Raw genomic sequence first — 57,671 nt, forward strand, 5'->3', positions numbered from 1 at the left:
ATGAATCCAAGCCAAATACTTGAAAATTTAAAAAAAGAATTAAACGAAAACGAATACGAAAACTATCTATCAAATTTAAAATTCAACGAAAAACAAAGCAAAGCAGATCTTTTGGTTTTTAACGCTCCAAATGAACTCATGGCTAAATTCATACAAACAAAATACGGCAAAAAAATCGCGCATTTTTATGAAGTGCAAAGCGGAAATAAAGCCATCATAAATATACAAGTACAAAGTGCTAAACAAAATAACAAAAGCACAAAAATCGACATAGCTCATATAAAAGCACAAAGCACGATTTTAAATCCTTCTTTTACTTTTGAAAGTTTTGTTGTAGGGGATTCTAACAAATACGCTTATGGAGCATGTAAAGCTATAACACATAAAGATAAGCTTGGAAAACTTTATAATCCTATCTTTGTTTATGGGCCTACAGGACTTGGAAAAACACATTTACTTCAAGCAGTTGGAAATGCAAGCTTAGAAATGGGAAAAAAAGTTATTTACGCTACCAGTGAAAATTTTATCAATGATTTTACTTCAAATTTAAAAAATGGCTCTTTAGATAAATTTCATGAAAAATATAGAAACTGCGATGTTTTGCTTATAGATGATGTGCAGTTTTTAGGAAAAACCGATAAAATTCAAGAAGAATTTTTCTTTATATTTAATGAAATCAAAAATAACGATGGACAAATCATCATGACTTCAGACAATCCACCCAACATGCTAAAAGGTATAACCGAACGCTTAAAAAGTCGTTTTGCACATGGGATCATAGCTGATATAACTCCACCTCAACTAGATACAAAAATAGCCATCATAAGAAAAAAATGTGAATTTAACGATATCAATCTTTCTAATGATATTATAAACTATATCGCCACTTCTTTAGGGGATAATATAAGAGAAATCGAAGGTATCATTATAAGTTTAAATGCCTATGCAACCATACTAGGACAAGAAATCACACTCGAACTTGCAAAAAGTGTGATGAAAGATCATATCAAAGAAAAGAAAGAAAATATCACTATAGATGACATTTTATCTTTGGTATGTAAGGAATTTAACATCAAACCAAGCGATGTGAAATCCAATAAAAAAACTCAAAATATAGTCACAGCAAGACGCATTGTGATTTACTTAGCTAGGACACTTACGGCTTTGACTATGCCACAACTTGCAAATTATTTTGAAATGAAAGATCACACGGCTATTTCACATAATGTTAAAAAAATCACAGAAATGATAGAAAATGATGGTTCTTTAAAAGCAAAAATCGAAGAACTTAAAAACAAAATTCTTGTTAAAAGTCAAAGTTAAGTGAAAGGATGTGAAAAATAAATTCTAGAGTGTGAAAAAAAGAAATTAAGCAAAGTATGATAAAATACAAATTTGATTATTTTGCTTTGAAAAATTTCACAATTTCAACAAGCTTATTATTACAACGAATTTAAAATTAAAATAAACCAAGGAGAAAAAATGAAGTTAAGTATCAATAAAAATACTTTAGAATCTGCAGTGATTTTATGTAATGCTTATGTAGAAAAAAAAGACTCAAGCACCATTACTTCTCATCTTTTTTTTCATGCTGATGAAGATAAACTTCTTATTAAAGCTAGTGATTATGAAATAGGTATCAACTATAAAATAAAAAAAATCCGCGTAGAATCAAGTGGTTTTGCTACTGCAAACGCAAAAAGTATTGCAGATGTTATTAAAAGCTTAAATAATGAAGAAGTTGTTTTAGAAACCATTGATAATTTTTTATTTATAAGACAAAAGAGTACAAAATACAAACTTCCTATGTTTAATCACGAAGATTTTCCAAATTTTCCAAATACAGAAGGAAAAAACCAATTTGACATTGATTCAAGTGATTTAAGCCGTTCTCTTAAAAAGATATTACCAAGTATTGATACAAACAACCCAAAATACTCCTTAAATGGTGCATTTTTAGATATAAAAACAGATAAAATTAACTTCGTAGGAACTGATACAAAACGACTTGCAATCTATACTTTAGAAAAAGCAAATAATCAAGAATTTAGTTTTAGTATCCCTAAAAAAGCTATTATGGAAATGCAAAAACTTTTCTATGAAAAAATAGAAATTTTTTATGATCAAAATATGCTTATTGCCAAAAATGAAAATTTTGAATTCTTTACAAAACTTATCAATGATAAATTTCCAGATTATGAAAAAGTTATACCAAAAACTTTCAAACAAGAACTCAGTTTTTCAACTGAAGATTTTATAGATAGTCTTAAAAAAATCAGCGTTGTAACTGAAAAAATGAAACTTCATTTTAACAAAGATAAAATCATCTTTGAAGGTATAAGTTTAGACAATATGGAAGCAAAAACAGAACTTGAAATTCAAACAGGAGTGAGTGAAGAATTTAATCTTACTATAAAAATCAAATATTTACTTGATTTCTTAACTTCTATAGAAGAAGAAAAATTCACTTTAAGTGTAAATGAACCTAATTCAGCATTTATAGTCAAATCCCAAGGACTATCAATGATTATCATGCCTATGATTTTGTAATAAAACAAGTAAAAGATAAAGGAAAAATATGCAAGAAAATTACGGTGCGAGTAATATTAAAGTCCTAAAAGGCCTAGAAGCTGTTAGAAAACGCCCAGGTATGTATATAGGAGATACAAACATAGGCGGACTTCATCATATGATTTATGAAGTTGTGGATAATTCTATCGATGAAGCTATGGCAGGACATTGTGATACTATAGATGTAGAAATCACTACTGAAGGAAGCTGTATAGTTAGTGATAATGGTCGTGGTATTCCTGTTGATATGCACCCAACTGAAAATATGCCAACTTTAACTGTTGTTTTAACTGTCCTACATGCAGGGGGAAAATTCGATAAAGATACTTATAAAGTTTCAGGCGGTTTGCACGGTGTTGGGGTTTCAGTTGTAAATGCACTCTCTAAAAAACTTGTAGCTACAGTTGAAAGAAATGGAGAAATTTATCGTCAAGAATTTTCAGAAGGTAAAGTTATCAGTGAATTTGGTGTGATAGGAAAAAGTAAAAAAACAGGAACAACTATAGAATTTTGGCCTGATGATCAAATTTTTGAAGTGACTGAATTTGATTATGAAATTTTGGCTAAAAGATTTCGTGAACTTGCATACTTAAATCCAAAAATCACTATAAATTTTAAAGATAACCGCGTAGGCAAACATGAAAGTTTTCACTTTGAAGGTGGAATTTCTCAGTTTGTTACAGACTTAAATAAAAAAGAAGCTTTAACTAAAGCAATTTTCTTTAGTGTAGATGAAGAAGATGTGAATGTTGAAGTAGCTTTGCTTTACAATGATACTTATAGTGAAAATTTACTCTCTTTTGTAAATAATATCAAAACCCCAGATGGTGGAACACACGAAGCTGGTTTTAGAATGGGTTTAACTCGTGTGATAAGTAATTATATAGAAGCAAATGCAAGTGCTAGAGAAAAGGATAATAAAATCACGGGTGATGATGTGCGTGAAGGTTTGATCGCTATTGTGAGTGTAAAGGTACCTGAACCACAATTTGAAGGACAAACCAAAGGAAAACTTGGTTCAACTTATGTGCGTCCTATAGTTTCAAAAGCAAGTTTTGAATATTTGACTAAATATTTTGAAGAAAATCCTATCGAAGCTAAAGCTATAATGAACAAAGCCTTAATGGCAGCTAGAGGAAGAGAAGCAGCAAAAAAAGCTAGAGAATTAACGCGTAAAAAAGAAAGTTTAAGCGTAGGAACTTTACCAGGGAAATTGGCTGATTGTCAAAGTAAAGATCCAAGTGAAAGTGAAATTTATCTTGTGGAAGGGGATTCTGCAGGAGGTTCTGCAAAACAAGGTAGAGAAAGATCTTTCCAAGCTATACTGCCTTTGCGTGGTAAAATTTTAAATGTTGAAAAAGCAAGACTGGATAAAATTTTAAAATCTGAGCAAATTCAAAATATGATTACCGCTTTTGGCTGTGGTATAGGTGAAGATTTTGATCTTTCAAAACTTAGATATCATAAAATCATCATCATGACAGATGCGGATGTTGATGGATCACATATACAAACCTTGCTTTTAACTTTCTTCTTCCGTTTTATGAATGAACTTGTAGCAAATGGACATATTTATCTAGCACAACCACCTTTATATCTTTATAAAAAAGCTAAAAAGCAAATTTATTTAAAGGATGAAAAAGCTTTGAGCGAATACCTGATAGAAACAGGAATAGAAGGTTTAAACTATGAAGGTATAGGAATGAATGATTTAAAAGATTATTTAAAAATCGTTGCAGCTTATCGTGCGATTTTAAAAGATCTTGAAAAACGTTTTAATGTGATTTCTGTGATACGCTATATGATAGAAAATTCAAATTTAGTTAAAGGAAATAATGAAGAATTATTTAGTGTAATCAAACAATTTTTAGAAACACAAGGACACAATATCTTAAATCATTATATCAACGAAAATGAAATTCGAGCTTTCGTTCAAACTCAAAATGGCTTAGAAGAACTTGTGATCAATGAAGAACTTTTCACTCATCCACTATATGAAGAAGCAAATTATATTTTTGATAAGATTAAAGATAGAGGCTTGGAATTTGATAAAGATATTTTAGAAGTTCTTGAAGATGTTGAAACCAATGCTAAAAAAGGTGCTACTATACAACGCTATAAAGGTTTAGGGGAAATGAATCCTGAGCAACTTTGGGAAACCACAATGGATCCAAGTGTAAGAAGACTTTTAAAAATCACTATTGAAGATGCACAAAGTGCAAATGATACCTTTAATCTCTTTATGGGTGATGAGGTTGAACCAAGACGCGATTATATCCAAGCACACGCTAAAGATGTAAAGCATTTGGATGTGTAAATTTATCATTGAAGAAATCATTTCTTCAATGAGTTTTGTTTTGTAAGAGTATAGCTAGAGGAATTCTTCTTCTTGTATCGTATTTTTCTCCATAATATTTTTCAAGATAATTTAAAATTTTTTCTTCATCTTCAGGTTCTATTTCCCAAAGTCCTTCACTATCTTGCATCCATCTTATAGCTGCTAACCAAGCTTTTCTACTTGCATGCATATTAGTAATGAGATTGGATCCATGACAAGCTAAACAATTTGCTTCCACTAAAGGTGAATCAGGATCGATAATCAATCCTGTATCAGGGTTAATTTCAAGATTTTGAGCCCAACTTGCACTTAAAAACAATACTAAGATCAATATAATTTTTTTCATACTTAAACTCCATAAACATTAACTCTATGGCATGCATTATTGATATATCCTCCTGGATTCCACTGTGCTAAAACCATAGGTTGACTGTTACCTTGACTATCGATAGCTCTTGCCCAAATTTCATAATATCCTTTTGTTGGTATTGATATTTGAGCACTCCATTTTTGCCATGCTAATCTATTTAATGGTTTTTCTACCTTTGCTTTAGTCCATGTTACGCCATAATCATTGCTTATATAAACTTCACTAACTTCAAGTTCTCCAGCCCAAGCTTTACCTCTAACTTCAAATTTTTTATTTGCTTTTATTTCAGAACCATTTTTGATATTAGTAATTACAGATCTTATAGGCATTGATTCTATGATTTTCATCTCGCCTTTATAGTTAAAATCTCCTGGTTTTACCGGATTTACAGGAACTTTATAAGAACCTTCCATTTTTTCACCATCATGAATTTTATTTCTTACTGAAATTTTATAAAGCCATTTACCGCTTGTACTTGCAGGGTAACCACCACAAACAAGTCTAAGTGGATAGCCATTGACTAAAGGAATATCTTTGCCTTCATAAGCCCAAGCTATTAGAGTTTCATCTTGTAAAGCTTTAGAAATAGGAACTCCTCTACTAATAGGTGAAGTTTCTTCACCATTTAATTTTGTATCTATGCCATAATATCCGATATAAACCGCATCATTTTTGATGCCACAATCTTTTAAAATATCTTTTAAACGCACTCCTGTCCATCTACCGCAAGCTACTGCACCATAACCCCATTGAGTTCCTTTTGTGCTAGGTATAACTTCGGATCTACCATTTCCACCGCATTCAACTGTTAAGGCATAAGTATAGGTTTTAAATTTCTTTTTTAAATCTTCTATGGTGTAAGATTTTTTATTGATAATGCTTTCTCCATCGATTTCTAAAGTCCAACCTTTGTGAAGTCTTTCTTTTATCGTTTCTAGGCTTGGTAGTAAGCCATTATTTCTAACAAAGAAATTTTCAGGTTTGGTAAAATCAGAATCAAGAGCATAAATTTCAGTTTCTGCTGTTAATGGTTTTTCGCCATGGTAGATAAGATCTTTTTTACCTTCTATTTTAAAATCAGGCAATTCTTTTGCCAAAGCCTTACTTCCTAAAAAATTCTCAAAAGAAAAATTTGACAATACACTGATGCCAAGCAAACCAAATCCTATATTTTTTAAGAAATTTCTGCGATCTTCTTTTTGATTGTTTTGTTTCATTGAAATATCCTTATATTTTTATGATTTTTTTATTTTATTATAAATTTTTAGGAATTTAATAATTGATTATATTAATCTTTTTGATTAAAAAAATTAATTATTTTTATAATTTTGCATATTAAAATAAAATCATTATATGTTCGAGTTTTATTACATTTTAACTAAGTTTTTTCTACAATTAAATTTTTAAAATTATTTAAGGAATAATTTTGACTTTACTTACTAATCCTATTATTATCAGTGTTGTTTTGATGACTTTACTTTGTTTGTTTCGTTTTAATGTACTTTTGAGTCTTTTGATCTCAGCTCTTGTTGCAGGTGTATTTTCTCATCTTGAACTCGTAGATACTATGAATATACTTATAAGCGGAATGAAAGAAAATTTAAAAACAGCTCTTAGCTATATACTTTTAGGGGCCATTGCCGCAGCGATTTCAAAGACAAATTTAACTGCATATTTGATTAAGATAGTAAGTCATTTTATATCTCATAAAAAATATTTATTGCTTTTGTCTATAGCTTTGATTTCTTGTTTTTCTCAAAATTTAATTCCTATTCATGTGGCTTTTATACCTTTGTTGATTCCACCTCTTTTAAGTCTTTTTAATAAACTTAAAATCGATCGTAGAGCGGTTGCTTGTGCTTTAACTTTTGGACTTACTACGCCTTATATGGTTTTGCCAGTAGGCTTTGGACTTACTTTTCAAGATCTTTTAAAAGATAATTTAAATGCAAATAATGTAAGTGTATCTTTAAATGATGTTACAAATACTATGTATTTCGCTGCTATTTGTATGATAGCAGGACTTTTTCTAGCGCTTTTTGTGTTTTATCGTAAGTCAAGAGAGTATCAAGAAGTAGAAATTGCTAAAGTGGATTTAGAAAATCTTGAAATGACGCGTAAAGAATGGGGTGTTTTAGCTGGGCTTGTTTTAACTTTAGTTTTGCAAATTTTGACTATGAATTTACCTTTATCAGGGCTTTTGGGTTTTGTTTTAATGGTTATTTTGGGTGGAGTTGAATTTTCAAAAGTCAATGAAGTTTTTGATGATGGGCTTAAAATGATGGGTTTTATAGCTTTTGTTATCCTTGTTGCTGCAGGATATGGAGAAGTTTTAAAAGAAAGTGGATCAGTAGTAGATCTTGTAAATTCAGTCGTTCCTTGGATGGAGCAAAGTAAATTTTTAGCAGTATTTTTCATGCTTTTAATAGGACTTATCATCACTATGGGTATAGGTACTTCTTTTGGAACTATACCTATCATAGCTACGCTTTTTTGTCCTATTTGTTTGGAACTTGGTTTTAGTACAGCACTTATTATATTTATCTTAGGAGTAGCAGGAGCTTTAGGAGATGCAGGAAGTCCAGCCAGTGAAACAACCATGGGAACTACTGTAGGATTAAATGCTGATAAACAACACGATCACATTAAAGATACTTGCATACCAACTTTTATTTTTTATAATGGTCCATTATTGATTTTGGGTAGTATTATCGCCATGTTTTTATAATTTTTGCAAATCTATAAAAATATTTTTTAATTTATTTATTTTTAAGATAAAAATTATATCGATTTTAAAAAAATGTATGCTATAATCCTTATAAAGCTAACAAAATTTAAATCAGTCTTATAAGGAGAGCAAAATGGATTTAGAAAATATCCTAGAAAATAATCAAAGCATAGGTTTATATCACCCAAAGAACGAACACGATGCCTGTGGTATCGCTGCAGTTGCTAATATACGCGGTATTGCTTCTTATAAGGTTATTTGTGATGCTTTAGAAATTTTGATGAATCTTGAACACCGAGGTGGTGCAGGAGCTGAAGAAAATTCAGGTGATGGGGCGGGGATTTTAATCCAAATTCCACATGATTTTTTTAAAACTCAAGAATTGGGTTTTGAACTTCCTAAAAAGGGTGATTATGGTGTAGCACAGATGTTTTTATCACCCAATACTGATGCAAAAGAAGAAGCAAAAGAAATATTTTTACAAGGTTTAAAGGATAAAAAACTTGAATTTTTAGGTTTTAGAGAAGTGCCTTTTAATCCTAGCGATATAGGTGCAAGTGCTTTAAAAGCTATGCCTTATTTTTTACAAGCCTTTGTGAAAAAACCAAGTAAAATAAGTGCAGGACTTGAGTTTGAAAGAGTGCTTTATAGTACGCGTCGACTTATAGAAAAAAGAGCTATTAATGTGCCAAAATTTTATTTTTCAAGTTTTTCTTCACGCACCATAGTTTATAAAGGAATGCTTCTTTCAACTCAATTGAGCGATTTTTATCTTGATTTTAAAGATGTCAATATGAAATCAGCCATCGCTTTGGTGCATTCTCGCTTTTCGACTAATACCTTCCCAAGTTGGGAAAGAGCCCATCCAAACCGTTATATGGTGCATAATGGAGAGATTAATACCATACGCGGAAATGTTGATAGCATAAGAGCTAGAGAAGGCTTGATGCAAAGTGAGTATTTTGAAAATTTAGATGAAATTTTTCCTATCATAGCTAAGCTTAGCAGTGATTCTGCAATGTTTGATAATACTTTAGAATTTTTAGCTCTAAATGGTCGTACTTTAGAAGAAGCTTTTATGATGATGGTGCCAGAACCTTGGCATAAAAATGAAAATATGGAAAGCAAAAAGCGTGCTTTTTATGAATATCATTCTTTATTGATGGAGCCTTGGGATGGACCTGCTGCTATAGTTTTTACTGATGGAGTGATTATGGGGGCGAGTTTGGATAGAAATGGTTTTCGTCCTTCAAGGTATTATCTTACAAAAGATGATATGCTCATACTTTCAAGTGAAACAGGGGCTTTAAAACTTGATGAAAAAAATATCAAAGCTAAAAAACGCTTAGAACCTGGAAAACTTTTACTCGTTGATACAGCAAGAGGTAGGGTTATAGCTGATAATGAAATCAAAGAGCATTATGCTAATGCTAAGCCTTATAAAAAATGGCTTAAAAATTTAGTTGAACTTGAAAAACAAAAAAGCGGAGTTTATAAACATCAGTTTTTAAAAGAAGATGAGGTTTTAAAACTTCAAAAAGCTTTTGGTTGGAGTTATGATGAGCTTAAAATGAGCGTGGCTGCTATGGCTCAAAATGGTAAAGAAGCTATAGCAGCTATGGGTGTAGATACTCCTTTGGCTATACTTTCTAAAACTTATCAACCTTTGTATAATTATTTTAAACAACTTTTTGCACAAGTAACTAATCCTCCTCTTGATGCCATAAGAGAAGAGATTGTTACTTCTACAAGGATTTATCTAGGAAGCGAAGGCAATTTATTAAAACCCGATGAAAACAATGCAAAACGCGTAAAAATAGCCTTGCCTGTGATAAGCAATGAAGAACTTTTTGAAGTTAAGGCTTTAAATAAATTTCAAGTTAAAGAATTTTCTATACTTTATGATTATTCTAAAAAAACTTTAGAAAAGGCTTTAGATGAACTTTGCGTTAAGATAGAAGATGAGGTTAAAAAAGGTGTTTCTATTATCATTTTAAGCGATAAAGGAGTGGATGAAAAAAACGCTTATATCCCTGCTTTGCTTGCTGTTTCTGGAGTGCATAATCATCTAGTAAGAAAAAATTTAAGAACACATACAAGTCTTATCATCGAAAGTGGTGAACCTAGAGAAATTCATCATTTTGCATGTCTTTTAGGTTATGGTGCGACTGTTATTAATCCTTATTTGGTTTATGAGAGTATACAAAAACTCATTGCCAATAAAGATTTAAATTTAAGTTATGAAAAGGCGGTAGAAAATTTCATCAAGGCAAGTTCAAGTGGTATAGTCAAAATTGCTTCTAAAATGGGGGTTTCTACCTTGCAAAGTTATAATGGCTCTGCACTTTTTGAATGTCTGGGCTTAAGCTCTAAGGTGATTGATAAATACTTCACTTCTACAACTTCACGCATTGAAGGTATGGATTTAGAAGATTTTGAAAAAGAACTCATTGCTTTACACAAACATGCTTTTAACGATACACATAAGGCTTTAGATTCTAAAGGAATTCATGGTTTTAGAAGTGCTAAAGAAGAACATTTAATCGATCCGCTTGTGATTTTTAATCTTCAGCAAGCCTGTCGCAACAAAGACTATAAAAGCTTTAAAAAATACTCGGCTTTAGTAGATGAAAAACAAGTTAATTTGCGTTCTTTGATGGAATTTGATTTTAGTGAAGCTATCAGTATAGATAAGGTTGAAAGTGTAGAAAGTATAGTTAAACGCTTTAGAACAGGGGCGATGAGTTATGGTTCTATTTCTAAAGAAGCACACGAGTGTTTAGCACAGGCTATGAATAAAATAGGTGCTAAATCAAATTCAGGTGAAGGTGGTGAGGATGAAGAACGCTATGAAATCAAAGAGGGTGTGGATAAAAACTCAGCCATTAAGCAAGTAGCAAGTGGGCGTTTTGGCGTGGATTTAAACTACTTAAGCCATGCAAAAGAAATTCAAATCAAAGTCGCTCAAGGCGCAAAACCAGGTGAAGGCGGACAATTAATGGGCTTTAAAGTCTATCCTTGGATAGCTAAGGCTAGACATTCTACTGCAGGTGTGACGCTTATTTCCCCACCTCCTCATCATGATATTTATTCTATTGAGGATTTGGCTCAACTCATTTATGATTTAAAACATGCGAACAAAGACGCTAAAATTTCAGTAAAACTTGTAAGCGAAAATGGCATAGGAACGGTTGCTGCAGGTGTGGCTAAGGCAGGCGCGAATTTAATCCTTGTTTCAGGTTATGATGGAGGTACGGGTGCAAGTCCTAGAACTTCTATACCGCATGCTGGAATTCCTTGGGAGTTAGGCTTAGCTGAAACGCATCAAACTTTGATCTTAAATAAGCTTAGAGATAGGGTAAGATTAGAAACTGATGGAAAGCTTATGAATGGGCGTGATTTAGCCATAGCAGCACTTTTAGGAGCTGAAGAATTTGGTTTTGCAACCGCGCCTTTGATTGTTTTAGGTTGTACAATGATGAGAGTTTGTCATCTAAATACCTGTCCTTTTGGTATAGCCACTCAAGATACAGAACTTAGAGATCGTTTCAAAGGCAAAGTAGATGATGTGATTAATTTCATGTATTTTATAGCTGAGGAGCTTAGAGAATACATGGCAAGGCTTGGTTTTGAACGCCTTGATGATATGATAGGTCGCGTGGATAAACTCCGCCAAAAAAGTGTGCAAGGTAAAGCAGGAAAGCTAAATTTAGATAAAATTTTAAAATCCTTGCCTACTTATAATAGAACCGCTGTGCATTTTAAAGATTATAAAGACAATAAACTTGAAAAAACGATTGATTATAGAATTTTACTACCACTTTGTAAAAATGCTGTGGAGAAAAAAGAGCCTATCAAACTTTCTTTAGAAGTAGGAAATCAAAGTCGTACTTTTGCAACTATGCTTTCAAGTGAAATTTTAAAAACTTATGGAAAAGATGCTTTAGATGAAGATAGTATCCATATCAAAGCTATAGGCAATGCAGGCAATAGCTTTGGAGCGTTTTTGTTAAAGGGTATTAAACTTGAGATTATAGGCGATAGCAATGATTATTTAGGCAAGGGTTTAAGTGGTGGTAAAATCATAGCAAAAATTTCAAATGAAGCCACTTTTTCACCTGAAGAAAATATCATCGCAGGAAATGCTTGTTTATACGGAGCTACAAAAGGTGAAGTGTATTTAGATGGTATAGCAGGGGAAAGATTTTGTGTAAGAAATTCAGGGGCTTTGGCTGTGGTTTTAGGAACAGGCGTGCATGGTTGTGAATATATGACAGGTGGACAAGTTGTAGTTCTTGGAGATGTGGGTGCGAATTTCGCTGCTGGTATGAGTGGGGGCGTTGTTTATATCTTTGGAAGACACAATGAAGCTCATGTAAATACCGAGCTTGTGGATATTAAAGATCTTAATGCTAAGGATGAAAAAGAATTAAAAGCTGTGATAGAAAAACATATCACTTATACAGATTCTAAAAAGGCTAAAGATATTTTAGAAAAATTCGATAAAAAAGACTTTTTTAAAGTCATGCCAAGAGATTATGAAAAGATGTTAAAAATGCTTGATCTTTGTAAAAATGAAAAAGATCCAAATTTAGCAGCATTTTTGAAAATCACACAAAAATAAGGAGTAAAAATGGGAAATGCAAGAGGTTTTTTAGACTTTAAAAGAATGGATTTTAAAAAAATTGCTCCTAAGGAAAGGGTTTTAAATTTCAAAGAATTTACTATACCTTTGGATAAAAAAGAACAAGAAATTCAAGGTGGACGATGTATGGATTGTGGGGTAGCTTTTTGTCATACGGGTGTGATGAGCGAAGGAAAAGATGTGGGCTGTCCTTTAAACAATCTCATTCCTGAATGGAACGATCTTGTTTATCGTTCTTTATGGAAAGAAGCTTATGAAAGACTTGATCTTACCAATCCTTTTCCTGAATTTACCGGTCGTGTTTGCCCTGCTCCTTGTGAGGATTCTTGTGTGTGTGCGATAAATGGTGTTAGTGTGAGCATAAAAAATAATGAATTATCCATTATAGAAAATGCTTTTAAGGAAAATTTAGTAAGAGTAAATAAACCTAAGCAATACAATGGCAAAAAAATCGCTGTCATAGGAAGTGGGCCTGCTGGGCTTGCTTGTGCCAATACTTTAAATTCACTAGGTTATAAAGTAAGTGTTTTTGAAAGAAGCGATAAAATAGGCGGACTTTTGATGTATGGCATCCCTGATATGAAGCTTGATAAAAGTATAGTTCAAAGACGGGTGGATTTGCTTAAAAAAAGTGGGATTGAATTTAAAGTGAATGAAAATATAGACAGCAAAGATAAGGTTTCAAAACTTCTAAAAGAATTTGATGCTTTGGTGCTTTGTACAGGAGCAAGTAAGCCTATAGATCTTGATATAGAAGGTAGAAAGCTAAAAGGGGTTGAATTTGCTCTTGATTTTTTAACGCAAAATACCAAAACTTTGTTAAAAACAGGCAAGGGTGCAGATATGGCCAAAGGTAAAAATGTCTTGGTTATAGGAAGCGGGGATACAAGTGTGGATTGTATCGCTGTAGCGACAAGACAAGGGGCTAAATCTATAGTGCGTTTTGAAAGAAGTCCAAAAAGACCTTTGCAAAGAAGCCAAAACAATCCTTGGCCTTTAAAAGCTGACATTTTTACTACTGATTATGGTTTAGAAGAAGCCATTGCTGTATATGGCAAAGATCCTAGGGAATATCAAAAAATGACAAAGAAATTTTTAGGAAAAACTCATGTAGAAGGTGTTGAAGCAAATGATTTAAAACGCGAGTTTAAAGAAGGCAAAGCTATAAATGTCGAAATTTCAAATTCTAAAAAAACTTATAAAGCGGATTTAGTGCTTTTAGCTATGGGTTTTAGCGGGTGCGAAGAAGCTATCTCTAAAAATTTTGGAGTGAAATTAGATGAGAAAAACAACATAAGCACAGAAAATTTCCAAACCACTCATAAAAAAATCTTTGCTTGTGGAGATGCTAGAAAAGGACAATCTTTAGTTGTTTGGGCTATAAAAGATGGTATAGAATGTGCTTTGAGTTTGCATCAAAATTTAGCAAAATAATCATAAAAGTTTAAAACTTTTTCGGTGGAGTTTGCAAATTCCAAATTTAGCTATAAATTCTTTATGAGCTTTTGTGCCATAGGCTTTGTTTTTTTCAAATTCATAACAAGGAAAGTCTTTAGCTAAGAAATTCATCACCCTATCTTTACTAACTTTTGCAAGTATGCTAGCTGCACTTACTTGCAAAATGCTAGTGTCGGCTTTGATTTGTGTTTTTATCCCGTTTATACCTAGGTTGGTGTTTCCATCATATAAGAAGTTATTTTCTGTTTTAAAATGCTTTTTTATAAGTTTTAAGCCTTTTTTTAAACAAGTGCTTAAGCCTAGTGCGTCGATTTGTTCCGAAGAAAAAGCAAGTATGAGATAGTTTGAATTTTTGATGATGATTTCATAAAGTTCTTCGCGTTTTTTTTCGCTTAGTTTTTTAGAATCACACAACCCATCAAGTTGTTTGTTCAGTTTGCAAGCTGCCATCATCATAGGACCTGCTAAAGCACCGCGTCCTGCTTCATCAATACCGATTAAATTTATATCAAATTCGTTTAAAAGTTCTTTTGTGTCAAATAAAGTTTTCAAATTTTTCTAAAAAGAAGGGCAAAAATGCCCTTTTATTCTACTGTGATATCATTTTTGATTTTTTCAAAAAGCTTATCACCTATGCCTTTAACTTTTTTAAGATCATCAATACTTGTAAAATTTGCTTCTTTACGGTATTCTAAAATCGCTTTAGCCTTAGCTTCGCCAATACCATTTAAACTTTTTAATTCTTTTAGCGTTGCAGTGTTGATATTTACAGCACCAAAGAGAAAAGCCGTTAAAGCAAAAAATAAAAATAGTAATTTTTTCATTTTCTTATCCTTTTATTAAAAAATAATTATAATATTATCTTAAAAAGGATAAGAATTTCTTAACTTAACCCAAAAATTCGCGTTTAAAATACTCTTTTGGTGCTTTACATAAAGGACAGGCTGCTGGAGCTTTTTTGCCACGATGTATATGTCCGCATACTTCACAAACCCATAATTCTTCTACTTCGCTATTAAAAAATTCTTCTTCTTCAAGCATTTTTTTAAGTGCTAGATATTCTCTTTCGTGTTCGATTTCTACTTTACCAATAGCTGTAAATAATCTTGCTATAGCCTTTTTACCTTCATCTTCAGCAATTTTTGCAAAATTTGGATACATAGTTGTGTGCTCATAGTTTTCACCTTCTGCAGCACTTACTAGGTTTTTTGTAGTTACTTCTAAAGGTTTTCCATCAACGATTTCATGATAAGCTTTAAATTCTGCTCTTGCATGCCATTTTTCATTTTCAGCTGCTTCTCTAAAATGTCTAGCAACCGCATGCCAACCTTCTTCTTCAGCTACATCAGCAAATAAATCGTATTTGTTTCTCGCCATAGATTCGCCCGCAAAAGCTTTCATCAAATTTACTGCAGTTAAATCTGTAGTGATACATTTCATTTCTTCACCACAACAACTAAGCTTACCTCCACCTACATTTTGAACTTCTACTTCATTACCACATTTTTGGCATTTATAGGTTTCATATTGTCTCATTTTGACTCCTTTTTTGATTATCAAAAAGTATTGTATTATAAAAAAATATTTTTGTCAATTAATAATTTTTATCATTTATGAAAATGTATATCAAAATAAATTTCACAAAAATTAAGCTTTGCTAAATATAATTTTAAAAAATTATTATCAGGAGTTACAATGAGAAGCGATGCGATAAAAAAAGGACATTTAAGAGCACCTAATCGTTCTTTACTTCGTGCTTGTGGTTTGAAAGATGAAGATTTTGACAAACCTTTTATAGGTGTAGCAAATAGCTATATAGATATAATCCCAGGGCATTATTTTTTAAATGATTATGCTAAAATCATTAAAGATGAGATACGCAAAAATGGTTGCGTACCTTTTGAGTTTAATACCATAGGCGTAGATGATGGTATAGCTATGGGACATGAAGGTATGCTTTATTCTTTACCAAGTCGTGAACTTATCGCAAATTCTATTGAAACGGTGATGAATGCTCATCAACTTGATGCTTTAATCTGTATTCCAAACTGCGATAAAATTACTCCTGGTATGTTAATGGGAGCTTTAAGGGTCAATGTTCCAACCATTTTTGTAAGTGGTGGGCCTATGGCTTCAGGAGTAACCAAAAAAGGAGAAAAGATCAGCCTTAGCTCTGTTTTTGAAGCTGTAGGGGCTTATGAATCCAAAAAAATTAGTGAAGAAGAATTTAAAGATATAGAATGTTCAGCCTGTCCAAGTGGTGGATCTTGTTCGGGAATGTTTACAGCAAATTCTATGAATACCTTATGCGAAGCTATGGGTATAGCACTAGAAGGCAATGGAACCATTTTAGCTTTAAGTAAAGAAAGAGAAGAGCTTTTAAGAAAAGCAGCGCGTCGTATTTGTGAAATCGCCCTAGATGAACGTTTTAAAATTCGTAATATCATCACTCAAAAAGCTGTGCGTAATGCTATGGTAGTAGATATGGCAATGGGTGGAAGTAGCAATACAGTTTTACACATGCTTGCCATTTCGCGTGAAGCAGGGGTAGCACTAGATATTAAAGATTTAAATTTCATCTCAAGCAAAGTTGCACACATAGCAAAAATAGCCCCATCGCTAAATAGTGTTTATATGGATGATATCCACAAAGCAGGCGGTGTGAGTGCAGTTATGGCTGAAATTTCAAGCAGACAAGGACATATTTTAGAACTTGATGCACTGACCATTACAGGAGAAAGTCTCAAAGAACGCTTAAAAAATGCCAAAATCAAAGATGAAAATATCATTCGTAAAGTAGATAATGCTTACTCAAAAGTAGGTGGGCTTGCCATTTTGTTTGGAAATTTAGCCAAGCAAGGTTGCGTTATAAAAACCGCAGGAATAATCGGAGAAAGAAAATTTAAAGGCAAAGCTGTTTGTTTTAACTCTCAAGATGAAGCTATAAAAGGCATTATTAAAGGCAAGGTGCAAAAAGGAAATGTTTGTGTAATACGCTATGAAGGTCCAAAAGGGGGTCCTGGTATGCAAGAAATGTTAAGTCCTACTTCACTTTTAATGGGTATGGGTTTAGGTGCTGATGTAGCTTTAATCACCGATGGTCGTTTTAGTGGGGCTACAAGGGGTTTAAGCGTCGGTCATATTTCCCCTGAAGCAGCTGAAGGTGGTCTTATAGGACTTTTAAAAGATGGAGATGAAATAGAAATTGATGTAGATGCTTATACTATCCATGCAAATGTAAGTGAAGAAGAAATTGCTAAACGTAAAAAAGAATTTGCATTGCCTCAAAAAGAGGTGTCTTCAAGATGGCTTAGAATGTATCAAAAACTTGTTAGCAATGCTAGTAAAGGTGCGGTTTTAGATATGGAATGAAAGGCTTCCTTTCATTCTTCTATTTCTTTGGTTATACGATTTCTTATATCTCTACGAACTATTTCCATGCCCCACAGCCAAACAATATGGCCAAAAATTTCAGACAGGTGTTCATCAAAAGGAATTTCAGAAAGTGGTGGAACTTCTGCAATTAAAGGCATTATAATAACATGGGCAAAAAGATAAACAAAAAATCCAAAAACTGCACCTTGCCACATAGTAATACGGTGCCATTTTTCCGCTATCATACAATAAGCCACTCCAAAAATAATAGAAAAACCGACATGTACTATAAAAATTGACAAAGGCATTTGCATACCTGAAAACATATAAGTCCAATCAGTAGGTAAGCCTAGTTGTTCTAGAAAAATTTTAGGTGGAGTAACACGTTCTAAAGCATCTGCTGGCCAAAAAACATTGGGATTTCTTGGAGGAAAAGGTACTTCCCAACCCCATTTAACAATAGCTCCGAAAATACCCGCTAATATACCTATAAAAAAGGCTAAAGTATAGCGCTTTTGAAAGTATTTTTTCATAATAACTCCTTTATGTTTTATACAAAATAAAATTTGAATTTATAATATTTTTATTTAAAACATATTGAAAATAGGAGTATAAAAATCTTATTTAAATTTTAAAATATTCTCTTAAACTTTCGCAAATTTCAAAAAAATTCACCCCATCTATGGTAGGATTTTCTTTAAAAAACTCATGCATTCCTAAAAAACCACTTTCAAGTTCTTTAGACTTTACACCATAACTTATACTAAGTCCTGCTTCTATATAAGCAGCAATTTTATCGCAGTATTTAAGCGCCTTACCATCTATAGCACCAAATTCATTTTCATTAAAAGAGCTTAAACTTCCGCTGCAAAGCTCGATTTTAGCATTTTTATAAGTGCGATTTTCAAACTCATTTTTTACAAAATTTGACTCACCGTTTCTACCTTCTCTAATGCCTAAAATATAAGAAAACTCAGCCCTTAAACCCTCAGGTACAAAGGGTAAAATTCTTTCATTAATAAGTTTCATTTCATAATCATTTATGATATCATGAAGTCCATCAATGCCGTATTTTACAGGGCTGATAATATCACGTGTTAAAGACTCTGGCAAATCATGAAACAAAGCACAATAAAAATTATTCTCAAGTCTTTTATCGCAAGCCTTGATTTTTAGTGAGTAAAAATATCCTAAAATCGCCACCACAAGCATATGTCCTAAAACCGCGGTTTCTGGTATGCGTGGAGTTTGAGCCCAACGTTTTTGAAAGCGAAGTCTTCCGCTAAGATCAATAATTTTGGCTATTTTTTGATTTAAAGCGATTTTTCTAGCTCCTATAAGCTCATAGTAATCTTCTAATTCTTCTTCAACTTTGTTTTTAATCTCATCAATATCATTTAAAAAAGCTGAGGTTTGATAAACTATGTTAAATTCCCATCTTGTAGCAAAATATGAAGCTGCTTTTAAGATAAGTCTTTCTTTAGCATAAGCATTACCATTTAAATACGCTTCAAAACGCTTTAGAAATTCCCCATCTTCTATATCTTCTATCATAGGTTCGATTTTGCTTAAAACCCAAGCATTAACTTCAGCTTTTTTTTGACGCACGATTTCATGATACACATCAGGGCGTATATCAGTTACCACAACACGACTTAAAAACTCAAAAATTCCCCCTTCTATAATCACTCTCATATCCACATCTTTTTCCATTTTAGCGATAAAATATGCGATGATGAATTTATGAGCTTGTTTGTCAAGTTCAACCAAATTTGCCATTCTTGGATAATCATTCCAACGACTGATAGAAGCGGCTTTAAAAATGTGTTCTATGAGTTTTATGTTTATCATGCTTTTGCCTTTTTGCAATTTAAATTTAAAAATTTTCGTTAAAATTGTGAAATTATAGCAAATTTAAGGATAAAAATGAGTAAAAAAGCACTTTGTATCATAAGTGGCGGTATGGATAGTACTTTGTGTGCTTATCTGGCCAAAAAAGAAGGTTATGAAATTATCGCTTTGCATTTTGACTATGAACAACGCACTCAAGAAAAAGAAAAAGAATGTTTTAAGCAAATTTGCAAGGCTTTAAAAGTAGAAAAATCTTATATTTTAGATGTGAGTTTTATCAAAGATATAGGGGGCAATGCCTTAACCGATAAAAGTATAGACATCCCTAAAAATGAGCTTTGTACAAGCGATACTCCACCTATCACTTATGTGCCTTTTCGCAATGGAATTTTCTTAAGTATAGCAGGATCTTTGGCTGAAAAGGAAAATTGTGAGAGTGTTTTTATAGGGGTGGTAGAAGAAGATGGCAGTGGTTATCCTGACTGTACTGATGAGTTTATACAAAAGGCACAAGAATTTATCAATGAAGGTACGAGTAAGAATTTCAAAGTTTGTATAAAAACTCCGCTTGTTAGACTAAACAAAGCTAAAATTGTAGAACTAGCCTTAAAAGAAAATGTACCTTTAGAACTTACCTGGTCTTGTTATGAGAGTGAAGATGAAGCTTGTGGGGAGTGCGATAGTTGTTTGCTTCGTTTAAGAGGTTTTGAAAAAGCAGGATTTAAAGATAAGATTAAATATAAGTCCTAGTTTTCACTAGGACTTAAAGCTTAGTTTAAAGTATAAAGCTTGTTTGCTCCATCTTGATAAGAAAGAATATTGATTTTTCCATCTTTAAAGAAAATGCTTCTAGCATTAGTGATAGAGCTTGGGAAAGCGATAGTTTTCACTACTTCTTCTTTGACTGGATCAATTACGGCAATCACATTGTGATTTTTGCTAAGTGCATAAATTTCCCCATCTTTAAAAGTCATAGAAGTTACATAAAGATCGCCTAAAGTTTTACCTTCTTTAAGATTTGCTTTTGGAGTAAATTCTCCTGAAAGAACACGATCTTTTAAAGAAACTTTAGAGATTACAAAAGTTTTAGCGTCTTTGTTGTTTGGAACAGTTGCAAGATAAAGATAATTTCCATCTGTAGTCATACTTGCTACATGGTTAAATTTTGCTCTTACGGTATCAAGTCTTCCGCGACCTAAACTTTCGCCTTGACCTTTAAATTTATCATTGCCTTTTACAAAGTCAGCGTATTGTTTAGCGATATCTTCTTCACTTGCATTAGGATTTTTTGCAAATCTTAAGAAAGATTTGTTTGAGCCCATAAGAATGAATTTATCGTTCATATAAGGTATGATACCGATGATTGGATCGATAGAAGCTGAAAAATAAGGATCAAGTTCAAAACCTTCTTTAACGCTAAAATTATTATCTAAGAAAGCTACATCCCATTTAGAACTTGCTACAAATTCGTTATTGATATAATCAAGAGTATTGATGGCTTTGTCAAAATTTATGGTTTGTTCATTTGTGATTTTAAGCTCATCATTGATTTTTGCAAATGGAGCATTGTTGATATCATTATCAAATTTTATGCCAAGTTTTTCACTTGCAGGTGCAAAAGCATAATCAGGAGCTTTAACATCGCGTTTTCCTAAGAAAGAAATATTTTGCCATAAACCATTCCAACCTTCTTTACTCCAAATGATGTATTTTGGATTTAAACTAAATCTTACAGGATCGCCTTGTCCTACATAAGGAGGAACACCTGTGCTAACAAAGGCTTGGAAAACATTTGATGCTACGATGATAGCACTGATTAAAACTGCTGCAAAGCTAAATTTAGTATATTTTCTAAACTTTTCTCCATTTAGTTCAGCTTCAAAAGCATTAAATTTAGGAGCAAAAGCAAAAATCACACCTAAGAGCAATACAACAGCCCAAAATACTACTTCAGCCCAAAAATAAGTATGGATACCAAAAACTGCTAAACCAAAACCTTGATCTAAATCTCTATGAGCGTGATTACCATAGTGAGCAAAAGATTGATAAAGCCCTACTGCTGTCATGATTAAAAGAGCAGCAAGGTATTTACCTTTCATACCATAACGAACAATGAAAAGCGCCATTACACCGATAAAGATCATTGCTTCTCTTTGTCCCCAGCAAAGCGTGCAAGGACTATCGCCCAACATATAACCAAATACAAAATTTGCAATACCTACAGGCAAGAGTATAATCAAAAAGCCTGCTAAACACATTAGTGTGTAGAAATTTTTTGTTTTATTGATTTCGTTCATTTAGCCCTTCCTTACAGATTCATTATTGTTAATAGTGCGCCTGTTTTGTGGCCAACATAGAAAAAAACCATTAAAAGCCAAGCTACCATTACCAAACCAAAAGCCAAATTTTCTTTTTCTGGTTTTTTGATAATCAGTATCAAGGCGATTAAAACTAATAAAAGTTCAAGAAACTCCATAGTATCTCCTTTGAAATAAAAACTGGTAATTTTACTTGAAAAACATAAATTAAAAATAAAATTTTTATTGAAATTCCACGTTAAGTTAAATTAACGTGAAAAAAGTTACTGAAAGCTACTTAATTTTTCGGAGAGTTTAGAGGCACCATTTAGAACATTTTGAGAGATATTATTGATTTCACATGATAAATCTTTAACAGAATTTGCAAGTTCGTTAACTTTATCTATATTTGTTCCTAGGATAAGCATTTTATCTTTTACTTCCATGCTTTTATCTTTCATGGTTTGGGTTGATTCTATAGAGCTTTCCAATTTATGCATAGAATTTACAAGTTCTTGTTGTAAATCATTGGTTTTTGAAGAGGTTTCTTTCATAGAATCATGGATAAGATCCATTAAGGCTTTGTTGTCATTGATTTGTTGGACTATAGTATTAACAGTAGCATTGATGTTTAAAAGAGATTTACTTGTTTTATCAGCAAGCTGTCCAACTTCATCGGCTACAACAGCAAATCCACGCCCATGTTCGCCTGCTCTTGCAGCTTCGATAGCTGCATTTAGGGCAAGTAAATTAGTTTGATCAGCTATGTCTTTAATGGAGTTTGTGATTTCTATAATATTATCCGCACTTTGGGTTAGATTGTCCATATTGGCTACTATATTTTGTTCTTTTTCATTGTTTTCATTTATTAAATTTACAAGTTCAGATAGAGTAAGTTCTACTTTATCCATTAGTATGTGCATATCTTGCATATTTTCTATACTTTCTTGTGCTAAATTTCCCGCAAGATTGATATGATCATCTAAAACATGAGTGATTTCTTTAACTCCTTGAATTTGTTCATGTTGCGAATTAGAGCTGTTTTCAAGCATCATAGAGTTGTTTTTGAGTTTTTGTGAATTTTGATGACTTGATTTAGCATTTTCTATGGCTTCTATGATTGAGTTTTGAACGGTGGAAATAAATGAATTAATATATTGAGCGCTTTGTCCAAGCTCGCTTTTTGGATCTATGTTTAAACGAGAATGTAGATTGGCTTCTTTGCTAGCTAAATTAGCACTTAGTTTTTCTAAAGTATGAATTGGTATGATGACTTTTTTTAGTGTTAATAAAATAAAAAATACAAATAATACGATAGTAATTCCAAATACTGCCAAAGCGATATAAAATTTAAATAAATTAGATTGTTCTATAGTATTTTGGGTAAAAGTGTCAAGTTGTTTTAACTCTTTCATAAGAGAATTATTTTCATAAATAGAAGAATTATCTTGCATAATAGAAATTTGCTTTACAATCATTTTATAGTGTTTTAAAAAAAGTTGCAAATTTTCATTTTTTACATCATTTTTGATTTCTTTCATAAGATTGTTGAGTTGATTTAATGTTGTTTTTTGTAAAATACTTTCAGTTGAAAGAACGCTTAACATGGAGTTCATTGTTTTATAGTTGTTTTTATTTGTTTCATGGTTTTGTTCCAATTCTTCAAAATAATTTTTAGCTAGTTCAAATAAATAAAGTTTTGAATTTACTGCTATGGAATTTGCGGATTTAAAATAATTAAGCTGAATTAGTTTGGCATTAAAAATTTCTTCTGCTTTGCTTATGTCAATCCCAAAAGTTTTAAGTTTTGTAAAGTTTTCTTGCATTTTTTTTATCGCTTGCACACTTGGGTCATAGTTGATAAAATTAAAACTATTTTGAAAAATAGAATTGATTTTTTCATCTGAAATTTCTAGTTGCTGAACTATGTTTATCAAGTCTTTGTTATTTTTAGATGAAGAATAGTTATTAAAAATAATAGCCAATAAAACAAGAATGAAAGTCAAAACTAGTGTAGATAAGATAATAAATTTTATCAAAAATGAACTTTTTTTATTTGTCATGATATTCTCCTGTTAAGCTTTCTAAGAATGCAACTATATTGTCAACTGTTTCTTGATCTAAAAATTTTCCTAGTTGATAGTAGGCCATAAACTGAACACAAGCATCTAAAGTAGGTATAGAACCATCATGAAAATAAGGCGCGGTTTTGGCTATATTTCTAAGACTAGGAACTTTAAATACCATTTTATCAGCTTCTCTTTTTGTGATTTCATAACGCCCTAAATCTTCTTGGTTTGGGTATTCTTCAAAAATACCGATTTTTTGAAACATATTCCCACCTATATTTTGACCTTGATGACAAGAGATGCAGCCATTAGCTTTAAAATCTTCGTAACCTTTTTTAGCTTGAGTTGAAATAGCATTTTGATCCCCGCTAAGATAGCGATCAAAAGGAGAATTTGGGGTGATTAAGGTTTTTTCAAATTCAGCAACTGCAAGGGCTATGTTTTCTACCGTAACTTCTCCATAAAGTTTTTTAAAAGTTTTTACATAATTTTCATTTGAATTAACTTTTTGTAAAAGAAGTTCAGGACTTAGCCCCATTTCTTTTGGATTGAAAAAAGGTCCCATAGCTTGTTCTGTTAAATCTTTAGCTCTGCCATTCCAAAATTGCACAAAATTAAACACAGAATTAAAGGTTGTAGGAGTGTTAAAGGGTTTATCGAGTTGATTATCAACTCCTATTGAAAATTCAAGCCCATCAACACCGTGTTGATCAAGCCTATGGCAAGTATTGCATGAAACTTTTCCATCTTTAGATAAACTTTTATCCATATAAAGACTTTTTCCAAGTTTAGCTTTTTCTTTATCATAAGAGATGGAATTTGGAATAGGGGTTATCATATCTACTGCAAAGACTATATTTGCATAAGATAAACATAAAATCATTATTATTTTTTTCATGATAAATTTTTGCCTTAATTTAAGTTTTTAAAATGCCATTATAGTATAATTTTAGTAAATTATTTAATAATTGATATTTTTTATTTTATTACAAAGTTCTCCTAAATTTTCTATAACGCAACGTACTTTATCTCCTGATTTTAAAAAAGTAGGTGGATTTAACCCCATACCTACTCCACTAGGAGTTCCCATAGATATAATACTTCCAGCTTTTAAAAGCATGCCTGCACTAAGTTCTTCTAAGACATAAGCAATATCAAAAATAAACAATTGAGTGTTAGAGTTTTGGCGTAGTTCATCATTGACATAGCTTTGAAGTTGGAGTTTAGGAGGATAAGAAATTTCATCTACGCTTGTGATATAAGGTCCCATTATAGTGCTACCTTCAAGACTTTTTGCTCGGTAGAATTGTTTGTGGCGTTTTTGAAGTTCGCGAGCTGAAATTTCATTGATAATAGTATAGCCAAAGATATAATCTTTTGCATCTTTAGCTTTGATTTTATAAGCATCTTTACTTAAAATAAATGCAAGCTCACATTCATAATCAAGCTGAGAAGTTACATCTGCATGTAAAGGTATATCGCCAAAAGGTGGCGTAGCTTGATTGCAACGTTTTCCAAAATATACAGGATATTCTCTTTCTTCAAATTTTTCACCCTTAAATTTGGCAGATTCTTTGGCATGATCTAAAAAATTAATCCCAAGACATATAATATCTTGACGAGGTTCTATAATAGGGGCTAGATAATTTTCTTGTGGAATTTCATAGGCTATTTTAGAATCCAAGTCTGTAAGTTTGTGTTTAAATTTATCAAAATGGATAATAAATTCATTCATATCGTTAGTTTCAATGCCAAGATCATCAAAACTTACAATTTTTCCACTAGAATTTAGTACTCCTAGATTGGGTTTTTGACCCTGTATAAAATTAACAAATTTCATTTGGAAAATCTCGCTTTTTTATTTAATTATACTTAAAGTTTTAGCAAGAATTATTTTTTTGTTTTAAAATTTGGTAAAAAAGTGATTGATTGTAGCGTAGTGAAACATCATTTTATTTTATAGAATTGTTGAAAATTTCTTTTATGTTTATTTTTGAGTTGATATTAAAATTTTGATTTTTATATTGAAATTTCAAACGATAAGAATGCAAACACAAACGCAAGGCACCTGTAAGTTTTAAGCGTTCTTTGGGGGTTAATTTTTCATCTAAAATACTTTCGATTTGTTCTTTGCTAAGCCCATAAAGTGGATCGCCTAAAATGGTATGGTTTTTATAGTGTAAATGCACTCTTATTTGGTGTTGTCTGCCTGTTAAGGGTTTGCAGAGTAAAAGAGTAGCGTTGATTTTAGGAAAGTATTCTAAAATTTCAAACTCAGTGATAGCTTGTTTTCCTTCCTTACAAATTTGCATCCTTGTTTTTACATCATCGTAGTTTTTGGCTAAATTTATGGCTTTATCAATTATAAAATTTTCTTCTATTTTTCCGTTAGCTAGAGCAAGGTATTCTTTTTGAACCAGTTTTTTTTCAAACAAAGTTTTAAGATCAATTTGAGCTTTTTTATTTTTGGCTACAAGTATAAGTCCGCTCGTTTCTTTATCAAGTCTGTGTGCTACGCAAGCTTCTTTTCCCCAAAGATGCCAAATTTCATCACTAAGACTGTATTTACAATGTCTACCATTTGGATGACTTAAGATCCCACTTTCTTTTTCAAGTATGGCAAAGTCTTCATTTTCAAAGACAATTTCTACTCCTTTGGGATTGTTTTCATAGACTATAAGCTCTACTAAACCATTTAAAATTTCATTCTTTTCTTCTACTAAAATTCCATCACAAAAAAGTCTTTTTTTGTCTATGAGTTTTTGTGCTTCATTTATGCTAATTTTTAAATTTTCCATAAGGACTTGAAATGCCTTTTTTCCATTATTTGAGAGTTTTATTTTTATGTAAGCCATTTAATAACTTTCTTAGGATAATTTGATATAATTTCTGTTTTTTAAAATATAAAATTATAGCTAAAAAGGTTTCAAAGATGGTTGAAAGATATAGCAGAGAAATCATGGCTAAAAAATGGGACATGCAAGCAAAATACGATGCGTGGTTAAAAGTAGAATTAGCCGCTGTAAAAGCTTGGAATAAACTCGGTCTCATTAATGACACAGACTGCGAAAAAATTCTTAAAAATGCAAAATTTGATATTGCAAGAATAGACGAAATAGAAAAAACCACAAAACACGATGTTATCGCTTTTCTTACAAGTGTAAGTGAAAGTTTGGGAGAAGAGAGTCGTTTTGTGCATTATGCAATGACAAGTTCTGATTGTATAGATACGGCTGTTGCTTTACAGATAAAAGAGAGTTTGGAGCTTATTTTAGAAGATGTTTCTTTGCTTTTAGAAGTGATCAAAAAGCGTGCTTTGGAGCATAAAAATACCTTAATGGTAGGAAGAAGTCATGGAATTCATGGAGAGCCTATCACTTTTGGTTTAGTGTTAGCTATTTGGTATGATGAAATTTTGCATGCAAAAGAGCTTTTAGAACATGCAAAAGAAGTGATAAGCTATGGAAAAATCAGTGGTGCAATGGGAAATTTTGCTCATGCTCCTTTAGAATTTGAAGAAGAGGTTTGTAAAAATTTAGGTCTTAAAGCTGCCCCTGTTTCAAATCAAGTGATCCAAAGAGATCGTTATGCTCAAGTTATTTCTGCTATTGCAATTTTAGCTTCAAGTTGTGAGCAAATCGCTGTAGCGATAAGACATTTTCAAAGAACTGAAGTTTATGAGGCTGAAGAGTATTTTAGTGTAGGACAAAAAGGAAGTTCAGCTATGCCACATAAAAGAAATCCTGTTTTAAGTGAAAATATCACAGGGCTTTGTCGTGTGCTTAGATCTTTTGTAACTCCAGCTTTAGAAAATGTTGCACTTTGGCATGAAAGAGATATATCTCATTCTAGTGTTGAAAGATTTATTTTGCCTGATGCTTTTATCACGGCTGATTTTATGCTTATGCGTCTTACAAATTTGATTGATAAGCTTTTAGTTTATCCTGAAAATATGATGAAAAATTTAAATCTTACAGGCGGGCTTGTATTTTCAGGGAGGGTGCTTTTAGAGCTTCCATTTAAAGGCATTAGTCGTGAAGAAGCTTATAAAATAGTTCAAAGAAACGCTATGAAAGTTTGGGCAGATTTGCAAAATGGCAAGGCTGCTATCAATGAAAAAAATGAAAGTTTGTTTTTGTTAGCGCTTTTAAGCGATGAAGATTTAAGAAAAAGTTTGAGCGAAGAGGATGTAAGAAAATGTTTCGATTATAACTACTATACAAAAAATGTTGATGCAATTTTTAAAAGAACATTTAAATAAAAAGCAAGGAAGGCAATGAAAGTTATTAAAAGAAATGGTCGTACAGAAGAATTGGATGTTTCCAAGATCAAAAAATGCACCTCTGATGCTGTAAAAGATTTAGAGGGTGTGAATTTAAGCGAACTTGAACTCGATGCAAAGATTCAATTTCGCGATGGAATTTCAACTGAAGAAATTCAAAAAACTTTAATTAAAACTGCAGTAGATAAGATAGATATTGATTGTCCAAATTGGACCTTTGTTGCAGCTAGACTTTTTTTATTTGATTTATATAAAAAAGTTAATGGTATGAATCGCTATAATCATTTGTGTGAGTATTTTGAAAAAGGTGAAAAAGAAGGAAGAATTTTACTTGGTCTTAAAGAAAAATATGATTTAGATGATTTAAATGCTTATATTAAACCTGAACGCGATATGCAATTTACTTATCTTGGTATTAAAACTTTATATGATAGATACTTGATTAAAGATAGTAAAGGTATGCCTATAGAACTTCCTCAGCAAATGTTTATGGCCATTGCGATGTTTTTAGCGCAGAATGAATTTAATCCTCAAGAATGGGCGAAGAAATTTTACGATCTTATTTCTAAATTTGAACTCATGCTTGCAACTCCGACTTTATCTAATGCAAGAACAACACGCCATCAGCTTAGCTCTTGTTATATAGGATCAACCCCTGATAATATTGAAGGTATTTTTGATTCTTATCAAGAAATGGCTTTACTTTCTAAATTTGGTGGTGGTATAGGTTGGGATTGGTCTAAAGTGCGTGCTATGGGTGGAAGCATAGATGGGCATAAAAATGCCGCAGGAGGGATTATACCTTTCTTGAAAATTACTAATGATATTGCCGTGGCAGTAGATCAACTAGGAACCAGAAAAGGGGCTATAGCCGTTTATATAGAACCTTGGCACATGGATATAAGTGATTTTATCGATTTGCGTAAAAATTCAGGCGAAGAAAGACGCCGTGCTCATGAACTTTTCCCTGCTTTATGGATCAATGATCTTTTTATGAAAAGAGTAAGAGCTAATGATAAATGGACTCTTTTTGATCCTGCAGATACAGCGGATTTGTGTGATTTATATGGCGAGGCTTTTGAAAAACGCTATGAAGAATATGAAAAAGATGAAAGCATTACCAAAGAAATCGTAGAAGCTAAAGAGCTTTGGAAGAAAATTTTGCTAAATTATTTTGAAACAGGCTTGCCATTTTTATGCTTTAAAGATAGTGCCAACAGAGCAAATCCAAATGCTCATGTAGGAATTATTAGAAGTTCAAATTTATGTACTGAAATTTTTCAAAATACCGAGCCAAATTATTATCAAATCAAAGTAGTTTTTGAAAATGGAGATGAGCTTCATTTTGATGAAGAACAAAAAGTTGTGATCGATAGGGGATATGAAAAACCAGCCAAAAAAATCTCAACTTTAGATAGTATTGATGGTAATAAAGTTTATATAGTGGAAAAATATAAAAATGATGGAAAAACAGCCGTTTGTAATTTAGCAAGTATAAATCTTAGTAAAGTGTATACTAAAGAAGATATAGAGCGTGTTGTGCCAACGGCTATTCGTATGCTTGATAATGTGATAGATTTAAATTTTTATCCTCATAGAAAAGTAAAAGATACAAATTTAAAATCTCGCGCCATAGGTCTTGGAGTCATGGGTGAGGCACAAATGCTTGCTGAGGCTAAGATTTATTGGGGAAGCGATGAGCATTTAAATAAAATCGATGAGATTATGGAACAAATTAGCTTTGAGGCTATTAATGCGAGTTCAAATTTAGCTCTTGAAAAAGGTTCTTATGAAGATTTTGAAGGATCAAATTGGAGCAAGGGGATTTTTCCTATTGATGTAGCAAGTCCTAAGGCTAAAGCTTTAACTTTAAGAGAGGGCTTATTTGATCAAAGTGAATGCGACTGGGTTAAACTTAGAGAAAAAGTTAAAAAAGATGGTATGAGAAATGGTTATTTGATGGCCATTGCACCTACTTCTTCTATTTCTATTTTAGTGGGTACTACGCAGACTATAGAACCTGTTTACAAAAGAAAGTGGTTTGAACAAAATTTAAGTGGTATGATACCTGTTGTTGTGCCAAATTTAAGCCTTGATACTTGGCAATACTATACTCCAGCCTACGAACTTGATCAAAAAATTCTTGTAAAGGCTGCTGCTGTGCGTGGTAAATGGATCGATCAAGGGCAGAGTTTAAATATCTTTTTATCGCTTGATAAAGCAAGTGGGGGATATTTAAATGAAATTTATCAACTCGCTTGGGAGCTCGGAGTAAAATCTACTTATTATCTAAGAAGCGAAAGCCCTGATAGTGAAAAAGTCAATGTTGCAGATCGTAGCATAGAATGTGAAGGTTGCCAATAAATACTAAAACCCAATGAAAAATATTGGGTTTTAAGAGATTAAGAATTGTAAATTTCTTTATCTAGGGCTTTTAGATTTTTTGCAGTACAAAGTGCCGAAGTCATAGCTCCTGAGACATTACTTGCTGTTCTTGCCATATCTATAATAGGATCTATAGCTAAAATCAAACTTAGCATGACAAAATTATTACCAAATCCAATCCCTGCTAGCATAATAGAAGCTGCCATAGTTGCACTTCCAGGTACTCCAGCTATACCCAAGGATCCAATAACAGCTACCAAAACTATCATTAAAGCAAATGTAAAATCAATATGTGTATGTGTAGCAAAAGCTACAAAAACTGCCGCTAAAGCTGGAAAATATCCCGCACAACCATTAAGTCCTGTTGTTGTACCTATAGATGCTACAAAATTAGCTATAGCTGAATTAACTCCAAATTTATTTTGCAAAGTTGAAGTAGTCATAGGCAAAGTGCCCAAAGAAGATCTTGAGCTAAATGCAAATAACCATACAGGAAATGCTTTTTTTGCATATTTTATAGGGTTTAGCCCTTGTGAAGCAAGAAGTAAAAAATGCACCCCGAACATTATTAACATAGCTATATAAATAAGCATTATAAAAAGTCCAGCTGTTTTGATAGCTTCAAAACCATTGCTTAAAAGCACATTAGCCATCATACAAACTACAGCATAAGGCATAAATCTAATAACTGTAGCAGTCATGTTCATCATAATATTATAAAAGGTTAGGATAAAATTATGAAAACTTTTAAAGGCTTGTTCATACTCTTCTTTTTTAGAAATTTTTTTAGCACTAATTCCTATAAAAAAAGAAAAAATGACAATAGCTATAATATTTTCTTTATTAATAGCTGCAATGATGTTGCTAGGTATTAGCCCTAGTATAATATTTGAAAAAGTTTGAATTTCGCGAATTTGTTTATTTCCTTCATATATAGCAAAATTACTTCCTAAATCAAAACTATAACCTAAAAATATACCCAAGGTTGCAGCTATGGCTGTGCTAAAGAGTATCCAAAAAAGACTTATTCCAAGCAAGGAGGATATTTTGATATTTTTATCAATTTCTATAATTACTTTTATAATGCAAATGCTTACAAGAGGAACAACTAGCATTTTTATAAAAGCTACAAAAACAGAACTTACAAATGCAAACCAATGTTTTGTTTCACTATACCAAAGAATATTGCTTGCTTCTTCAGCATCTGGAAAATTTGCCAAATATTGCAAAGCAAAACCAAACCCCAAACCCATTAAAAGCGCAAATAGCATGCGAAGAGAAAAATTGATTTTTATATCCCGCATTTTTTTTAATGCGTAAAAAACAACACAAAGTATAGCAAGAGTAGCTATAGTATGAGCTTGTGAAAGCATTAGAAAATCTTGAAAAAATTGTTTATCCATAAAAAGTCCTTATAAGAAACTATAATCAAGCACAAGGTATATGAAAATATACTTGCGTAAAGCTTGATTTTATAAATGGTAGCATAACAATATTTTAAATAAGATAAAATTAGTATGATTTATTCTATATCTTTATGTAAGCAATGTTCAAATATAAATTTGTGTTCTTGTGGCAAGGCTTCAAATAAAGCATTTGCTAAATTTCTAATCTCCCAAAGAGCTGATTTTGAACTACGCAAAGAAATGAAATTCTGCAAACTTCTTGCATTAATCGTTAGTGTAAGTTCAGTTTTATAGCTTTCTGGTAAGCAGTATTTGGCTATATCTAGACTAATGCTTTTTTGTAAAATAGTGCGTAAATTTTCTAAGGCTTTAATGCTTGCGTTATCAACCTCTTCATTACCACAAAGCACAAGATAACGGCTTGCATTTTCAAAATCTCCTATTTTAAATTCAGCTTCATTGCGAAGTTCTTTTAAGGTATAACGCGTGCTTTTTACACTAGGACTAGTGTGACGGTGTCTTGCAACTTCTTGTAAGCAAGCTCTTGAAATTCCTTGTATATAAAAAGTATAGTTTAGATGTTCTAAGGTTGAAGCGTGTTTGAATTTGTTGCCCACGCGATCGATAAGTTCTTTATCTTTTTCGCCACCGCAATCGCCTTTTTCAAAGCTTTGCCAACAAGTTCTTGTTGCATGAGAACAAACAGATAATGGAGTGTGAAAAAGTAAAGTGATTTGCATGCTTATTCCTTTTTTGATAAAAATATTTTTTGTAATTCTTGCATTTTTTACTTAAAATTCTAATGAAATAAAAAGTTTTATCAAGCTATAATTAGATAAAAAAATAAGGCTTATTATCAATGAAACAAACAAAATATATTTTTGTAACAGGTGGAGTTTTAAGTTCTTTGGGTAAAGGGATAGCCGCTGCTTCTATCGCAACACTTTTAAAAAATTCAGGGCTTAAAGTGAGTATTTTAAAAGCTGATCCTTATATCAATGTTGATCCAGGCACTATGAGTCCTTTTGAGCATGGAGAGGTTTTTGTAACTGATGATGGAGCAGAAACGGATCTTGATTTGGGGCATTATGAGCGTTTTTTGGATGAGAGTTTATCTCAAGATAATAACTTCACTACAGGACGGGTTTATCAAAGTGTGATTGAAAAAGAAAGGCGTGGAGAATATCTTGGCAAAACCATTCAAGTTATCCCTCATATAGTAGGAGAAATCAAAGATCGCATTAAAAAAGCAGGAGAAGGCAAAGATATACTTATCGTTGAAATAGGCGGAACTGTTGGGGATATAGAAGGCTTGCCTTTTTTAGAAGCTATTCGTGCTTTGCGTTTGGAAGTGGGTAAAAATAATGCTATGAATATTCATCTTACTCTAGTACCTTTTATTAAGGCTGCAGGGGAATTAAAAACAAAGCCAACTCAACATAGTGTAGGCGAGTTAAGGCGCATAGGCATTAGTCCTGATATGATTATTTGTCGTAGTGAAAAAGCTCTTGATAGAGATTTAAAAGATAAAATTGCTATTTCTTGCGGGGTGGAAAAAAATTGCGTGATAGAAAGTGTTGATGCGGCTAGTATTTATCAAATTCCACTTAATTTTTTAAAGCAAGATATTTTAAGCCCTATTGCTGAAATTTTGGATTTGAAAAATTTAAAACCTAATATGGAAAATTGGGACTCTTTGGTAAAAAGAGTTATAGCTCCAAGCAATGAAGTTAAAATCGCTTTTGTAGGCAAATATGTGGATTTAAAAGAAAGTTATAAAAGCCTTACTGAAGCTATTATACACGCAGGTGCAGCCCTAGATACTAAAGTGGAGTTAAAATGGGTAGATAGTGAAAAACTTGAAAATATGGAAAGTTCTGAAGTATTTAAAGATGTGAGTGGAATTTTGGTTGCTGGGGGATTTGGATATCGTGGTGTAGAAGGTAAGATAAAAGCCATTCAATACACAAGAGAAAATAAAATTCCTTTTTTAGGAATTTGTTTAGGTATGCAGCTTGCTTTGGTGGAATTTGCTAGAAATGTATTAAAACTTAAAGATGCAAATTCAAGTGAATTTAATGAAAAATGCCAAAATCCTGTGGTTTATTTGATTGATGAATTTATGGATACAAATGGAGAAAAACAAATTCGTACTGCAAAAACTCCTTTAGGTGGAACTATGCGTTTAGGGGCTTATAAATGTGATATCAAGGAAAAATCCCTTTTGGCTAAGGTTTATAATGAAGTAAAGAGTGTAAAAGAACGCCATCGTCATCGCTATGAAGCAAATCCAAAATATAGAGCAGATTTTGAAAAACACGGTTTGATTGTAAGTGGTGAAAGCAAAGGATTGATTGAAGCAGTTGAGCTTAACTGTCATCCTTTTTTCTTGGCTGTGCAGTTTCATCCAGAATTTACATCAAGACTTGAGCATGTTAATCCTGTGATTTGCAGTTTTATCAAGGCAGCTATAAACTATGAAGATAATTAATAAAAATGAAATTAAAAAAATTTTGGCTTCACGCTTTGAAAAAGATTTGCATACCAAACTTTGTGATCTGCCTTTGCCATGCTGTTTAAAGGATGCATATAAAGCAGCTAATCGCATCAAAGAAGCTGTAGAAAAAAATGAGAAAGTCGCCATAGTAGGAGATTATGATGTTGATGGAATCATTTCTTGTGTTATTATGGCAGAATTTTTCGATGATATAGGTTTTGATTATATTATAAGAATTCCAAATCGTTTTAAAGATGGATATGGATTAAATGCTGAGATCATCAACGAACTTGATGTAAATTTAATAATAACAGTAGATAATGGAATAGCTGCTCTTGAAGCAGCCAAACTCTGTAAAGAAAAAAATATAGATTTGATTATCACTGATCATCATATGCCTCAAGATGTTTTACCTGATGCTTTTGCCATTATCAATCCAAAGCAAAAAGATTGTGATTTTCCAGAAATTGAAATTTGTGGAGCTCAAGTCGCATGGTATTTGATAGCGGCTTTAAAAGAGGTGTGCAAGCTTAAATATGACATGTGTAAATTTTTAGAACTTTTGGCGATTGCAATTGTTGCAGATATGATGGAACTTAGAGATTTAAATCGTGCTTTAGTAAGGCGTGGCATAGATCATATTAACAAATCTAAAAGGGCTGCTTTTAGGGCTATTAAGCATTATTATCAAAAGGATAAATTTGCTCTTGATAATATAGGATTTTTAATTGCTCCGCTTATAAATAGTGCTGGAAGAATGGATGATGCAAGTATTTCTTATGAATTTTTACACACTAAAGATTTTAATAAAGCTTTAGAATATCTAGAGCAAATTGTTAGTTTTAATGAAAGTCGTAAAGATGAAGAAAAACAGCTTTTTGAAGATAGTTTAAATCAAATCGATGAAAACGATTCTTGTATTGTGGTATCGGGTTTAAATTGGCATGAAGGTGTTTTAGGGATTGTGGCAAGTCGTTTAGCTAAACATTTTAATAAACCTGCTTTTGTATTTTCTCAAAATGAAGAACACTTAAAAGGCAGCGCAAGAAGTGTTGGCAAGATTGATATTTTAGCTTTAATTTCTAAGACAAATTCTATATTAAGCAATTATGGTGGTCATAAAGGTGCTGCTGGAATCAGTTTAAACTCTGAAAATTTTGAACAATTTAAAAATAAAATCAAAAAAGAATGTTCGCAAATTTCTGAAAGTGAATTTTTGGATACAGATGAAATTTTAGGAATCTTAGAACCTAGCGAAATTGATTTTGAAATGCTTGAAATTTTAGAATCTTTTGAACCTTTTGGACATAAAAATCCACGACCTTTTTTTGTTTTAGAAAATCTTTGTGTAAAAAATAAAAAACTTCTAGGTAAAGATGAAAAACACTTAAAGCTTGTTTTAACTAAGGAAAATAAAACCATAGAAGCTTTATTTTTTAATTTTGATAAAGAGCCAGAATTGAATCAAAATATTTCTTTGCTTGGAAGTATTTCTAAGAATGAATTTAGGGGAATGGTAACTCCACAGTTTGTTGTTAAAGAGATTTTATAAAAATTTTTACTTATAATTTGCATTAATAACATTAAAAAATTAATATACAAGAGATTAAAAAATTATTTATATGTTGTCTTTTTATAGGAGTATGTATGAAAAAAGCTAAATCAAGGATTGCTATTTTAGGAACAGGCGGAACGATAGCAGGCTTCATTGATAGCACTATTGCTACAACAGGATATACGGCCGGAGCCATTGATATAGATGTATTAATTAAAGCAGTTCCGCAAATTAGAGATTTAGCAGATATTAGTTGGGAGCAAATAGCAAATATTGATAGTTCAAATATGTGTGATGAAATTTGGTTAAGGCTTGCTAAAAAAATTGCTAAGCTTTTTGCTGAGGGGATAGACGGTGTGGTGATAACTCATGGTACTGATACTATGGAAGAAACTGCTTATTTTTTAAATTTAACCATTAAAAGTGATAAGCCCGTAGTTCTAGTTGGCGCTATGCGTCCATCAACTGCTATAAGTGCGGATGGTCCGAAAAATCTTTATAATGCAGTGGCATTAGTTGCCAATAAAGAAGCTAAGAATAAGGGTGTTATGGTAGCTATAAATGATAAAATTTTAAGCGCTAGAGGCGTAGTAAAAACTCATAGTTTAAATGTTGATGCTTTCTCTTCTCCTGATTTTGGGGATTTGGGTTATATAGTAGATGGTAAAGTCTTTTTCTATAATAATGTTACTAAAGCTCACACAAAAAACGCTCCTTTTGATGTAAGCAAACTCACAAGTTTGCCAAAAGTAGATATTCTTTATAGCTATTCAAATGATGGTAGTGGTGTCGCTGCAAAAGCTTTATTTGAACATGGAACTAAGGGCATAGTTGTTGCAGGAAGTGGAGCAGGAAGTATACACAAAAATCAAAAAGATGTTTTAAAAGAGCTTTTAAAAAAAGGGCTTAAGGTTGTTGTAAGTTCAAGGGTTGTAGCAGGTTGTGTTGCTGTGAGTGATTCAGATGAAAAATTAGGTTTTATTAGTGCTGAAGATTTAAATCCTCAAAAAGCAAGAGTTTTGCTTATATTAGCACTTACAAAAACAAGTGATCCTAAAAAAATTCAAGAGTATTTTTTAAAATATTAAAATTTTTTAAATATTTCTAAACTTAGGGAACTTATCTTCCCTAAGTCAAGCCTTTCAATCCTATTAATAGTATATTATATCTTGTATTTTTTATTATCATTTAACCCGCCCCCCCCCATTTTTAAACCCACCAAATACTTATATAAATCTTACACAAATATTTATACTATTTAATCCTTTGTTTAATCCCCTTTTAAGTTTAATTGGTTATACTTTCATTTCCTTTTTTGAAAAAAGGACTTAAAATCTTTTAAATTATAAAGTTTCACTAGCTTAGTAGATTTTATAAATTAACTCTTTTGGTTTTTGTCTTATAAACTAAAAGCTTTTTTATAAATCTTGTTTTTTAATTTAAAAACTTTTCTTTTAAAAATGATTTTTTGTTTTGTTCTTTTAAATTAGTATTGTTATTCAAATCTTATTAGTCAATCTTTGAAATCTAAATAAGTGATCGATTGAGCCAGAACAGATTTAGGCATAAGCAATTATGTAAAATCTATTCAATCTAATAATTAAAAAGATTAAAAACTTTTCTTTTAATCTTTCATAACTTTTTCTTTGAAGAAAAAGATTAAACTATCTATAATTTTTTATGGAGAGTTTGATCCTGGCTCAGAGTGAACGCTGGCGGCGTGCCTAATACATGCAAGTCGAACGATGAAGCTTTTAGCTTGCTAGAAGTGGATTAGTGGCGCACGGGTGAGTAAGGTATAGTTAATCTGCCCTACACAAGAGGACAACAGTTGGAAACGACTGCTAATACTCTATACTCCTGCTTAACACAAGTTGAGTAGGGAAAGTTTTTCGGTGTAGGATGAGACTATATAGTATCAGCTAGTTGGTAAGGTAATGGCTTACCAAGGCTATGACGCTTAACTGGTCTGAGAGGATGATCAGTCACACTGGAACTGAGACACGGTCCAGACTCCTACGGGAGGCAGCAGTAGGGAATATTGCGCAATGGGGGAAACCCTGACGCAGCAACGCCGCGTGGAGGATGACACTTTTCGGAGCGTAAACTCCTTTTCTTAGGGAAGAATTCTGACGGTACCTAAGGAATAAGCACCGGCTAACTCCGTGCCAGCAGCCGCGGTAATACGGAGGGTGCAAGCGTTACTCGGAATCACTGGGCGTAAAGGGCGCGTAGGCGGATTATCAAGTCTCTTGTGAAATCTAATGGCTTAACCATTAAACTGCTTGGGAAACTGATAGTCTAGAGTGAGGGAGAGGCAGATGGAATTGGTGGTGTAGGGGTAAAATCCGTAGATATCACCAAGAATACCCATTGCGAAGGCGATCTGCTGGAACTCAACTGACGCTAAGGCGCGAAAGCGTGGGGAGCAAACAGGATTAGATACCCTGGTAGTCCACGCCCTAAACGATGTACACTAGTTGTTGGGGTGCTAGTCATCTCAGTAATGCAGCTAACGCATTAAGTGTACCGCCTGGGGAGTACGGTCGCAAGATTAAAACTCAAAGGAATAGACGGGGACCCGCACAAGCGGTGGAGCATGTGGTTTAATTCGAAGATACGCGAAGAACCTTACCTGGGCTTGATATCCTAAGAACCTTTTAGAGATAAGAGGGTGCTAGCTTGCTAGAACTTAGAGACAGGTGCTGCACGGCTGTCGTCAGCTCGTGTCGTGAGATGTTGGGTTAAGTCCCGCAACGAGCGCAACCCACGTATTTAGTTGCTAACGGTTCGGCCGAGCACTCTAAATAGACTGCCTTCGTAAGGAGGAGGAAGGTGTGGACGACGTCAAGTCATCATGGCCCTTATGCCCAGGGCGACACACGTGCTACAATGGCATATACAATGAGACGCAATACCGCGAGGTGGAGCAAATCTATAAAATATGTCCCAGTTCGGATTGTTCTCTGCAACTCGAGAGCATGAAGCCGGAATCGCTAGTAATCGTAGATCAGCCATGCTACGGTGAATACGTTCCCGGGTCTTGTACTCACCGCCCGTCACACCATGGGAGTTGATTTCACTCGAAGCCGGAATACTAAACTAGTTACCGTCCACAGTGGAATCAGCGACTGGGGTGAAGTCGTAACAAGGTAACCGTAGGAGAACCTGCGGTTGGATCACCTCCTTTCTAGAGTACAAAGTAATAAGTCTCACAACTATTACTTCAATATATAAACTCAATTGATTCTTGTTTAGATTTCAAAGATTGATGATAAAGCTAATTGTTTATGGGGAATTAGCTCAGCTGGGAGAGCGCCTGCTTTGCACGCAGGAGGTCAGCGGTTCGATCCCGCTATTCTCCACCATTTATTAAGGGCCTATAGCTCAGCTGGTTAGAGTGCACCCCTGATAAGGGTGAGGTCACAAGTTCAAGTCTTGTTAGGCCCACCATAAAAAAGATTTGAATAAAGAAGCTTTAAAATCTAAAGCAAGTATATAAAATAGATTAAATATAAAATATAAACTCTATACTTAGATTTATTTTTTATCTTTAACTATAAAAGAATATACTTTAATAGATATAAGTAGCATATACATTTATATTTATAATGATTATGTTAATATATATACTTCCTTTAGGTTTTAAACCTAAATGTTCTTTTTAATTATCATTGTTAAGAGTCACAAGCAAGTTTTAATAAAAACAATTTTACAGGACTTGTTAAAGGATAAAACCTATTTATCTTTTCTTTAGTTTAACTTAACTTTTAGCTGTCTTTATTTCTATGAATAAAGAGAATATTGGATTTAAGGATTATAAATTAAAGACAAGTTTCAAACTCACAGCTTAGTTGAGACTAAATCATTTAGTTTTATATTAAGTGTTTGAATGCTTTCCGTCTTAAGATAAAGAAGTCTTATCATAAAAACTTTAACAAGGAAGTGATGCGTTTTAGAATCAATAATAAAAGGTAAAAAAAGGTAAGCTACTAAGAGCGAATGGTGGATGCCTTGACTGGTAAAGGCGATGAAGGACGTACTAGACTGCGATAAGCTACGGGGAGCTGTCAAGAAGCTTTGATCCGTAGATTTCCGAATGGGGCAACCCAATGTATAGAGATATACATTACCTATATAGGAGCGAACGAGGGGAATTGAAACATCTTAGTACCCTCAGGAAAAGAAATCAATAGAGATTGCGTCAGTAGCGGCGAGCGAAAGCGCAAGAGGGCAAACCCAGTGCTTGCACTGGGGGTTGTAGGACTGCAATGTGCAAGAGGTAAGTTTAGCAGAACATTCTGGAAAGTATAACCATAGAGGGTGATAGTCCCGTATGCGAAAAACAAACCTTAGCTAGCAGTATCCTGAGTAGGGCGGGACACGAGGAATCCTGTCTGAATCCGGGTCGACCACGATCCAACCCTAAATACTAATACCAGATCGATAGTGCACAAGTACCGTGAGGGAAAGGTGAAAAGAACTGAGGTGATCAGAGTGAAATAGAACCTGAAACCATTTGCTTACAATCATTCAGAGCCCTATGTAGCAATACAGGGTGATGGACTGCCTTTTGCATAATGAGCCTGCGAGTTGTGGTGTCTGGCAAGGTTAAGCAAACGCGAAGCCGTAGCGAAAGCGAGTCTGAATAGGGCGCTTAGTCAGATGCTGCAGACCCGAAACGAAGTGATCTATCCATGAGCAAGTTGAAGCTAGTGTAAGAACTAGTGGAGGACTGAACCCATAGGCGTTGAAAAGCCCCGGGATGACTTGTGGATAGGGGTGAAAGGCCAATCAAACTTCGTGATAGCTGGTTCTCTCCGAAATATATTTAGGTATAGCGTTGTGTCGTAATATAAGGGGGTAGAGCACTGAATGGGCTAGGGCATACACCAATGTACCAAACCCTATCAAACTCCGAATACCTTATATGTAATCACAGCAGTCAGGCGGCGAGTGATAAAATCCGTCGTCAAGAGGGAAACAACCCAGACTACCAGCTAAGGTCCCTAAGTCTTACTTAAGTGGAAAACGATGTGAAGTTACTTAAACAACCAGGAGGTTGGCTTAGAAGCAGCCATCCTTTAAAGAAAGCGTAATAGCTCACTGGTCTAGTGATTTTGCGCGGAAAATATAACGGGGCTAAAGTAAGTACCGAAGCTGTAGACTTAGTTTACTAAGTGGTAGGAGAGCGTTCTATTTGCGTCGAAGGTATACCGGTAAGGAGTGCTGGAGCGAATAGAAGTGAGCATGCAGGCATGAGTAGCGATAATTAATGTGAGAATCATTAACGCCGTAAACCCAAGGTTTCCTACGCGATGCTCGTCATCGTAGGGTTAGTCGGGTCCTAAGTCGAGTCCGAAAGGGGTAGACGATGGCAAATTGGTTAATATTCCAATACCAACATTAGTGTGCGATGGAAGGACGCTTAGGGCTAAGGGGGCTAGCGGATGGAAGTGCTAGTCTAAGGTCGTAGGAGGTTATACAGGCAAATCCGTATAACAATACTCCGAGAACTGAAAGGCTTTTTGAAGTCTTCGGATGGATAGAAGAACCCCTGATGCCGTCGAGCCAAGAAAAGTTTCTAAGTTTAGCTAATGTTGCCCGTACCGTAAACCGACACAGGTGGGTGGGATGAGTATTCTAAGGCGCGTGGAAGAACTCTCTTTAAGGAACTCTGCAAAATAGCACCGTATCTTCGGTATAAGGTGTGGTTAGCTTTGTATTAGGATTTACTCCGAAAGCAAGGAAACTTACAACAAAGAGTCCCTCCCGACTGTTTACCAAAAACACAGCACTCTGCTAACTCGTAAGAGGATGTATAGGGTGTGACGCCTGCCCGGTGCTCGAAGGTTAATTGATGGGGTTAGCATTAGCGAAGCTCTTGATCGAAGCCCGAGTAAACGGCGGCCGTAACTATAACGGTCCTAAGGTAGCGAAATTCCTTGTCGGTTAAATACCGACCTGCATGAATGGCGTAACGAGATGGGAGCTGTCTCAAAGAGGGATCCAGTGAAATTGTAGTGGAGGTGAAAATTCCTCCTACCCGCGGCAAGACGGAAAGACCCCGTGGACCTTTACTACAGCTTGACACTGCTACTTGGATAAGAATGTGCAGGATAGGTGGGAGGCTTTGAGTATATGACGCCAGTTGTATATGAGCCATTGTTGAGATACCACTCTTTCTTATTTGGGTAGCTAACCAGCTTGAGTTATCCTCAAGTGGGACAATGTCTGGTGGGTAGTTTGACTGGGGCGGTCGCCTCCCAAATAATAACGGAGGCTTACAAAGGTTGGCTCAGAACGGTTGGAAATCGTTCGTAGAGTATAAAGGTATAAGCCAGCTTAACTGCAAGACATACAAGTCAAGCAGAGACGAAAGTCGGTCTTAGTGATCCGGTGGTTCTGTGTGGAAGGGCCATCGCTCAAAGGATAAAAGGTACCCCGGGGATAACAGGCTGATCTCCCCCAAGAGCTCACATCGACGGGGAGGTTTGGCACCTCGATGTCGGCTCATCGCATCCTGGGGCTGGAGCAGGTCCCAAGGGTATGGCTGTTCGCCATTTAAAGCGGTACGCGAGCTGGGTTCAGAACGTCGTGAGACAGTTCGGTCCCTATCTGCCGTGGGCGTAAGAAGATTGAAGAGATTTGACCCTAGTACGAGAGGACCGGGTTGAACAAACCACTGGTGTAGCTGTTGTTCTGCCAAGAGCATCGCAGCGTAGCTAAGTTTGGAAAGGATAAACGCTGAAAGCATCTAAGCGTGAAGCCAACTCTAAGATGAATCTTCTCTAAGCTCTCTAGAAGACTACTAGTTTGATAGGCTGGGTGTGTAATGGATGAAAGTCCTTTAGCTGACCAGTACTAATAGAGCGTTTGGCTTATCTTTAATAAAGCATCACTTCCTTGTTAAGGTTTTTAAGAAGACTTTGAATATAGATAATATTTAGAGTTTAATAGAAATCTTTCAAGTAGAGTTTGTATTAGAACTTGCTCTTAACATTGTTTTTTAAGTATTCTATATAAAAACTTATCAAAGATAAAAGATAAGAAAAGAAGAAAGAGAATAAAGAAAAAAGTAAAGGAATAAAAGATTAAGTTTTATTCTTAAATTCAATCTTTCAAAGAATATTTAAATAACAATGTCCGTGATTATACAGATGTGGAAACGCCTTGCTCCATCCCGAACCAAGAAGCTAAGCACATCGTGGGTGATGATACTACGCCTTACTGGCAGGGGGAAAGTAGCTCATTGCGGACTTGTTAATTCTACTTAACTCGCTTATAAAATTAATAATCAGTTTTTTAGTTTGTAATTAAAAATTTATTTACATGTAAAATTGTATAAAATTTAGAAAGTGATATATGGAAAAATTTATTGAAAGATTGCTTGAAGAAGATATTAAATTTGAAAAAGATGCGAACAATGGTTTGAGTGATATAAATATATTTGAGGCTTTGAATATTGAAACAAAAGAAAATTATCATTCTAAATTTATAGCTTATTTAATTAATATAAATAAGGATCATTATCAAAAAAATTTTGCAAAGGTATTTTTAGAAAAACTTGGTAAGAGTTTGGTAAATACGAAATTTGAAAATTTAAACATAGAAGATATAAAAAGCGTAGAAACAGAAGCCTGCATAAAAGATAATAGAAGGATAGATATTTTAATAACATTAAGTGATAAAAGATATATTATAATAGAAAATAAAATTTATGCAAAAGATCAAAAAAATCAATTGAAAGATTATATTAATTTTGTAAGAGAAAATATCAAAAATATAGAAGATTGTTATAAAAACATATTGACTATATATTTGCATCAAGATGAGTGTATTAGTCCTAGTGATGATAGTTTGGAAAATTTTATAATAAAGACAAATTTGATTAAAGATAAAAATGAAAATAATGTTAGCTATTATTTGAAGATGGATTATATATGGATTAAGGAATGGATTGATGAGTGTATAAAAATATATGAAGAAAAATCAACCAAAGATCAAAAATTTATTCTTGATATACAAAACATTATTTTTACTCTAAATCAATACAAAAGTATTTTACAATGGTATATGACAGATGAGTATACTCAAAGAGATGATGTACTAGAATTTATTTTTCAAGACAATATAAAAATGCAAAATTTAAAAAATGCGATGATTTTATATAGATATAACAAAAACAAATCAGAGCTTAAAAATTTAAATGAAGAAAACTATAAGAAAGCTAAAGATATTATCCAGCATAAATGGAGCAACATCTGCGAATATATAATAGAAGAATTTTTTGATAGTTTTGAACACAAGGAAATTAAAATAGGTGATATAACTTTTATCGGCAATAAAATAGAAGAAAATCGTGTTAATCATGGTGTATTTATATTTTATCCTATTGATTATAAGAATGAAAGCATATATCCATGTCTATATATTTATTTTAAAAAAAATACTATGATATTATTGGTTTGACATTTGAAATTTCAAATGATGATGAAGAAGATATAGAAAATGAAAAATATAAAGAATGTTTAAAATTATTTAAAGATGTAAAAGAAGACAATGTTAGAAAATATCAAAATCACTATTATTGTGATAAATTAATAAACAATGAAAAATTAGAAGGAGAATACGCTTTTATTTATTGGTTGATTGAAAATCAAAATTCTAAAAAAGATTTTATTCAAATTTTAAATGATTTTTTTATTAAAAAACCTATACAGGAAGCATATAAAGGTATTAATGATATATTAAATTCTTAAAAAATTTTATATAAAAGTAAAATTTGATAAAATACAAAATATTTTTTATAAAGGTTAAAAATGCATTTCACTTTGCTAAATGAAAAAGATTTTTTCAACCCATACTACCGCAAAAAGCAAATCATGCAAAATGAATTTGATATATTTAACAAGGCTTTAATGCAGTATTTAGAAAGACTTGAAAGTTCGCAAAGTGAAAATGAAGATTATCTTGTAGCTAATGCACTTAGTCCATTTTTAACCATGTTAAATTTCAAAACCCACATCAAAACCAAGCAAAAAGGCAAAAGTGAGATTGACTTATCCATCTCTAAAGATGAGTTTAGTAAAGACTTAGAAGTTCTTATTGAGGCTAAAAAGCCAAATTCAAAAGAATTTATCACTCATACAAAGGTAAATTCTAAAGCCTTACACGAGACTATTTTATATTATTTTAGAAATAGAGAGTATAGTTTTAGCTTAAAATTTATTATCATCACAGATTTTTATAAATTTTACATTTTTAAAATTAGTGAGTTTGAAGAGCTTTTTTATAAAAATCCAAGTTTTAAAAAACTTTTTGAAGAATTTTGTAATCCAAATTCACTTTTCAAAGGTAATACTGAAGAATTCTATAAAGAAGTAGCCAAACTCATAGAAAATTCCAAAGAAAACTTAAAAGGCTTTTTGATTGACTTGACATTTTTAAAAGACAAACAAAAATCAAATTTTAAAAACCTAGCAAGTATTTATAAAACTTTTCATAGAGACTTTTTGCTAAATGAGTTTAACCCCAACGATGCAAATTCACTCAACAATGCTTTTTACAAAGAGCTTTTATATATCTTAGGGCTTTGTGAGAGCAAACAAAACTCAAAACTCATCATCGCAAAAAGTGAAGAAAGCAAAGAAGAGCAAGGCACTTTCTACACCGCTATAAATTCTAAGCTTAAAGAAGAAAATTTTGAAACCATCTTAAAACTTTTGATCTTATGGCTTAATCGCATTTTGTTTTTAAAGCTTATAGAGTCAAATTTGGTGCGTTTTAATGATGATAAAAATTTGAAATTTTTAAATTTCAAAAAAATCCCTGATTTTGACAAGCTTAGCGAACTTTTCTTTGAAGTTTTAGCCAAAGAAAAAAGCACGAGAAAGAAAAGCGAATTTGCCTATCTGCCTTATCTAAATTCTTCTTTGTTTGAAAAACAAAGCATAGAAAACACACTTGAAATTTCAAGCTTAAGCAATGACTTAAAGCTTTTTTACTATAAAAACACTGTGCTAAAAGATGATAAATGTAAAGCTAAAAAAGGACAAGTGGGGCTTTTAGAATACTTGTTTGAATTTTTGGATAGCTTTGATTTTGGTAGCGATGATGAGCAAAGCGAAATTTTAAGCCAAAAAGAACTCATAAGTTCAAGTGTTTTAGGAAATGTGTTTGAAAAACTCAATGGCTACAAAGAAGGAAGTTTTTACACGCCAAGCTTTATCACTTCTTATATGTGTAAAGAAAGCATCACAAAAGTTGTGCTTGATAAATTCAACGCTCAATTTGATCTTGATGCTAAAGATATAAGCGAACTAAGAAAGTCTTTAAGAAAAGAAGACAAAAAAGCACAAAAAGAGCTTTTAAACTCTATAAAAATTTGCGATCCTGCAGTGGGAAGCGGGCATTTTTTGGTTTCTGCTTTAAATGTTATGTTAAGCATTTATGATGAGCTAAATCTTTTTGATGAAGAGTTTTACCTAGAAGTGCAAAACGATGAAATTCTCATCACGGGTAGAAAAGGCGAGTTTATAGAGTATAAACGCCCAAGCACGCCTAAAGATAAAGCCCATCTTATCCAGCAAGAACTTTTTCATACCAAAAAAGACATCATAGAAAACAACCTTTTTGGAGTCGATATCAACCCTAACTCATGCGAGATCACCAAGCTAAGGCTTTGGATAGAGCTTTTAAAACATAGCTTTTATCAAAGCTTTGATGATGGGAATTATCACGATCTTAAAACCCTGCCAAATATCGATATAAACATAAAATGCGGAAATTCTTTGGTATCTTACTTTGAAACAGGCAAAAGCCTAAGCCACTACCCTAACATCAAAGAACGCATCAACAAATACAAACGCATAGTAAAAGACTATAAAGAAGGCTTTTACACAGATAAAAGCCACATCAACCAAGAGATAAAAAATCTCAAAATTTCTTTTAAAAATTTCTGCTTTGCGGATAAATTTAAAAAAGAAATGAAAGGCTTTAACGATAAATGTGAAAAATACTCTAAAAAATACGGAAATTTCTTAGCCGTAGATGATGAAAATTTGAAATTCTTTGTTAGTGCGAATTTGACTCTTTTTGACTTTGATGAAAAAGAAGCCACAAAAGAATTTGCAAATCTTAAAAAAGAATACGACAATATCTTCAACCTAGAAAGCAATCATCCTTTTGAATGGCGTTTTGAATTCCCTGAAATTTTGGACGATGATGGAAATTTCAAAGGCTTTGATCTCATCATTGGCAATCCGCCTTATATAAAAGAAAATGATAATAAAGATCTTTTTACCAATACAAAAAAGTTAAGAACTTATCAAGGAAAAATGGATATTTGGTATCATTTCGTAGGGCGTGGATTTGATATACTTAAGAATAATGGATATTTAGCATTTATCGCTACAAATAATTGGGTTACAAATTCAGGGGCTAAAAAACTACGCAATATAGTTTTAGAAGAATCTCAAATTTTAAGCCTTGTTGATTTTAGTTCTTTTATGGTGTTTGATTCTGCAAGCATACAAACTATGATAATGCAATTTCAAAAAATAAAACCGCCTAAAAATTACGAATTTCATTTTGCTAAAATCACAACCCAAACTCCAATTTATGAAGATGTTATAAATCTTTTAAAAAATGAAAAAACCCAAAACAATGAAATTTTAAGCATAAATTTAACTCCAAAAAAATTTATAGATAAAACTTTGAATTTCACAAAAAGCGACTATGAAGAACTTTTTAACAAAATCCAAAAATATGGAAAATTTTACCTTGAAGAAAGTGAAGTGGCACAAGGGATAGTTCCAGCTATAGATGAAGCTTTTGTGATAAAAGATAAAAATGTTTTTTCCAAAAATGAACAATGTTTTATAAAAGAATATTACACAGGATTGAGTGGAAAATTTTATTCTAGCTTTACTGATAAATATTTGATTTATTTGTCTAATAAAAATTATTCTGGAAATTTAGATGATTTACCTAATTTGAAGCAACATTTTCAAAAATATAAAGAAATACTGAAAGAATCAAAAATTAAATATAAAACTCCAAATAAGCCATACTTTTATTTGCATAGAGAACGAGAAGAAAAATTTTTTAAAAAAGGTGAAGAAAAAATTATTTCACAAGTTAGATGTATAGAGCCAATTTTTGTATATTCTAATGAAAATTTTTATGGTTCTAGAGCATTGTTTTTTATTCAGACTTGTAGAATTAATTTGAAATATTTAACTGGAGTTTTAAATTCAAAACTCATAGCTTTTTGGTTAAAGCACAAGGGAAAAATACAAGGAAATCTATTCAAAATTGATAAAGAGCCTTTGCTAAATATCCCTGTAGTAAATATAAATTCTAAAAATGAAAAATTAGCAAACAAGCTTATAAGTTTAGTCGATGAAATTTTAAAAGCTAAAGAGCAAGACAAAAACGCAAATACCCAAGAACTAGAAAACAAAATCAATTCTTTGACTTATAAACTCTATAACTTAACCGAAGAAGAAATAAAAATCATTGAAGGGAAATAATGAAAGAACTAACAAAAGAACAAAGACAAATCATAGAAAACAAAATCAAACAAGAGGTTGAAAATTTTAATACTTTTTTAGATAGGCAATACTGCATTGACAAAATTTATAAAACGATTATAAATCGAATAAAATCACATTACGATATTGGATTTGATTTTTTGACAATTATTGAAAAAAATATAACCGAAATTGATAAAATTTCCTATGAAGTTATAGCAATAGAAGAAATAAAACAAATTTTAAATATTGAGGATAATATAAGATACATATCTGGTGTATTTTATATTTTTGGTTTATCTAGAACAAATTTAAAGACACAAGTTCATGGAGTTGTAGATATTTTATCATTATTTGAAACCTATCCTTTAGTGTTTGATCATTGTATATTTACCCAAAGAATAGGATATTTTAATCAAATAACAAATATTAAAAAAATATCTTTTTTAAATTGTGAATTTGAAGAACAAATTTATTTAAATTTTCAAGAATGCTTAGATATTTTTCAAATGGATAATTGTGTATTTGAAGATAGGGTTACCATCAAAGGAAAATTTAACGATAATGTTTATTTCAATAATTCTATTTTTAAAGATTACGCTAATTTTCACACTTGTGAATTTGAAAAAACTGCTAATTTTTATGGAGTGAGATTTGAAAAAACTCCGAATTTTTCTCAAGCGATTTTCAAAGGAAATTTAAATGTGGTTAATACAAATTTAAATTTTACTTTTGATGATTTACAAGAGAGAATCAAACAAGAATACGCTTCTTACGAAACTCAAAGAACAGCTAAAGAAGCAGGTGTTATACCAAATTTATATCAAAAAAAATCCTTAGATAAATTTGCAAATGATTTTAGAGATTCTTTTAGGACTTTTAAAAATGCCTTGATAAAAGATAACAATCTTTTAGACGCTTCAAATTTTCATAAATATGAGCTTTATTGTAAAGAAATAGAGCTAAAAAATAAAAAATATAAAACCCTTAAAGACAAGATGGATAAATGGCAACTTATCTTTTATCGTAAGCTTTGCGATCATCATACTGATATTTTACAAAGTTTAAATTCGCTTATTTTGGTGATAGGGATTTTTGTGATATCAAGCGTTGCGATGGTTTTTGGTTTTAACTATAGTCTTGGATATAAGCCTATTTTGGAGCATTGGTATTTTTCATTGGATTTTTATAATCATCATATAAATTCTATCATACAGGATAATTATTTGTTTATGATGGCAATAAATATTATGATACTTTTTATTTATTTGGGTTTAGTTGGATTTGCTTTATGTCTAAAATATATGAGAAAATTTTTTATAATCATATCTTATGTGATAACTCTTTTAGTTCTAGCGATTTCACCAAAAATTCTTATCCCTGCTATGGGAATTTTTACAGATAAAAGAGCTATGTTAGATCCGCTTAGTGTGTTTGGTGGAATTTATACAATAATTTTTGGTTTTGTTGCATTTTCTTTTATAAAGACAATTAGGAGAAATTCCATAGTGCCAAGTTGAAAAAGATAGGAAGGATAAAATGATAAAAGAAACACTTGAAAAAATACTTAATACCTTAGAGAAATGTTGTGAAGAAACACATCAAAATCATAAGAGTGAATATCAAATTAGAAGATGGTTATTTGATATCTTATCAAAAAACAATCCGAATAACATAAAAGAATATGATATATCTATTCTAAACGAAGATAAGCAAAACGATTTTAGACAACAAGATGAATTATTTCCTAGAAATGAAAAATGGTATTTAGTTTGCAACAAAGAAGATAGCAAAACAGATACATTGTTATTATGTGATAAAATAAAGGATATTCCGTGTAATGTTATTTTTAATAATTGCAATATTGATTTACATATAGATGAGTCAAAAGGCGTGAAAAAAGATAATACAGAGACAATTAAAAACCATTTATACTTTTACAATTGTGCTTTTGAAAAGTCATTAAATTTGAAAAATATTATTTTTGAAAAGACATTAACCTTTAATCAGTGTGTGTTTTATAATAACTTAGAAATATATCAAAACCAATTTTTAGATCATTTGGTTTTTATAAATTGCCATGATAATCAAGATAAAAAAATCACATCCTTAGATTTGCAAGAAAACGAATTTAAAGGATATTTTTTTATAAAAAACTGTGCTATAGAAAAAATAAATTTGTGGAAAAATAAATTTAAAAATCGATGTTATTTTATAGATTCTATGTTTTTAAAAGTAGATAAATTGAGTAAATTTAATTTTTCTAATGCAAATTTTCAAGATAATGTTTATTTTAATAATACTCATTTTAAAGATTATGTCGACTTTCACGAATGCGAATTTGAAAAAATAGCTTGTTTTTATGGAGTGAAGTTTTATAAAACTCCGAATTTTAGCGCTTGTTATTTTAAAGAACCAAAAGCTGTAAATTTAATCAATGTCGATATAGATAAGCTAGATTTTAAATCAGTGGAGAAATATATAGAAGATAACTATCAAGATGAAAGTTATAAAAACGAACATAAATTAAGATATGCTAAAAATTTAAAAGATTCTTTCAGGGTTATAAAAGATGTTTTAATCACTCAAAATAATACCTTAGAAGCTCAAGAGTGGCATAAATTAGAACTTTATGCGAAAGAGAAAGAGTTAGAAATTCAACTAGGTGGTGATAATAAAGATAGTATTAAAAATATTCAAAAAATAAAAAAATCAGTAATAAAAAAACCAAGCAACAATCCAAGCAATATACTTGCAAAGATTCAAAGTTTAAGTGACAAGTATATAAAAATTTGCGATTTTGTTGTTTGTTTTATAATGCTTATAGGAAGATCAATCTTTGGTTTTTTATTATCAATTATTGAGATATTTTGCAATGTTATAAAAAGTATATGCAAAATAATACAAATTATTTTATCTTGCATATTTTGTATAGCTTCAATCGACAGAATTTTAAAGCTTGAGTATTTAAAATTCTATAGAAAAATTAGTAGTCTTGGAAAAACAATGCTAGATTTTACTTTATGGTTTGATTGTGTTTTGTTACAAGTTTATAGGAATACTAGCAATCACCATACAAATTTCTTAAAAATTTTAAATTTTACAATTTTAATGATTTCATCATATGCTATTTTCGGTTTATTATTTTTAAATAATATGGATTTTATATTATCTTTTGATCCAATGACAATAGCTACAACAAATTATATCGTTTTATTAATGTTATTAATTATTTTTATTGACCTTACAAGGCAGTTATATCAATATGGTGCTATTTTATTATTTCTTATTTGTGGTCTTTTTATAATCAGCATAGTATCATTTTTATCGCCAACATACATTCCAGCTTTTTATTTTTTAATTTATTTTGCAAGCGTATTAATTTCCTATCTTTTATTTATCTGTAAAATTAAACTTTTTATTTTTATTTCGAGATTGTTTGCCTATACTTGTCTAATTGGAGTTGTTATTTTAAAACCCCAACTTATCAATCCTTTTGTAGGAATTTTTTCATCAGATAAACTTTATGAAAGTAAATTTGAAAAAAGGTTAAATGACTTAAATACAAGTGCTATTATAAACCTTGCAAAACTATCTCAAAAAGATTTTAATTTCACTAAAGAATATATAAATATTTCTTTTACGGAATTAAATTCAGCTAAGACTTTGATAATAGCAAATAAAGAAAAATTAAAAGAAATTTTATCTAAAGTGTATAATGATAAATATGTAAGTGATTATAAAAAGGTTTTAAATGAGCTAGAAAATAACACATCAAATGTAAAAAACATCATAGAAGAAATAGACAATAAAAACAACAATAGTGTTGTATCTGCTCAACTTAATAAATTTTTAAAATTAAATTTTAGTCAAGAAATAGATATTTTATATGCGATAAAAAGTAATTTTTCTATATCTGAAAAACTATCACCTGAGCAAATGGCTCTTTTTGATCAAAAAGACAGTCAAGATAAATTAAAAAGTGTCTTGGCTCTTTTGAAATTTAAATCAAGTTTTGAAGGGATTTTAAAGACTATAAATCAAGACAAGATTACAGAAAATACCATAAAATCCACTAGTGTTTTATATAGCATTATACTTTTGCTTTGTATATTCTCACTCCAAAAAACCGCGCGAAAAAATTCCATAGTGCCAAGCTAAGCTTTAAAGCTTAGCTTGAAATTTTATCATCAGTCTTTTAAGTAGTATTCTATAGTAGAAACCACTCTTATGGTTTTGATGTAAGGGGTGTTTTTATCTCTATTGTTGATGCTAAATTGTCCTTGAGAAGCCTTTTTTATCTTGCCTAGATGGCTGTTTGAGTCTTGTGCGAATTTTATTGCTGCGTTTCTAGCATTGAGCGTTGCTTCTTCTATCATTTGTGGTTTTATCTCATTTAGCTTGGTGTAAAGGTATTCTATATCATAATCATCGATTTTTGTTACTATACCAAATTTTGCAAGACTTGAAATATTTTCTAGTATGCTTTTTCCAAGCTTTACATTTTGAGTATAGATGAGTAAATTCGCAGTGCCTATGTATCGGTATACAGCTTGAGTGTCGTTGCTATAAGGATCACTTAAACGATCTATGATATTTGGCGAGTTGTAGTTGATCTCATCTTCTTTTACGCCTTGTTCTTTTAAAAATTTGATGATATTTTCTTTATCTTGTTCTAGTTCTTCGTATAAATTTGTAAGATTGTTGTTTGATCTTGTGAATTTTATAGGAAGTATCAAAGTATCCGCTTCGACTTCTTTTTGACTTAAACCCTTTACGCTTACACTTCTTTCAAGTGTTTTAAAATCGCTTAAAGCCTTGTTAAATCCAAAAGCTAGAATCAAACTTGCTAAAACTATGGCTAAAGCCATAAAGATATTATTTGTTTTCATTTTTTCTCCTTTATTTTGATTAGAAAATATATCATATTTGCAACCAATACGCAAGCACACATTACAAAAGCAAGGATTATCGGCGTATTTGCGTTAATAGCCCCAACCACAAAAGAAATAAGCCCTGCAAAACCAAATTGCACCGTTCCAAGCACCGCAGAAGCAGTTCCGCTATGTTCTTTAAACCTTGCCATAGCCAAAGTCGTGGTATTGGGTGCGATGAAACCAAGCATAGCGATACTTGTAAAAATACTAAGTTCAAAAAGCAAGAAATTTGGATGAAAAAAGGCATTTGCAAGTAAAATCACAGTCGATATAAACATTATCATCAAAGCTTTTGCCAAAATTTTTTCGCTTTCGTATTTTAAAACCAATCTTGCATTGATATTTGCACAGATGACAAAACCTAAAGCATTTGCCCCAAAAAGCAAAGCAAATTTTTGCTCACTTAAGCTAAAAAACTGCGTAAAAACAAAGCTTGATCCTGTGATATAAGCAAACATCGCCGCCAAAGCAAAAGAAGCACATAGTATATAAACTAAAAAGCGTTTATCGCTTAAAACAAATTTGTAGCTTTTCATCGCTTCATGATGGGAAAATTTTTTGTTTTTAAGATGAGGTGCGGACTCTTTTAAACCAAAAAGTATCATCAAAAAAAGTAAAATTCCTAAAGCAAACAAAGTCGCAAAAATACTATGCCATGAAAAATACTCTAGCAAAATTCCCCCAAAAGTTGGCGAAAGCATAGGAGCAAGAGAACTAAAAACCATCATCAAAGCAAAAATCCCTGCAGCTTCTTTGATCTCAAACAAGTCATTGACAATAGCCCTTGCGATAACCACACCTGCACAACCCCCAAGTGCTTCAAAAAATCTCAAAGCGATAAAAGCATAAATATCATCGATAATCACACAAAACAAACTCGAAACGATGAAGAAAAATATCCCCACCAAAGCTGGAATTTTACGCCCAAAAATATCACTTAAAGGCCCATATATAAGCTGTCCTAAAGCAAAAGCGATAAAAAAACTTGCGATACTAAGTTGGGTTAAAAAAGAATTAGTTTGAAAACTTTGCTCCACATGAGAAAGTGCAGGCAAATACATATCTGTAGAAAGTGGTGCTATGCTTGACATCAAAGCAAGGATAACGATGAGTTTAAATTTAGCAAAGCCGTGAATTTTGGTGTGTTTTTGCATTTGTAATCCTAATTATTCTAAAAGAATGATTTTAACAAGTCAATCTTAGAATAATCTTTGTTTTTCTATGTTAAATTTAGGGAAAAATTCTAAGGAAATTTTATGCAAAATTTAAACCAAAATGAACAAATCAAATGCCCAAGTTGTGGAAGTTTTATCGATATCAGCACTGCTTTATATGCTCAAATTTTAGATAAAGCTAAGCAAGAAATGCTAAAACAAAAAAAAGAATTTGATGATGAGGTAAATGCTAAAAGAGCTGAATATACCAAAGCTTTAAATGATTTAAAAACTCAAAAGATAGAACAAGAAAAACTCATAAGCGAGCAAGTAAGCCAAAAGCTTCTTTTAGAAAAGCAAAAATTTGAACAAGAACTTCTTATACAAAAGCAAAATTTCCAAAAAGAATTCAGCGAGAAATTTAACAAAGAGCATGAAAATGAAATGAAAATCATGCAAGAAGAACTCGAGAAAAAAAGCAAAGAACTTAGCGAGTTTTTAAGCATAAAGGCTGAAAATGAAAGGCTAAAAAGAGAGCAAAAAGAAAATGAAGAAAGATTGAAATTTCAAGCCAAAGAAGAGGCTTTTAAAGAATTTAAAGAACAAGAAAGCAAAAATTTGGAATTTGAAAGAGAAAAAATGCGTCTTGAATTTCAAAAAAGTACTCAAGAGCAAGATCTTAAATACAAAGAACTAGAAACGAATTTTAAAAGTGTAGCTCAAAAGCTAGAAGACGCACAACGCAGGATAGAACAAGGCTCACAGCAACTCCAAGGCGAAGCAGCCGAACTACTCATAGAAGAATACATACAAAGTGAGTATTTAAGCGATGAAGTAAAAGAAGTGCCAAAAGGCGTAAATGGAGCTGATTGTCTGCATATAGTAAAGGATAATTTTGGAAATATTTGTGGAAGTATTTTGTATGAGAGCAAACGCACTAAAGAATTTAATAAAGAATGGCTTGATAAGCTTAAGCTAGACAGCATAGCCGCAAAAAGTGATATAGCGGTTTTGATCACAAAAACTATGCCAAAAGATAAAGAAAAAACGCATTTTAAAGAAGGAATTTTGATTTGTACTTTTAATGAATTCAAAGGTGTTTTAGCAGTGCTTAGAGAAAGCATTATAAACGCTTATAAACTCAAAAATGCTTTACAAAACAAAGATGAAAAAAATCACATTTTATACGAATACTTAAATTCCAAGGAATTTAATACGCAAATCACTTTTATACTCAAAACTTACCAAAATATGAAAGAAGAATTAGAAGCTGAAAAAAGAGCTTTGCAAAATATATGGAAAAAAAGAGAAAGAGCTATAGAAAATCTAAGTTTTAATTCCACTGCCATAGTGAGTTCTTTAAATGCGATATTTAGCGACTTACAAGGTGGAAATTTGATAGGCGAAGAAGGGATTAAAAGTCTTGAAAATTTAGCCAAAGATGAGGATTAATTTTGGGCTAAGCCCAAAATTAATCATTCTCCTGGGAAGTGATTTGGATTTTTCCAAGGTCCGTATTTTACTTTTATGTATTCTTTAGGGTCTAAATTTTGTTGTGGTGAAGCAAAATACTCAGGTTTTAATGATGGGGATTTGCTATAAGCTGTATCAAGTCCTGCACGATTTTCTGTAGTGGTTATAGGCATTCTTACAAAACCTGTATTGACATAAGCTGCTATATCCAGTGCATCTTCATCGCTTAATATAGGATTATCTGCACTCGCACCAAAAGGCATGGCTGATTTTAAAAATCTTGCTAAAAATGGTATCATAGCCATGTGTCCACCATCAGGATAGATAAGTAAAGATGGATATAAATGTCCGCTACCTTGTTCGTAATTATCATTTTTTACCCCAAGTCCTCTTTCGCCATGGCAAGCAACGCAATTTTCTTCAAAGAGTTTTTTTCCACGCACAGGGTCAGCTGGGCGATTTGGAAAATTCATCTTAGCGAAAAAATCTCCTTCAAGCTTTACGCCGTCTTTGATGCCATAAGCTTCTTTTAGCCATTTAAAATAAGCTAAAATTGCTTTCATTTCTTTAGAATCATTAGGAAATCTATGAGAGTCAGTTCCGCCCATTCCGCGAATTCTATCTTCAACAGAGATGATTTTCATCGTTTCTATGTCAAGTCTTGGATAATTGTTTAGGATATTTAAAAATGGAATAACATATTTTTTTGTCCCTGGCAAACCATTGCCGTCATTGTCCATGTGACAGGAAATACAATTTACTTCGTTGCTTGTCTTTTTTAGCTTGCTATAGGGTCCTAGAGTACTTTCTGTCTTGCTTAAAAGCTCTATGCCATAACGAATTAAATCCCCTTGCTTGCCTTTTGGAACATCATTGATGCTTAAATTTTTATTTGGCCATTCTTGCACAGGTCTTTTGGAAAGCTCCTTAAAATACTCTACTCCTTCCTTGTCGCTTAATTCTTCTCCTACTTTGTAATCACTCACGCTTTTAGCACTAAGACTCAAACTAAGACATAAGCCAAGCAATAAAATGTGTTTTTTCATGATTTTCCTCCTTTTTATTTGCAGTTCAAATTGATTTTAATGTATTTTTTCTTAAATATTAAGCATAATAAGAATAATTTAAATAAAATTAAATTTTAAAGTGTTACTAAAAGTAATATATTTTTAAAGTATATAATTAACATTTATTAAAATTTTATGATATTAACTTTATGTTAATTATTTAAATAGTTTGTTTTTTATAGAGTTTAGATTTTCTTCTAAATTTTTGAAATTGTTTTCAAAATCTTTTTTTATATCTATAAAAAAAGGATTGCTTAAAGTAGTGATAAGATAATGATTTTCTTTAGAAAAGATATGATTTAAAGTGAAATTTTTATCTGTAAGTTTGATATAAATTTGTTCTTCGTTTTCAAAGCTAGGATTTTTGTTTGCTTTTGAAATTTCGAGCAAAATTCCGCAAAAAAAGCGTTTGTTTTCGTCTAAAAACTGAATATCATAAATTTTAAAATCCTTAAATTCAAAGCAGTTTTGACTTTTAAATTCTTTCAAATCCTTTGTAAGTCCTAGTTTTAAAAAGTCTTTTTGACTTAAACTTTGCTTTTTAAATTTCGCCCCAAAACGACGCAAAAACAAATTTAAAGCATTAATTTGTAATTCTTTTTGTGCGAGTTTTAGTTTTTTGGCTGTAAAACGAAAGAAAAAAACACCCACAAAAACAGCTAAAATTACTGCGATTA

The 57,671-nt window shown here is 32.0% G+C and carries 36 protein-coding genes, 2 tRNA genes, 3 rRNA genes and 1 pseudogene (1 of these 42 running past the window's edge); 23 read left to right on the plus strand and 19 right to left on the minus strand.

The window, feature by feature from the left end; genetic code table 11:
• From dnaA to gyrB, 3 genes are all read left to right on the plus strand, one after another.
• The gene (gene dnaA, locus FBF20_RS00005; RefSeq protein ID WP_100608100.1) at nucleotides 1–1,323 is read left to right on the plus strand and encodes a chromosomal replication initiator protein DnaA; all 1,323 of its coding nucleotides are present in this window, start codon (nucleotides 1–3) and stop codon (nucleotides 1,321–1,323) included.
• Nucleotides 1,324–1,482: 159 nt separating this feature from the next.
• Nucleotides 1,483–2,550 carry a DNA polymerase III subunit beta gene (gene dnaN, locus FBF20_RS00010; RefSeq protein WP_002873265.1) on the plus strand — a complete coding sequence of 356 codons (1,068 nt, stop codon included), beginning with the start codon at nucleotides 1,483–1,485 and terminating at the stop codon, nucleotides 2,548–2,550.
• Nucleotides 2,551–2,578: 28 nt separating this feature from the next.
• The gene (gyrB, locus tag FBF20_RS00015) at nucleotides 2,579–4,888 is read left to right on the plus strand and encodes a DNA topoisomerase (ATP-hydrolyzing) subunit B (protein ID WP_002859723.1); all 2,310 of its coding nucleotides are present in this window, start codon (nucleotides 2,579–2,581) and stop codon (nucleotides 4,886–4,888) included.
• Between the two features lie 25 nt (nucleotides 4,889–4,913).
• Here the strand turns inward: gyrB and FBF20_RS00020 are convergent, their stop codons facing one another.
• Entirely contained in the window at nucleotides 4,914–5,255 is a 342-nt protein-coding gene (locus FBF20_RS00020; protein ID WP_002867504.1) for a monoheme cytochrome C, read from the minus strand.
• 2 nt (nucleotides 5,256–5,257) lie between these two features.
• Nucleotides 5,258–6,496 carry a sulfite oxidase gene (locus tag FBF20_RS00025; RefSeq protein ID WP_002886500.1) on the minus strand — a complete coding sequence of 413 codons (1,239 nt, stop codon included), beginning with the start codon at nucleotides 6,494–6,496 and terminating at the stop codon, nucleotides 5,258–5,260.
• 203 nt (nucleotides 6,497–6,699) lie between these two features.
• Here FBF20_RS00025 and FBF20_RS00030 point away from each other — a divergent pair, with 203 nt between their 5' ends.
• The 3 genes from FBF20_RS00030 (at nucleotide 6,700) to FBF20_RS00040 (ending at nucleotide 14,086) form a co-directional block, all read left to right on the plus strand.
• Complete coding sequence (locus tag FBF20_RS00030; protein ID WP_077409349.1) at nucleotides 6,700–8,007, plus strand: Na+/H+ antiporter family protein; 1,308 nt, start codon at nucleotides 6,700–6,702, stop codon at nucleotides 8,005–8,007.
• 133 nt (nucleotides 8,008–8,140) lie between these two features.
• On the plus strand, nucleotides 8,141–12,631 hold the full coding sequence (gene gltB / locus FBF20_RS00035; RefSeq protein ID WP_002890451.1) for a glutamate synthase large subunit: 4,491 nt from the start codon (nucleotides 8,141–8,143) through the stop codon (nucleotides 12,629–12,631).
• A gap of 9 nt (nucleotides 12,632–12,640) precedes the next feature.
• Nucleotides 12,641–14,086 (plus strand): glutamate synthase subunit beta, encoded by a 1,446-nt coding sequence (locus tag FBF20_RS00040; protein WP_002859727.1) that lies wholly within the window; start codon nucleotides 12,641–12,643, stop codon nucleotides 14,084–14,086.
• On the opposite strand, the gene FBF20_RS00045 is transcribed toward FBF20_RS00040, so the two are convergent.
• The 3 genes from FBF20_RS00045 to FBF20_RS00055 form a co-directional block, all read right to left on the minus strand.
• Nucleotides 14,087–14,662, minus strand: coding sequence for a ribonuclease HII (locus FBF20_RS00045; protein ID WP_002853153.1), 576 nt, complete (start codon nucleotides 14,660–14,662; stop codon nucleotides 14,087–14,089). It abuts the gene before it with no gap.
• 32 nt (nucleotides 14,663–14,694) lie between these two features.
• Complete coding sequence (locus FBF20_RS00050; protein ID WP_002855574.1) at nucleotides 14,695–14,934, minus strand: ComEA family DNA-binding protein; 240 nt, start codon at nucleotides 14,932–14,934, stop codon at nucleotides 14,695–14,697.
• Nucleotides 14,935–14,998: 64 nt separating this feature from the next.
• Nucleotides 14,999–15,646, minus strand: coding sequence for a ferritin family protein (locus tag FBF20_RS00055; RefSeq protein ID WP_002855562.1), 648 nt, complete (start codon nucleotides 15,644–15,646; stop codon nucleotides 14,999–15,001).
• A gap of 159 nt (nucleotides 15,647–15,805) precedes the next feature.
• Between FBF20_RS00055 and ilvD the strand changes: the two genes are divergently transcribed.
• Entirely contained in the window at nucleotides 15,806–17,482 is a 1,677-nt protein-coding gene (gene ilvD, locus FBF20_RS00060) for a dihydroxy-acid dehydratase (RefSeq protein WP_002853088.1), read from the plus strand.
• Nucleotides 17,483–17,493: 11 nt separating this feature from the next.
• On the opposite strand, the gene FBF20_RS00065 is transcribed toward ilvD, so the two are convergent.
• Together FBF20_RS00065 and FBF20_RS00070 are read right to left on the minus strand one after the other, a co-directional pair.
• On the minus strand, nucleotides 17,494–18,018 hold the full coding sequence (locus FBF20_RS00065) for a YagU family protein (protein WP_002853079.1): 525 nt from the start codon (nucleotides 18,016–18,018) through the stop codon (nucleotides 17,494–17,496).
• A 91-nt stretch (nucleotides 18,019–18,109) separates the two neighbouring features.
• Nucleotides 18,110–19,336, minus strand: a complete 1,227-nt coding sequence (locus FBF20_RS00070; RefSeq protein WP_002853125.1) for an HD domain-containing protein — start codon at nucleotides 19,334–19,336, stop codon at nucleotides 18,110–18,112.
• Between the two features lie 75 nt (nucleotides 19,337–19,411).
• On the opposite strand from FBF20_RS00070, the gene queC reads away from it, so the two are divergent.
• Nucleotides 19,412–20,086: a 7-cyano-7-deazaguanine synthase QueC gene (queC, locus tag FBF20_RS00075; protein ID WP_002858807.1), complete on the plus strand. Its 675-nt coding sequence runs from the start codon at nucleotides 19,412–19,414 to the stop codon at nucleotides 20,084–20,086.
• A gap of 20 nt (nucleotides 20,087–20,106) precedes the next feature.
• Here the strand turns inward: queC and dsbI are convergent, their stop codons facing one another.
• The 6 genes from dsbI to FBF20_RS00105 all read right to left on the minus strand — a co-directional run bounded on the left by dsbI (nucleotide 20,107) and on the right by FBF20_RS00105 (nucleotide 26,557).
• Nucleotides 20,107–21,633, minus strand: coding sequence for a disulfide bond formation protein DsbI (gene dsbI / locus FBF20_RS00080; RefSeq protein ID WP_002876005.1), 1,527 nt, complete (start codon nucleotides 21,631–21,633; stop codon nucleotides 20,107–20,109).
• Between the two features lie 11 nt (nucleotides 21,634–21,644).
• The gene (gene dba / locus FBF20_RS00085) at nucleotides 21,645–21,812 is read right to left on the minus strand and encodes a disulfide bond formation protein Dba (protein ID WP_002779270.1); all 168 of its coding nucleotides are present in this window, start codon (nucleotides 21,810–21,812) and stop codon (nucleotides 21,645–21,647) included.
• Nucleotides 21,813–21,917: 105 nt separating this feature from the next.
• Nucleotides 21,918–23,696: a methyl-accepting chemotaxis protein gene (locus tag FBF20_RS00090; protein ID WP_002876003.1), complete on the minus strand. Its 1,779-nt coding sequence runs from the start codon at nucleotides 23,694–23,696 to the stop codon at nucleotides 21,918–21,920.
• The gene (locus FBF20_RS00095; RefSeq protein ID WP_002853120.1) at nucleotides 23,686–24,600 is read right to left on the minus strand and encodes a cytochrome-c peroxidase; all 915 of its coding nucleotides are present in this window, start codon (nucleotides 24,598–24,600) and stop codon (nucleotides 23,686–23,688) included. The genes FBF20_RS00090 and FBF20_RS00095 overlap by 11 nt, the downstream gene beginning before the upstream one ends.
• Nucleotides 24,601–24,663: 63 nt before the next feature.
• A complete protein-coding gene (locus tag FBF20_RS00100) occupies nucleotides 24,664–25,542 on the minus strand; it encodes a fumarylacetoacetate hydrolase family protein (RefSeq protein ID WP_002857697.1) in 879 nt (292 codons plus the stop codon).
• A gap of 112 nt (nucleotides 25,543–25,654) precedes the next feature.
• Nucleotides 25,655–26,557, minus strand: coding sequence for an RluA family pseudouridine synthase (locus FBF20_RS00105; protein ID WP_002867497.1), 903 nt, complete (start codon nucleotides 26,555–26,557; stop codon nucleotides 25,655–25,657).
• A 77-nt stretch (nucleotides 26,558–26,634) separates the two neighbouring features.
• On the opposite strand from FBF20_RS00105, the gene purB reads away from it, so the two are divergent.
• Together purB and FBF20_RS00115 are read left to right on the plus strand one after the other, a co-directional pair.
• Nucleotides 26,635–27,963, plus strand: coding sequence for an adenylosuccinate lyase (gene purB / locus FBF20_RS00110; RefSeq protein ID WP_002858787.1), 1,329 nt, complete (start codon nucleotides 26,635–26,637; stop codon nucleotides 27,961–27,963).
• Between the two features lie 15 nt (nucleotides 27,964–27,978).
• Entirely contained in the window at nucleotides 27,979–30,348 is a 2,370-nt protein-coding gene (locus tag FBF20_RS00115; RefSeq protein ID WP_002876001.1) for a ribonucleoside-diphosphate reductase subunit alpha, read from the plus strand.
• Nucleotides 30,349–30,386: 38 nt separating this feature from the next.
• Here the strand turns inward: FBF20_RS00115 and FBF20_RS00120 are convergent, their stop codons facing one another.
• Together FBF20_RS00120 and thyX are read right to left on the minus strand one after the other, a co-directional pair.
• Nucleotides 30,387–31,772, minus strand: a complete 1,386-nt coding sequence (locus FBF20_RS00120) for a cation:dicarboxylase symporter family transporter (protein WP_002864071.1) — start codon at nucleotides 31,770–31,772, stop codon at nucleotides 30,387–30,389.
• Nucleotides 31,773–31,891: 119 nt separating this feature from the next.
• A complete protein-coding gene (gene thyX / locus FBF20_RS00125; protein ID WP_002853111.1) occupies nucleotides 31,892–32,515 on the minus strand; it encodes an FAD-dependent thymidylate synthase in 624 nt (207 codons plus the stop codon).
• 119 nt (nucleotides 32,516–32,634) lie between these two features.
• Between thyX and FBF20_RS00130 the strand changes: the two genes are divergently transcribed.
• The 12 genes and pseudogenes from FBF20_RS00130 to FBF20_RS00185 all read left to right on the plus strand — a co-directional run bounded on the left by FBF20_RS00130 (nucleotide 32,635) and on the right by FBF20_RS00185 (nucleotide 52,524).
• Nucleotides 32,635–34,266 carry a CTP synthase gene (locus tag FBF20_RS00130; RefSeq protein ID WP_002864070.1) on the plus strand — a complete coding sequence of 544 codons (1,632 nt, stop codon included), beginning with the start codon at nucleotides 32,635–32,637 and terminating at the stop codon, nucleotides 34,264–34,266.
• The gene (gene recJ / locus FBF20_RS00135; protein WP_002855578.1) at nucleotides 34,253–35,824 is read left to right on the plus strand and encodes a single-stranded-DNA-specific exonuclease RecJ; all 1,572 of its coding nucleotides are present in this window, start codon (nucleotides 34,253–34,255) and stop codon (nucleotides 35,822–35,824) included. Before FBF20_RS00130 ends, recJ begins: the two co-directional genes overlap by 14 nt.
• A gap of 83 nt (nucleotides 35,825–35,907) precedes the next feature.
• The gene (locus FBF20_RS00140) at nucleotides 35,908–36,915 is read left to right on the plus strand and encodes a type II asparaginase (protein ID WP_255005614.1); all 1,008 of its coding nucleotides are present in this window, start codon (nucleotides 35,908–35,910) and stop codon (nucleotides 36,913–36,915) included.
• A 589-nt stretch (nucleotides 36,916–37,504) separates the two neighbouring features.
• Nucleotides 37,505–39,017: ribosomal RNA gene (locus tag FBF20_RS00145) — 16S ribosomal RNA — on the plus strand.
• 102 nt (nucleotides 39,018–39,119) lie between these two features.
• Nucleotides 39,120–39,195 (plus strand) — tRNA-Ala (locus FBF20_RS00150).
• An 8-nt stretch (nucleotides 39,196–39,203) separates the two neighbouring features.
• Nucleotides 39,204–39,280 (plus strand) — tRNA-Ile (locus FBF20_RS00155).
• A 529-nt stretch (nucleotides 39,281–39,809) separates the two neighbouring features.
• Nucleotides 39,810–42,716 (plus strand): 23S ribosomal RNA (locus FBF20_RS00160).
• 255 nt (nucleotides 42,717–42,971) lie between these two features.
• A 5S ribosomal RNA gene (rrf, locus tag FBF20_RS00165) occupies nucleotides 42,972–43,088 on the plus strand.
• Together the 16S, 23S and 5S rRNA genes with 2 tRNA genes alongside form the textbook arrangement of a ribosomal RNA operon.
• A 104-nt stretch (nucleotides 43,089–43,192) precedes the next feature.
• Nucleotides 43,193–44,589, plus strand: a pseudogene (locus tag FBF20_RS00170) (PD-(D/E)XK nuclease family protein).
• 60 nt (nucleotides 44,590–44,649) lie between these two features.
• The gene (locus tag FBF20_RS00175; protein ID WP_002890705.1) at nucleotides 44,650–48,363 is read left to right on the plus strand and encodes an Eco57I restriction-modification methylase domain-containing protein; all 3,714 of its coding nucleotides are present in this window, start codon (nucleotides 44,650–44,652) and stop codon (nucleotides 48,361–48,363) included.
• Entirely contained in the window at nucleotides 48,363–49,883 is a 1,521-nt protein-coding gene (locus tag FBF20_RS00180) for a pentapeptide repeat-containing protein (protein ID WP_002890703.1), read from the plus strand. The genes FBF20_RS00175 and FBF20_RS00180 overlap by 1 nt, the downstream gene beginning before the upstream one ends.
• Nucleotides 49,884–49,902: 19 nt before the next feature.
• A complete protein-coding gene (locus FBF20_RS00185; RefSeq protein WP_002890701.1) occupies nucleotides 49,903–52,524 on the plus strand; it encodes a hypothetical protein in 2,622 nt (873 codons plus the stop codon).
• Between the two features lie 29 nt (nucleotides 52,525–52,553).
• Here the strand turns inward: FBF20_RS00185 and FBF20_RS00190 are convergent, their stop codons facing one another.
• A complete protein-coding gene (locus FBF20_RS00190) occupies nucleotides 52,554–53,255 on the minus strand; it encodes an SIMPL domain-containing protein (RefSeq protein ID WP_002868453.1) in 702 nt (233 codons plus the stop codon).
• Complete coding sequence (locus FBF20_RS00195; protein ID WP_002779294.1) at nucleotides 53,252–54,454, minus strand: multidrug effflux MFS transporter; 1,203 nt, start codon at nucleotides 54,452–54,454, stop codon at nucleotides 53,252–53,254. Before FBF20_RS00195 ends, FBF20_RS00190 begins: the two co-directional genes overlap by 4 nt.
• A 102-nt stretch (nucleotides 54,455–54,556) precedes the next feature.
• On the opposite strand from FBF20_RS00195, the gene FBF20_RS00200 reads away from it, so the two are divergent.
• A complete protein-coding gene (locus FBF20_RS00200) occupies nucleotides 54,557–55,906 on the plus strand; it encodes a DUF2130 domain-containing protein (RefSeq protein WP_002864688.1) in 1,350 nt (449 codons plus the stop codon).
• 23 nt (nucleotides 55,907–55,929) lie between these two features.
• On the opposite strand, the gene FBF20_RS00205 is transcribed toward FBF20_RS00200, so the two are convergent.
• Both FBF20_RS00205 and FBF20_RS00210 read right to left on the minus strand, forming a co-directional pair.
• The gene (locus tag FBF20_RS00205; protein WP_002860564.1) at nucleotides 55,930–56,973 is read right to left on the minus strand and encodes a c-type cytochrome; all 1,044 of its coding nucleotides are present in this window, start codon (nucleotides 56,971–56,973) and stop codon (nucleotides 55,930–55,932) included.
• A gap of 177 nt (nucleotides 56,974–57,150) precedes the next feature.
• Nucleotides 57,151–57,671: the 3' portion of a hypothetical protein gene (locus FBF20_RS00210; protein ID WP_002851804.1), read on the minus strand. Its footprint extends 127 nt past the window's final position; 521 of the gene's 648 nt are visible here — the last part of the coding sequence; the start codon falls outside the window, past its right edge — the gene reads right to left on this strand; it ends in the stop codon at nucleotides 57,151–57,153.

This window comes from Campylobacter sp. CFSAN093259, from assembly GCF_012889985.1.
In the GTDB taxonomy this organism is placed as follows: Bacteria; Campylobacterota; Campylobacteria; order Campylobacterales; family Campylobacteraceae; genus Campylobacter_D; species Campylobacter_D jejuni.

What these genes read in the sequence shown, in the direction of transcription:
- dnaA (WP_100608100.1), top strand. Translation starts at nt 1, where the DNA reads ATGAATCCAAGCCAAATACTTGAAAATTTAAAAAAAGAATTAAACGAA.
- dnaN (WP_002873265.1), top strand. Translation starts at nt 1,483, where the DNA reads ATGAAGTTAAGTATCAATAAAAATACTTTAGAATCTGCAGTGATTTTA.
- gyrB (WP_002859723.1), top strand. Translation starts at nt 2,579, where the DNA reads ATGCAAGAAAATTACGGTGCGAGTAATATTAAAGTCCTAAAAGGCCTA.
- FBF20_RS00020 (WP_002867504.1), bottom strand. Translation starts at nt 5,255, where the DNA reads ATGAAAAAAATTATATTGATCTTAGTATTGTTTTTAAGTGCAAGTTGG.
- FBF20_RS00025 (WP_002886500.1), bottom strand. Translation starts at nt 6,496, where the DNA reads ATGAAACAAAACAATCAAAAAGAAGATCGCAGAAATTTCTTAAAAAAT.
- gltB (WP_002890451.1), top strand. Translation starts at nt 8,141, where the DNA reads ATGGATTTAGAAAATATCCTAGAAAATAATCAAAGCATAGGTTTATAT.
- FBF20_RS00040 (WP_002859727.1), top strand. Translation starts at nt 12,641, where the DNA reads ATGGGAAATGCAAGAGGTTTTTTAGACTTTAAAAGAATGGATTTTAAA.
- FBF20_RS00050 (WP_002855574.1), bottom strand. Translation starts at nt 14,934, where the DNA reads ATGAAAAAATTACTATTTTTATTTTTTGCTTTAACGGCTTTTCTCTTT.
- FBF20_RS00055 (WP_002855562.1), bottom strand. Translation starts at nt 15,646, where the DNA reads ATGAGACAATATGAAACCTATAAATGCCAAAAATGTGGTAATGAAGTA.
- ilvD (WP_002853088.1), top strand. Translation starts at nt 15,806, where the DNA reads ATGAGAAGCGATGCGATAAAAAAAGGACATTTAAGAGCACCTAATCGT.
- FBF20_RS00065 (WP_002853079.1), bottom strand. Translation starts at nt 18,018, where the DNA reads ATGAAAAAATACTTTCAAAAGCGCTATACTTTAGCCTTTTTTATAGGT.
- FBF20_RS00070 (WP_002853125.1), bottom strand. Translation starts at nt 19,336, where the DNA reads ATGATAAACATAAAACTCATAGAACACATTTTTAAAGCCGCTTCTATC.
- queC (WP_002858807.1), top strand. Translation starts at nt 19,412, where the DNA reads ATGAGTAAAAAAGCACTTTGTATCATAAGTGGCGGTATGGATAGTACT.
- dsbI (WP_002876005.1), bottom strand. Translation starts at nt 21,633, where the DNA reads ATGAACGAAATCAATAAAACAAAAAATTTCTACACACTAATGTGTTTA.
- dba (WP_002779270.1), bottom strand. Translation starts at nt 21,812, where the DNA reads ATGGAGTTTCTTGAACTTTTATTAGTTTTAATCGCCTTGATACTGATT.
- FBF20_RS00090 (WP_002876003.1), bottom strand. Translation starts at nt 23,696, where the DNA reads ATGACAAATAAAAAAAGTTCATTTTTGATAAAATTTATTATCTTATCT.
- FBF20_RS00095 (WP_002853120.1), bottom strand. Translation starts at nt 24,600, where the DNA reads ATGAAAAAAATAATAATGATTTTATGTTTATCTTATGCAAATATAGTC.
- FBF20_RS00100 (WP_002857697.1), bottom strand. Translation starts at nt 25,542, where the DNA reads ATGAAATTTGTTAATTTTATACAGGGTCAAAAACCCAATCTAGGAGTA.
- FBF20_RS00105 (WP_002867497.1), bottom strand. Translation starts at nt 26,557, where the DNA reads ATGGCTTACATAAAAATAAAACTCTCAAATAATGGAAAAAAGGCATTT.
- purB (WP_002858787.1), top strand. Translation starts at nt 26,635, where the DNA reads ATGGTTGAAAGATATAGCAGAGAAATCATGGCTAAAAAATGGGACATG.
- FBF20_RS00115 (WP_002876001.1), top strand. Translation starts at nt 27,979, where the DNA reads ATGAAAGTTATTAAAAGAAATGGTCGTACAGAAGAATTGGATGTTTCC.
- FBF20_RS00120 (WP_002864071.1), bottom strand. Translation starts at nt 31,772, where the DNA reads ATGGATAAACAATTTTTTCAAGATTTTCTAATGCTTTCACAAGCTCAT.
- thyX (WP_002853111.1), bottom strand. Translation starts at nt 32,515, where the DNA reads ATGCAAATCACTTTACTTTTTCACACTCCATTATCTGTTTGTTCTCAT.
- FBF20_RS00130 (WP_002864070.1), top strand. Translation starts at nt 32,635, where the DNA reads ATGAAACAAACAAAATATATTTTTGTAACAGGTGGAGTTTTAAGTTCT.
- recJ (WP_002855578.1), top strand. Translation starts at nt 34,253, where the DNA reads ATGAAGATAATTAATAAAAATGAAATTAAAAAAATTTTGGCTTCACGC.
- FBF20_RS00175 (WP_002890705.1), top strand. Translation starts at nt 44,650, where the DNA reads ATGCATTTCACTTTGCTAAATGAAAAAGATTTTTTCAACCCATACTAC.
- FBF20_RS00180 (WP_002890703.1), top strand. Translation starts at nt 48,363, where the DNA reads ATGAAAGAACTAACAAAAGAACAAAGACAAATCATAGAAAACAAAATC.
- FBF20_RS00185 (WP_002890701.1), top strand. Translation starts at nt 49,903, where the DNA reads ATGATAAAAGAAACACTTGAAAAAATACTTAATACCTTAGAGAAATGT.
- FBF20_RS00190 (WP_002868453.1), bottom strand. Translation starts at nt 53,255, where the DNA reads ATGAAAACAAATAATATCTTTATGGCTTTAGCCATAGTTTTAGCAAGT.
- FBF20_RS00195 (WP_002779294.1), bottom strand. Translation starts at nt 54,454, where the DNA reads ATGCAAAAACACACCAAAATTCACGGCTTTGCTAAATTTAAACTCATC.
- FBF20_RS00200 (WP_002864688.1), top strand. Translation starts at nt 54,557, where the DNA reads ATGCAAAATTTAAACCAAAATGAACAAATCAAATGCCCAAGTTGTGGA.
- FBF20_RS00205 (WP_002860564.1), bottom strand. Translation starts at nt 56,973, where the DNA reads ATGAAAAAACACATTTTATTGCTTGGCTTATGTCTTAGTTTGAGTCTT.